Here is a 57,671-nt window from a genome sequence, read left to right on the forward strand (position 1 = left end):
GAAAGTGCCATTGACCCAATTAAAGAGGTTCTTGCCCTGAGAGAAAAGTTTCGCTCCTTAGGCTTAGAATTTACCATTCATGCCGATGCGGCTTGGGGCGGTTATCATGCCTCTGTGATTCGAGAAGACTTTGATATGCCAAAGCCAAATGCTTTCATGGCACCTCCTCCAGCCATGCCATTAAGTCAATACGTGACCGAACAATTCAATGTCCTTGGTCATGCTGATTCTATTACGGTAGATCCGCACAAATCAGGTTACATTCCATACCCTGCAGGGGCGCTTTGCTATCAAAATTCAGCAATGCGCGATCTGGTAACTTTTAGTGCTCCAGTAGTTTTCCACGGCGACGCAGAGCCAACCGTTGGCATTTATGGCGTAGAAGGATCGAAACCTGGAGCGGCGGCGGCGGCAGTATACCTAAGTCATAGGGTGATTCGACCCTCCAAGAGTGGCTATGGAAAAATCATTGGTGCGGCTTTATTTAGCTGTAAAAAACTTTATGCACGTCTTTTGTGTATGGCGCGTCCTGACGATCCTTTCATTGTCGTTCCCGTTCCGCAACTACCAGCTGAAAAAAATGCTCTTTCCGATATCGACCAACAAATTCAATTCATTCGCGATAGAATTGTTGGCAAAACTAATGATGAAATCATTGCAGACCGTGAGGCAATAGCGTTGCTAAGAGAACTCGGACCAGACGAAAACATCTTGGCTTATGCTTTTAACTTTAAAACTCCATCGGGGATAGTTAATACAGATTTAGCTCTGACAAATCGTCTTAATCAAGCTATTTATAACAGATTAAGCATCAATCCTGGAGAGGATATTTACGGTTATGACTTAATAGTCAGCACCACAGATTTGCACGGCGATCAATACGGAAAGGTTTTCATCGAAAACTACAAACACCGTTTGGGAGTTTCTAGTTCAGCAGGTTCCTTGATTACAGTCTTGCGCTCTGTGGTGATGGACCCGTGGATTACCGAAACGGCTGAGGGGTCATTCCTTGATGTGCTGGAGCAAGAGTTTCGCAAAGCAGTTTACGCAGCTCTTGAAGAAATTTCACCAATCCAAACGAGGGGGTACTAACCGATGCCTGGTCGAAGATTTGCGCTTTATTTTTCTTGGAATCGACCCAAGGAAATAGGCGCTGAGTTGGGTAAGTTAGAAAATCGATATTCAACGCTGTTTGAATTTCGTCGTGCTATTTGGCCTTTGTACGAATGGGCAAGCAATCCGGCTAATTACAATCAAGGCATTTCTGGCTTCTTAGATCATGTCGTTTTGTTTGACTTTCAACACTTTAGTGATGTTGTTGCTGAGGCGACAGGAAACCCTGTCAGTTTAATTCAAAGAGGAGGAGATGCGCCTCCCGTACAAGAACTTGATGAAGATTTTCTCAAAAACATTGATACCCTGATTGTAGTAAGTTTGGATCACTTTGAGACTGGACAAAAAGCTACTCAGGGCGAAATCGAAGCAATTCGACATTTTTTAGAACGCGAAGAAGCCTGCTTGTTGATTTCTGCCCAACACGATGTAGGTGCGAGTGAAGATTTAGCAGCCCGTGAAGTGGAGTTTCAGCATCACGGCGATCGCCTCGTTCCTTCTCAGCAGCGCATCGGTGGATTTGCCAGATCGCTTTTAGCAGGACTTGGGTTCGATATCAAAAATCATTTTGGACTCAATCCTGCTAAATGTCCCAAAGACAATTCTCCTGCACCTTTACGCATATTTTCCGACTTGGATGAACTCAAGATTCTTCAAGGAGTGAATACTTTTAATCTACATCCTCATCTTCCCCACTATTACGTACCTGATTGCCTTTCTAAATCTGTTTGTATTCTCGCCAAACAACTCATTAATCCCCAAGCACCCAGACATCCATTTACTGATGCGGGAAATGTTGATTTTAATGCATTGTTATGGATTTTCCCACATGGAATTCAAGCGGGCAATTTATTTGTCTGCGACGCAACTCTTTGGAGTTCAGCTTTTGGTGGAGTTAAAAGTCTAGAAGTCTTTTGGCGAAATTTAGCTCACCTCAAGTGAGCGACTATAGAGATTTTCTTCTGAATGCAATACGCGGTAGAGACGTACAGCCGTGCCTTTACAACTAGAAACGGGAGCAAATCAGTAGGAAAGCACAAATAAACAGAAGAATGTAAAGAAAAATTAACGTGCTGAATGCATTGGAGTGCAAAACCTGACCAAATAATTCGTAATTCGTAATGAAAAATTCATGAATTACGCATGACGAATTGGAGCGAAGCGACTTGACTTTTCATGACGAATTCACGTCAGCCGCAATTGTGACTTCAAGGAATTGGTTGCAGCTATCAACGAGTGTAACTATGCCCGGTTGTCCGTTAATCTCTATAATGTTAGCAACTGCTTTAAAAAGTCATTTGCCGTCAGGGTTCTCTAGTAAGAAAGAAGCTAAAGACGGTTGGCAATGCCTGCAGGCATGGTTGAAGCAGCATGACGTGTAACTCTGTTCTCATCAGTCATTTCACCAATATGAAAGAAAAAAGCCATTTTTCTGAAGAAGCAGAGGTTTTCGTCTTTCCCACTTCTTTCGCCCAGCAGCGATTGTGGTTTCTCGACCGATTAGCACCGGGCAATCCCTTTTACAATGTTTCAACAGCACTTCGCCTGACAGGTTCCCTCAACTTAGGGGCACTAAAGCAGGCATTCAACGAAATTGTCACCCGCCACGAAACGTTACGCACCGTATTTGTGATGGTGGACGGTCAACCAGTGCAAGCTATTGTACCCTCCTTAACGATACCTCTTCCCGTCATAAACCTATGCAATTTCCCAGTTACAGAGCGTGAGATACAAGGGCGACAAATCGCACTCGCAGAAGCTCAACGTCCTTTCAATCTAAGCGTCGGACCATTGCTGCGAGTGTTGCTGCTAAAACTGGGTGAAGCAGAATATGTGCTGCTGCTAAATCTACATCATATCGTTGCTGATGGCTGGTCAATTGGAGTGCTCATTAGAGAACTGGGGGTCTTATACAAAGCTTTTGTAGAAAACAAGCCATCACCCCTGCCGGAACTACCCATTCAGTATGCAGATTTCGCGGAATGGCAGCGCGAGTGGCTGCAAGGGGTTGGGGAAACCAATAATTCGCCCCTTCAAACCCAATTAGCTTACTGGCAAAAGCAGTTAGATGGGATTTCCGTGCTGAATCTCCCTACTGACCGACTCAGACCGGCAGTTCCAAGCTACAGGGGCGGGAAACAATTTCTAGAACTACCCCACTCTTTAACTCAGGCACTGGAGACACTCAGCTACTCTGAAGGCGTTACTTTGTTCATGACTTTGCTGGCGGCGTTTCAGACGTTGCTCTATCGCTACACCCAGCAAGAGAACATTGCAATAGGTTCACCCATTGCCAATCGCAACCGCAGCGAAATAGAAGGGTTAATTGGTTTTTTTGTCAATAGTTTGGTGCTGCGTACTGATTTATCAGGTAACCCGACGTTTCGAGAATTGTTGCATCGAGTGCGAGAGGTCACTTTGGGAGCTTATGCCCATCAGGATTTACCTTTTGAAAAGCTGGTAGAGGAACTGCACTGCGATCGGGATTTAAGCCGCCATCCCCTGTTCCAGGTCGTATTTAGTCTCCAAAACACTCCCATTCCAGCGCTAGAGTTACCAGGGTTAATGCTTTCGCTATTCGAGTTCGACAGCAAAACTGCAAAGCTGGATTTGGAGTTCCACCTGTGGCAAGAATTAGAAACTCTCAAAGGACAAGTGGTGTACAGTACTGATTTATTTGATGACGCCACCATTACCCGGTTGTTGGGACATTTCCAAACCCTACTAGAAAGTATTGTTGCCTATCCAGAACAACGCCTTTCCAACTTGCCAATCTTAACGGAGGCAGAACAATCTCAACTACTTATCGAGTTCAATCAGAATCTATCTAAAAAACTAACTGGAGATAGATGCGAACCCAGCCAAATAGGAACAATTACAAGCCGCCTCCATCTGGATGCATCTGGGGTTGAAAATTCACAATCTAAAATCCAGCAGTGTTTTCATCAGTTATTTGAAGCGCAAGCAGAGCAAACTCCCAATGCCATAGCAGTGGTTTTTGAAGACAAGCAGTTAACCTACCGCGAACTCAATATCCAAGCTAACCAACTTGCACATCACCTACAAGAATTGGGGGTTATTCCGGAGGTTTTAGTTGGTATCTGCATGGAACGATCGCTCTCAATGATAGTTGGCTTATTGGGCATCCTTAAGGCGGGTGGTGCATACTTGCCTTTAGATCCGAGCTATCCTCAAGAGCGTCTTTACTTTATGATGAACGATGCGGGAGTGTCTGTTCTGCTCGCTCATTCTTCTTTGGTTCGCGGCAGTTACCTCAAATCGGGAAACCAGCCTCTTCTTTTTCAGGGGTTATCTGTGGTTTGTATAGATGAAGATTGGGCAACTATTACACGGTGTAGCAGGGAAAATCCTAGGAGCAGTGTTAGCTCTGACAATCTAGCATACGTTATTTACACCTCTGGTTCGACAGGACAGCCTAAAGGTGTTGCGATCGCTCACAGAGGATTGTCCAATTTGGCAAAAGCTCAAATAGAGGTTTTCAACTTACAACCGAGCCATCTCATTCTGCAATTTGCGTCATTGAGTTTTGACGCCTCAGTTTTTGAAATTGTCATGGCATTGGGAACAGGAGCCACTCTTTATTTAGCAAAGAAAGAATCCCTCCTACCAGGACAGGCTTTGCTCCAACTCTTGCGCGAAAAAGCCATAACTCACGTCACCCTTCCACCTGCAGTGTTGGCAGTCCTACCCACAGAATCACTTCCCCCATTGCAAACTATTATTTGTGCAGGAGAACCCTGTTCCCAAGACATTGTAAAACCTTGGTGGAGTTCCGGGCGGAAATTTTTTAACGCTTACGGACCCACTGAAGCAACTGTTTGGTCAACCGTTGCAGAGATTAGTTCTATCAGTGAAAAACCACCCATTGGTTGCCCGATTGCTAACACTCAAATCTATATATTAGATAAACATTTACAACCTGTACCAATCGGAATTCCAGGCGAGATATACATTAGTGGCGATGGACTGGCGCGGGGCTACCTCAACCGTCCCGAATTAACTGCCGAACAGTTTATTCCCAATCCTTTTACTAATAAAAAGGGAGCACGGCTTTACAAGACAGGTGACTTGGCTCGCTATTTACCAGATGGCAATATTGAATTTTTAGGTCGCATTGACAATCAAATTAAAATGCGCGGATTCCGCATTGAGTTGTCAGAAATTGAAACGTTGTTGAATCAGCATCAAAGCGTGCAAAAAGCAGTCGTCATTGCTAAAGAGAACCCATTGGGTCATAACTACTTGGTAGCTTATTTTGTTCCCATCTCCCAGCAGCTACCGACAACTATGGAACTCCGTGAATTCTTAAAAGCAAAATTGCCAGAATACATGGTGCCAAATGCCTTTGTCTTGCTAGATTCTCTACCCCTAACACCTCATGGCAAAGTGGATCGCTATACCCTCGCTTTCAATACTCCAATCAGCCATTCAATAGATAAAACCTTTATCCCTCCTCGTACTCCCATCGAATTAAAATTGGCAACAATTTGGACTAAAGTTTTTAACACTGAGTCTGTAGGGATTCACGAAAATTTCTTTGACTTGGGAGGAAATTCCCTGCTAGCCGTCAGCCTTTTGGAGAGAATCAACAAGCAATTTGAGCGGAACTTGCCATTGTCTACCCTATTTTTAAATCCAACAATTGAAAGTTTAGCAACTTGTTTAAGCCCCGAAACCGATTCTCTGCCTTGGTCTCCCTTAGTTGCTATTCAGCCTGCTGGTTCAAATCCACCCTTTTTCTGCGTTCATCCAATCTTTGGTGTTATCTTTCCTTACTACGAATTAGCCCATCATTTGGGAAAAAACCAACCATTTTACGGGCTACAGCCCATTGGCATTGATGGCGAAAGTTCTCCCCTCACTCGCATTGAGGATATGGCTGCTTACTACATTGAAGCATTGCGTAGAGTGCAGCCGAAAGGACCCTATTGTTTAGGAGGTTGGTCTTTTGGAGGTTGGATTGCTTTTGAAATGGCTCAACAACTCCAAAGGTCTGGGGAAGAAGTGGCTTTACTGGCTGTACTGGATACCTCAGCACCCATTAAGGGCAAATTACCTTCTTTTGGCAATAGTTTCAAGTTTTTTCTCACCACGGCAGTACGATATATCTGGCCCTTTTTATTCGATTACTTTTTTCTAATTGCCGACTTTAGCAAGAACCGACTTAACAGTTTAACTTCTCGATTTCCTTTCTTTCATAAGTTTATGCGATGGCTGGAAACCAAGCTGTTCTCACACATTATCCTAAAAGAGAGCACTGCAGCCAACCTCATATCAGACGAGTCTAAGTTACGCATTTTAAGGGAGTTCGCAATTCGCCCCATGCTTCGGGTTTTCTACGCCAATAGCCAAGCCGTTCTCAATTACGTTCCCCAAGCCTACCCCAAACCCATAACTCTTTTCAAAACAGGTCAGAATTCAAGCATTGGCGGGGGAGATGCAAGCATGGGTTGGGATGAGCTAGCTGTTGGAGGAACGGAAATTCACACCATCCCTGGCAATCACCTAACCATGTTGAAACCACCCCATATCCAGTTTTTAGCCGCGCAGTTAAGAGCTTGTATTGAAAAACACCATTCTTAAACAAGGATAGATATGTCTTCTGAAGAGGTTTTCGTCTTTCCAGCATCTTTTGCCCAACAGCGGTTGTGGTTCCTTGACCAATTACTCCCTGGTAATGTTATTTACAATGTACCAACAGTTATACGGTTGACAGGTTCGCTGAACTTATGGGCACTAGAGCAGACCTTTAACGAAATTGTGCATCGCCACGAAACCTTACGCACCACGTTTAAGATGTTGGATGGGCAACCCCTACAGGTGATTGCACCCAGCTTCACAAAACCTCTTTCCGTATTAGACCTCCGGGAATTGCCACCAGGTGAACGGGAGGCTGAAGCAAAGCACATTATCGCTACAGAGATAGAACGTCCTTTTGATTTGTCCAAGGGATCTTTGCTGCGAGTGATGGTGCTTGAGCTTTCCGAAACAGAACATATTCTATTACTGAATATGCACCACATTATCTGCGATGATTGGTCTATTGGGGTGTTGATTCGGGAACTGGGAACACTGTACGCAGCTTTTGCAAATAAAGACATCACAGACAAGATTTCTACGCCCCTACCGGAACTTCCTCTTCAATACGCCGACTTTGCCCATTGGCAGCGCGAGTGGCTGCAAGGAGTAGGAGTAAACGGCTGTTCGCCCCTCCAAACCCAGTTAGCTTATTGGCGACAGCAATTAAAGGACGTGCCAATGCTGCATCTGCCCACTGACAAACCCCGACCTGCTATACAAAGCTATCAAGGAGCAATAGAATTTCTAGAGTTACCAAAAAAGCTAACTGACCCACTCCAAGCACTGTCGCAGCAAGAAGGGGCGACTTTATTTATGGTCTTGCTGGCAGTATTTCAAACCTTGCTCTACCGCTACACCTATCAGGAAGATATTGCAGTAGGTTCGCCAATTGCTAACCGGAACCGCAGTGAAATTGAAGGGCTTATTGGTTTTTTTGTCAATAGTTTGGTCATGCGTACTAATTTCAGTGGAAACCCGACTTTTCGAGAACTACTAAGCAGAGTACGGGAGGTTACATTAGGAGCATATAGCTATCAAGATTTGCCTTATGAAAAGCTTGTTGAAGAACTGCAGCCAGAGCGAAATTTGGGTTACCATCCGCTATTTCAAGTGGGTTGAGGAACGAAACCCAACATTTAAAGTATGAAGATTTTGTGTAGATTGGGTTAAGTATTAAGAAAGTGGGCAATCCCCAGCCTACATAAATGTCAAATTTATAGGGGTAACAGCTTACTTTCTTCTCATAGAAACAATTGCTTGAAGCTCTTGCAAATGTTCTGCACTCACAAGCCCTTCATCTTCTGGAGAAGATGCTTGTTGTTCGCCCAAAGTGTCTACTTCTTTTGCAATAATTGATAATGCTTGCCCTTGACCCATAGAAGTTTTTAACAATTCAAACCTTGTAGGTTCATCAAGACGACATAACAGCTGTGAAATGAGGCGATGAATTCGCACCTCATTTCCAAAATCAAAGATAGTGTTAGGTTGGTCTTCCGGACATAACAGTTGTTCGCCGACATCAAATAAAGCTTCTACAATAACAGAAATACAATGAGTGGGAATGACTTTCTCGGCATAATTTTCAAGTCGTTCTAGAAATTCTCTGACTAAAGTTGTACCATCGTAACGCTTTTGCCGAGTCAGTTCTATAAGTTTTTCTCCAAAAAATTTCGCATGACAAGCCGAAGAAAGGACAGCTTTTATCTGAGTATTAGACAGATCGGCTTCTAAGAAATTTAAACGAAAGTAAATAGGGAATATTTCCTGGCAGCAAACACGTAATTGCTTTTGAAAATCAACAATTTGCTTTTCAATAGATTTGCTATTACCCCAAATCATTTCCAACTTAGGGAAAAGGTACATTAGCAACTTTTGGACTGGCTGCTTGTCCTCATCTGGTAACTGAGCCATCCAAAAATTATGAAAATTTTTCAGTTCTTCTAAAGAATAATTTCGTTCTTCTAAAAAAGCATTCTTGTTTTGCCAAATGGTATCATATGCTATTGGGCAAAATACGCGGAGTGATTCTAGAGCGATAAAATCAACTGGATTGACTTCACATTCTACGGCTGGATAGGTCACTGTTAATCTATCGATCAGACGAACAATATCCTGAAGATTGGTAATAAAGTAGTCTATCCCATAAAAGTAGACATTGCTCCAGCGAGTAGGCTCAAAGAGATCCTTGCTTTTGTCACCAATAACACCATCAAGTTTTTCAAAAAGTAGTCTGCGGAGTGAGGTTTTACCAGGACTGGGTAACTCAAAAGCAACCTGAACAATCCTATCAAGATATTCTTGACCGGGTGTGCCTTGACTGTCTGCCAGGGCTTTGATGACAACTTCTTTATCAAAAACCAGAAGATAGACAATATTAGTAAGATTTGGAATTGCTTTTAAAAGGCGAAATAATTGCTTGATATCTTCTGTAGGAAGCCTATCAATATCATCAATTGTGATGACGATTCGTCGTTGCTGCTTCATTAGTGAATCTTCGACTTCTTCTTTTAACTCGGAAGTTTCTTTTTGCTCGTCGTCAACTAGTGTTGCAACTGCCTTACCAGCCTGGGCGTAAGGTAGAGGAATTTCAGAAATTGCTTTGGCAACATTGGCAATTCTCTCTTTCAAGCCTTTGGGAACAGCAGTGACTTGACTTAAAACATTTTGTAATTGATCGAAAAAACGTCTTGTAATGTCTTGATGTCCGGAAAACAGCCAGGGGTTAAACGGAACGATGATGGGTTGCTCCTCATCTGGCTTTTGTTTAAGATAGTGAACCACAAGGTTTAATAGTGTGGATTTGCCCGAACTCAAGGAACCGTAGACCGCAATGACAAACCCTTCCGAAAAAGACATTTTGCAAATACTGTCTGCTAAATGCTTGGCAAAGGTTGCATATCCGAGTCGATCTTGTTCCGGCTTAATTGAGGGAATGCCTTGTGATAAATCGTTAATTTCAGCTTGTGCCATAGAAAAAACCTTATACCAATACCGAAATCCTGTCATATAGAGTAGGGTAAGCAATGCCACCTGCGATAGAATTCTTGCATTTGCAAAGTAAAACTCCATGAACCATGCACATAAATTGGCAAGTAGCAAAAACCTACGAAGATGTTCTCTATCACAAAGCTGAAGGCGTTGCTAAAATCACTATCAATCGCCCTCACAAACGTAATGCCTTTCGTCCAAAAACCGTGTTTGAATTGTACGATGCCTTCTGCGATGCCCGTGAGGATACAACAATTGGTGTCGTCTTATTTACTGGTGCAGGTCCACACACTGATGGCAAATATGCTTTTTGTGCCGGCGGTGACCAAAGCGTGAGGGGAGATGGAGGTTATGTAGATGATAACGGTATCCCCCGTTTGAACGTACTGGATTTGCAACGTCTTATTCGTTCCATGCCAAAAGTGGTGATTGCTCTTGTCGCTGGGTATGCAATTGGTGGTGGACACGTTCTACACTTAATTTGTGACCTTACCATTGCGGCAGACAACGCTATTTTTGGACAAACTGGTCCGAAAGTAGGTAGTTTCGATGGTGGTTTTGGTGCCAGCTATCTTGCTCGCATTGTGGGTCAAAAAAAGGCAAGAGAAATTTGGTTTCTCTGTCGCCAGTATAGTGCCCAGCAAGCACTAGAAATGGGTTTAGTCAATTGCGTTGTTCCAGTAGAACAATTGGAAGCGGAAGGTATCCAGTGGGCGCAAGAGATTTTAGAAAAAAGCCCGATTGCAATCCGGTGTTTAAAAGCAGCGTTTAATGCTGACTGTGATGGACAAGCTGGTTTGCAAGAGCTAGCTGGCAATGCTACCTTACTCTATTACATGACAGAAGAAGGTAAAGAGGGTAAACAAGCTTTCCTAGAAAAGCGTCCACCTCATTTTCGCGACTTTCCTTGGCTGCCATAAAAACGCAAAGTCGCACCTTTAAAGGTGCGACTTTGCCATATACTAAAGTCTTGAGTAGACCTACAAATGTTAAAAAAATTTTATTTCTTTCGGACAAACTGCGATGTCAGCTTTGCGCTTAACGATTTGACTTGTTTTGGTTTGACGAAACACAGTTAAACAACAACTGCCTGTGCCTGAGTTTTTGTCGGCTCAGAAGAGTTTTTCACTGTTTCTTCAGCAGGAGTGAGTGCTCCTTTAGTTAAACCTGAAGCTAAGACTGGTGTGCCATCTGGCAAACTCCAAACATCTTCCAAAGTTTCCCAAGAAGGAACAAAGGGTGGAACTGCTAAAGAACAAGCTTTCCAATTTCCTTGCACCGGTGCTCCCAACTGCTGGCACATACCACCACGACGACCTTCGGGCTGGTAATAACGACAATAACGACAGGCAGATGTCAAGAATTTAATGTGTTTCATAAAACCGTGTGGGAAATATTGTATTTACGCGTATTTACACGCGGGAGGAAACAGAAAGTGTACTATTAACAAGTACAACAACTTAGTTTTTATGGCTAATAAACCAGGAACTAAGCAAAACCTTTTTGATAGTCTCCTCGATCGCGTTCAACAGGATGTCCCCTCTTAAGGCAACCGTTAAAACGGTTTTATAGATAGTACGGACTGGAGAAGCACCCGTAAGTACGTTCCAGTTGAACGCTTAAATTTACTCACTCAACTTCTCTCTATCTAAGGAGAGAGTTGATGAAATCTAGTGCCATTTATGGCTGATTTTCATCTTTTATTTTGCGTCTATCTATAAATGGGGTTGAAAGCCAAAACCCGTGAATATATCTAGGTTTTAGCGATCCCAACGAAAAAGTTAACTTTAGAATCTTTTTAGGTTTGTGTTATATTTTTCAATTTTTTTGTAAACAAAATCGTACATTAATTGCATTGGGTAAAGCATACTCAACTAAATCAAAAGTACTTGGGGATCAAAGCTAATACTCAACATAACCATTTCGCCACTCTTTTAACTTCAGCCTCAAGTGGCACTTTTAGCGAGCCCCGAAACTCATCTAGTGGCATAGTTAACATAATTAAACAGTCATTTAAATAATGACTTTAGTCGTAGTGCTTTTCTACCTTTTGGGAGAAGAAGCTATTGATAAAGAAATTCCACTTTGAGCCAATTGAAAACGGGTTAAACTGTAATTCTACTGTTGAAAAAAAGTAAAAAGTGTGGCGTTTCAAACAAAATTCAGTATTTTTATCAGTATTGCCAAAAAGCAGGTAGTCGCGCTAAGTCCTACCATTTTACAAACAGGATGATACACATTGATACTCAACACCAATGTGGCAGACGTTGGATAAAGGATTTCCAAGAAATAAATTATTCACGTTGTGGGATGGGCGTTCTCGCCAGTCCTGTATTGGTGGTGGGCTAGAAGCCCGCACCACGCACAAGAAATTTTGGAGTTTTTCCTTTGGAAGCCCCTAATATAATGTTGGATATAGCCTAACCAGGCATCTAGAACTCAGCTAGGGGTTGGAGCGACTTAGAATTGCTTAGCCGCACAAAGAGAACAAACTTGCCAGCGCTGAAGCTCACCAACTGGGGTGGGACATTGGCATGTAGGGCAAAGAGGTAATCCGAGCGTGCGTGCTTGCACTGTCTCAGACCAGTTACGGAAAGCAGTATTTGCATCCTTTGGAGTGGCAGTCGGCTTGGCAGGTAAATTCTTACCATCACCTACATAACTGGGGTGATGGCGTGGAGAAATGATTTCCTGTTCGGCGTTTGGATTTTTGGGGCGTTGCCATCCTGCTGTAGAAAAATGAATATCCACCAAAGCAGTGGACAGCTTATCATTCACCTTCAACAGCAAGCGCTTTCGCTCAAAAGTTAAGTTTTGTGCCCAAGCGGCGCTAGAGGTAGCCACCCGCAAAACATCACGTTGAATTGACAAAGGTTGGGTGTGAGCGGCTACGGCTATTCCCACGATTTCAGCCCAACACTTGAGTAATTTTGGAAATGGCTGTTCCTGCCATTTAGCCTGTGTTTCCAGAACACTTAAAATATCATTAAGAGATTTCAACGTCATGCCGCCAACCTTGGCAAAAATGCAGTTTCCCTCTGCAGTATCAATATATATGATAATTTTCGCTAGGATTGGCACAATCGTATTTTTAATTAAGCTATCAGTCATTAGCTATCAGCCATTAGGTCTTTGCTAACTACTGACACACTTTTAGCTTTGTCATTATTTTGGAAATCCAGGTTTGAGGCAGACAGGCAATGAGTCAAAACCCCCTAGTAGGTTCGGGTGCTCAATCTTCCAAACCACATAGGTTAAAGCCAGCACTAGCAGCAGCCCTTGCTAGTTTAGAAGTACAGTTAGATCAAGAGTTAGCCCGATATAGACGCACAAGAACAGGATATAGAACATTGAGCCAACCCCACATTGGTAGATTGATTGGCAATCAACTTCAAGAGTTGACAGCCATCAGTACGATGGGGGAAAAATCTCAATTATCAGCAGAAGAGAGTTTCCCACATGAGTTGGAGAATTTTGGCTTGGCTACAACTTCGCCTGGGAAAGCAGCGCTGGAGCACGAGGAAATACCCACTAGTGCAACAGCAATCAACACGCCACCGAGATCCATAGCAGAAACTCAACCCAAAGTACATTCTCCAGCAAAAGCTGAAGAAGTACTACAGCGAGAAGTCATACAAAGCTTAACTGCGTCAGTTTCCTCAACAATTGAGGAACTCGAAAGCTCCCTGTCTTCTGACCCTGCTAAAACAAAAACAACTCCACCATCCAGTTCTGTGAGTATAGTCACTGTAGGTGTAAAAGAACACAAAATCCCTCCCAATTTAGCGGAGGTAGATAAAACTACTGATGATAACCGTCTTCCACCAGAAGACTACTTAGAATCTTCTGAGGCATTACTGCGGAGCCTCACAGAAGACCAACCAAAGGAGAAAAAGCAAACGAGTTCTAACAATGACAGTTTGCTATCACCACTGGGTATAGGCTCAATGCTACTATTACTAGTAGCAAGCATGACTTTAGGCTACGTAGTTTTTAATCCTAAAAGTTTGCCACAGATAAGTTTAGAAGGATGGTTTAAACAAACTTCACCAACAAATGCAAAAAATACTGAAGAAGGTGCAAAACAATCTACAAATGTACCTTCGCCAACGCTGGCACCCATACCCAAGTATCCCAATCTAGCCACTGATGAGTTTCCAGAAGTGAGAGATTCAAATGATGTCGTTGGCTTAAAACCCAAACCGAAACCTATCCCAACAGTGGCACCAAACCCAGTACCCCCGTCATTTCCTGTCAGTTCACCACCAACACAAGCCGTTCGACCCTTAGCACCACCGACTACAGCCCTGCCACCTACAGCCCTACCACCTCCAACGGCAACCACTTCTCCAAAACCTCCAAGTACCAAACCAAAGCCGAATGGAGAGATAAAACCGTCAGTAGATGGGTTCTATCACGTAATTACAGATAATAAGGGCAATAATGCCCTTGCGTCTGTAAGGAAAATCATTCCCGATGCTTACTTGTCAGATGACGGTAGTCTTATTTATCTTGGTGCGCTCAAAAACAAAGAAAAAGCACAAACTTTGCTGCAACAACTTCAAAGCAAAGGCATTAAAGCTAGAATTCAACAGCCGTGAAGTACTCACCACCAAAACGGAGTCCCGTTTATGGTGGGGAGTGACACCGATTTAGCGAAAAGCAGTAGTGGCGGTAAACTTTGGCAATATGTATGGAGTAGTGGGCGATGGGATTTATTGACCGTATCAAGCGGGTAATTCGTGCAAACCTCAACGGTTTAGTTGCAGACGCTGAAGATCCAGAAAAGATACTGGAACAAGCCGTTATGGAAATGCAGGAGAATTTGGTGCAACTGCGACAGGCAGTCGCCCAAGCAATTGCTACCCAAAAGCGTACCGAACGACAGGTAGCTAGTTCCCAATCTACAGCGGCAGAATGGTATCGTCGTGCTCAATTGGCTTTGCAACAAGGTAACGAAGCTCTAGCAAAAGAAGCGCTAACCAAACGCCGAGCTTATCAAGAAACTGCAACAGCACTTTTATCTCAAATAGAGGAGCAAAATGCAGTGGTGACTAAGCTCAAACAGGAGATGCGGACGTTAGAGCTAAAAATGACCGAAGCGAAGAATAAAAAAGATATGTATATCGCTCGCGCCCGTTCAGCTGAGGCTTCTTATAAACTCCAAGAAATGCTAAACCCCACTTCCAACGCAAAGAGTATGAAAGCTTTTGAGCGCATGGAAGACAGAGTTTTACAACTGGAAGCCCAAGCTGAAACTATTTCTGTGACTGCACCAGACAAACTGCGTTCATCCTTTGCCTCTTTAGACGAAGGTGATAGTGTAGATGCAGAACTCAGAGCCATGAAAGCGGATCTTTCTACTAACTCCGGGAAATTACCCCAGCAATTGCCAGGAAATCCCGATAAGTAAAAGATTGGGCAAAGACTGAAGTTGAAGAATATCCTTATTATTAAGGGCTTGTTGAGCAGTACCGATTTAAACCGGAAGAACTACATTGAAATAGGTAGCTATAAATAGTAAAAAAGCATACCTGCCCAACTAAGCGCGTAAATCACTCATAGGAACAAGGAAGTTATGGGATTATTCGATCGCATTAGGCGAGTCGTCAGTGCCAATCTCAACGACATGGTCAGTAAAGCAGAAGACCCTGAGAAAATGCTGGAACAAGCCATCCTGGAAATGCAGGAAGACCTAGTACAGCTCCGCCAGGGCGTTGCTCAAGCGATTGCTGCCCAAAAACGTACTGAGAAACAGTACAACGATGCACAAAATGAAGTCAACAAGTGGCAGCGCAATGCCCAACTTGCTTTGCAAAAAGGTGATGAAAACTTAGCAAGACAAGCATTGGAGCGTAAAAAGACGTTTAACGAATCTGCAGGTTCACTAAAGGCTAGCCTAGATCAACAAACCAGTCAAGTAGATGCTCTCAAGCGCAATTTAATCCAGCTAGAAAGCAAAATTGGAATGTACACCGCATCTCCTGGTTCTACTATCTGAATTTCATTATCTATATGCATCTCTCCTTTCCCAGTAAGGATGTAATAGACTTCGGAAGTAGTCAAGGAGTGGGGAACTGAGGTTTTTCCGATTGGCACTACTGCATGAGCTAGACTGTACCTTAATTCCAAAGGTTGCTTATCAGGATGCAAAAGCTCTCGCAAAAGTGTGCCATCTCCAGCAATGAATTTTTCGCACGTACTAAGTTTTTGAATCAACATTGGCTTAAATTAGGTTGACTTTTGTTCTAGTTGAATCTGCACGGGTAAACTACGAGCTCCATTTTGGGTAGACACGATCGCTAAATATCGCCGTTGCGTTTGTGAAGTTCCTGTGACAATCTGTTTGAGCGGTCCAATTGTAGTAACGATCGCAGCTCCTGCCTGATTAGTTTTAAACATCTCCAACGGTTGAATCTCCCCATAGGGTGAGTTTGGGTGTTCCAAGAGTACCAGCTCATAGCTCTGTTGTGGTTGCAGTCCAGTCACCGAAGCTTCCACAAAATCAATTAATCCCTGATTATTAACAGCAACCGTTGTCACTGCTTGCTCAGAGGACGCTCCGGGAGGTCCCATAACCAGATGTTCTGCTAAGCCTAAATTACCTAATGGTTGCAAATTTGCTAATCCATCTCCTTGAGGAACCGCGTTCGGAATGTAAACTAATGCCTGCGAACTTTGTCCACTGGGATTGGTTGCAATAACTTTGTTAGTCAAGGTATCGATTGCAGTTGTACCCGTCCCATTTTCTAAGGCAACATAAATTCGCGTACCATCCCCTGAAGGCCATAACCCGTGAGGTAAATCGCCAACTGGGATTGTCGCAACTAATTTGGGATTATTAGTTGTAGTATAGGCTTTCACAACATTCTCGCCACCTACGGTGACATAAGCGAATTGACCGTTTTGATTCCGGGCAAAATTGACGTGATTGGTGATAGGTCCAGTATCGAGTGTGGCGATCGTATTGAAAGGCGGTTCTGCACTAAATAGTTGAGTTTTGCCAATATCTTTCAACGTGAACCAGACTTGCTTGCCATCAGGTGTTGCAGCAATATTAGGACAGAAAGGCGAATTTTGAGGAACTTTTGCCACAATTCGATGGGTAGCAACCTCAATCACCTCGGTTTCAGGTGTAAAACTGGAGCAAACAAATCCATACTTGCCGTCTGGACGAAAAATGGTCATTCCGGGTCCATTCCCTACTGGTATTTGCAACTTCTCTTCATAGGTATAAGCATCCAAAACAGAAACATAATCTTCTCCCCGAACCGTTACCCAAACCTCTTTACCATCAGGCGTAAAAAAGGCTTCATGCGGAGAGCGACCGACATAAGTAATGTGCTTAACTTGATTGGTTTGAGTATCAATGAACGTAACCGAATTCGAGCCTATAGAAACCGCAACTACAGTCTGGTAGTCTGGCGAAAAACCCATACCATGCACGAGAAGTTGTCCTCTGTATAAAGGACTTAGATTGTCTGGTAATGTTTGACCCAGACGAATAACTCCCAGAAGTTCATTGGTTTGTGGATTAATAACTGAAACCGTGTTGGAGAACTGATCGGCACTGTAAACGCGATCGCGGGAGCTAATTGGAATAATCCGGGCAGAAGCCGCAAAAGGAGCTTGACCTGCCAGAGTAGGAATTGCTACGCTGAGTAGAATAACAAGGGCAAAACTGATGATACGCAACTTCATTGGGTTCCTCTCGAATTAAATCGTCAAGTGAAGCATTTATAATCTGTATCAGAGATATACTAGATATACCGCTTTTCAATTGGGTGCAATAGACATCTCCAAAAATTAATTACGCGTTCGCCAAAACCCTTAGTAGGGGCTCTCGGCCGTTCGCCCTTACATCATTTCTGGAGAGGTCTAATACATAAAAAAGTTTGGAACCGCAGATGCACGCGGACAAACGCAGATAAATTTGTACTTCATTCAAGTGAGAATCGCTATAATCCATGCCGATTTGAGCAACATTGCCGATCCTAATGAGATTGAGCGGACAATGGATGCTCCAGAACAAGCTGCATTAATGCAATTTCTGATTGCTGAGTCACAATAATTTCTTGTGCCAATCGTCGTAAACGAGAATCAGTTCCGTACCGCAGCTCGACCTTTGCCATGTCAATTGCACCCTGATGATGAGGAATCATCATGACAGCAAAATCGACATCTGGATTACCAGTCATAGGAACGCTGGACATGGCAGTATCCATTGAGATCATTGCTTGATTCAACGCATCACGATTGGGCAGATTATCCGCATAGACGGGCAGTGAATTGAACGTAAACAGATTCAGGGTGAGGAAAATTACAAATAATATTAGCATGACAACAAATTGCGGTAGCCAGTGTGAGATAAGTAACTAGACAAAATTAAATACACTCGCACTCGTCCGGGCACGGGACATTGGGCAAAGCAAAAAAGTTATTGAAATTAATTGTGTCTAACTACTAAGCAACAAAGTAAATGAGTTGTTTATCAGAGTACTTGATTGATTAAAGGTGCAATTACCGCGATATTCTTAACCAACTCATCGGAGAGAGAGAACCTCTGTTTTAAGTAATTGGGATCGTTGTAACTCAGCCACACTTTGCCGTCAGCCGCTTCCCATACCAATACTTTCAGAGGTAAATCCAGGATGGAAATTGCCTAACTGGTTGGAACCATCATGATGCCGAAAATCAAGTAATGTCTCAGCTACAACATTACCAATCCCGGTTACCGTATTGGTATCGGTGGAAGTATCGCTAGGATTGTAGCCGAGGCTGTTCATCAACTGATTGAATTTAGCCTCCTCGGTCGGAAATAAATCCACCAAACTCGTATAAGCAGCATAGCTAATTGCTTGGTTTTTGTTGTCAAAGGTGTTTTCTGAGTTAGGACGTTGCAAAGTATCGCCTAGTTGAGTTCCAACCGCCACCGGATCGTAAGCACTCCAAGCATCGAAGATAGCAGTGTGGAGAATAGCTAAGGCTCGTCCAGCCACTGTAACATTAGTGCCTGTGTCCTTTATCGATTGAAAACGTGGCTGAATGCCGAAGACAAAAAATGCAACCTTCAACAAGAATAGCGCTCGCTAAAAGTATTTATGACAAATCCTTCAACTTTATTAACACAAGCTTGAGAGTTCTTTAGACGATAAGCCGTAAGCACTACACACTCAATCTGCGATCCTGTAGGGATCTGAAGAATTGTCAGTTTCAGGATTAGTACTTCCGTTGGAATTCAAATTCCAACTAAAGTTGGAGCCAAGCTTTGATTTTGAGATGGACTTATTCATCAATCACTTTATTGAATAAAAGTTTCAACTTTAAGTGGATGACAAGTTTAGAGTTAATTGTATATGTTGAATTTATGCAAACACTAATATAGCAATCCTAAATCATTGATGAGAAGTTTGGAAATAATTGAGCGATGTTCTTAATTGCTACTACACCACCAAAGTCAATTCCGTGAATTCCCTAAAATAACCTCAGGCAATCGCTATCTAAAAAATTGGATTTTATACTCCATTTTTTGCACCTTTTTAATTACTATTACTTATTGACAAATTTTGAGTTTTATAAATAACGCAATTAGGGACTTAGGTTTTGTTATGTTTGAAGCTATTTTGTGAAATGGGAGTGTAAGCAATTATGCAAACAAGAGCAACCAGTTTCGAGAGTAAAGGTCTAAAGTGTTCTGTCACTTTTTACAGCCCAGATCGAGTCGCATCCGGCGATCGCTGTCCAGCCATTGTCATGGCTCATGGAATTGGTTTGACCAAAGAGATGGGCTTGCCACACTTTGCTGAGCGTTTTGTTCAAGCCGGATTCGCTGTCTCACTGTTTGATTATCGCTACCTTGGTGCCAGTGAGGGAGAGCCTCGCGGACAAATGATCCCTGCCGAGCAGCATGAGGACTACCGCAATGCCATTACGTGGACTCAACTACAAAGCGAAGTTAACTCCGAACGCATAGGTGTGTGGGGCTTCTCCTACAGTGGCGGTCATGTGCTACATCTAGCCGCATTCGATCGGCGAGTGAAAGCGGTTGTAGCACAAATGCCTATGGTAAGTGGTTTTCTCAACACTCACCGTTTGACCTCTCCACTTGAACTTGAAGAACTCACGAAGATGCTTTCACTTGACCGGATAAAACGGTATCAAACTGGAGAAGTAAACTACTTCCCGTTGGTTGCCCCGTCCGGTCAACCCAGCTTTCTTGCAACACCCGATGCATATACTTGGGTAGAATTGACCAAGAGCGCCAGTGAAGGAAGATGGGAGAATCGGATTTCCTATGAATCAATTGAACACTGTCTCTATTACGAACCAATTCCTCACCTCGAAGCCATCTTTCCAACTCCGCTATGCCTTATCGTTGGTGAGAAGGACTTTCTTGCACCTGCTGAGTTGACCGCGGCTATCTATGCTCGTGCGATGGAACCGAAGTCTCTCACAATTTTGAAGGGCGGACACTTTGATGGTTATCAAGGAGAAGGCTTCGAGATTGCAAGCACAACTGCGGTGAAATGGTTTGAGAAATATTTGATGCAGGCTTGAATTTCTGCAATTTCCATTCTAAGTTGGAGTTTTACAGCAATACGATGAAAAGCTTTGATGCCAAAGCGATCTTGTCTTAAGAACTTCCAAATCTTCACAAGCTACTGACTCAAACTACACTGTTGGCTGTCTACTCCAATTTACGATCTCTATTTTATGAACAATCTCGAATTCACCGCGATCGTTGCTATGGGTTCTATTTTGGCGGGCTTATTAAGTTCTTTAACCGGGCTAGGAGGAGGAGTTGTGATTGTGCCACTCTTGACCTTAAAACTGTTCTCCAAATAATCAAGAAAACTATAACCAAAACGCTACATTGACTGCACCCTAGTTCCCGTTTTCAACTTCAATTGGTAATCACAACAATATCATCAACTCTGATGGATTCGCCCTTCATAGCCCGAACAATTGGTAGTTTTTCAGTGGGATATTTTCTATCAGTTCCTGCCTGATAAAATTGATAAACCTCAGCGAATTGCTCTGGTATCACTGAAGGATCGACCCCTTTACCTACTATCTGAATTCTCAGTTTATTAGCGTAGTAAGGGCGTCCTGCCGCATCCACTACCATAATAGCCACCGGGATCGCTTCCAGAAATTGAGTCATCCGACTTTCGCCTTCGCGGAGTTTTGAGTAGAGTTTGGCATTTTTGATGGCAATGGCTGCTTGGGTTGATAACCACTTCAAAACTTGCGATCGCTCTGGTGTAAAGACTCCAGTTGTCAATTGATTTTCTAAATACAACACCCCTACAAGTTTACCGCGATCGAGCAATGGCAAACACAAAATAGATTGAGTTTGATTGCGTTGAATGTATGGTTCATTGATAAAATTGCCTTCACGAGTTGCATCATTTAAGATCGCACATTCATGAGTCCGGATAGTATAATTAATAATTGATTCGGGAAGTAAATTTGTTATTGGAATAGATTGCAACACTTGTGTCTCATAGACATTCCTATTCAGTCCAATAGTTGCTTCAATCGTCCATTTTCCATCATTTTCTAAAATCAAAAACCCTGTTTGTGCTCCTGCATTTTCGATAACAATCTTTATCAAAGAACTGAGTAATTGTTCCAGTTCAATTTCACGAGAAATCATTTGCGATGCTTTCATGATTGCCACAAAATCAAAAGCGATCGCTGAAATATTAGAAATAGCTCCAGAAGTGATACCAATTGACGTAGAAGGCATTCCTAACGACTGAGGAAATAGCTTTGGAAAGCGATTTTCTAAATCTTTGACCTTTGCCATTGCTCCCCAAAGCGAATAGCAGTAACGTGCTTCCTTCATGTAAGTTTGGGCAATTTTATCCCTACCTCGCGCTAGGTAATGTTTAGCAGCCAGTTCATATGCCAACGCCTCTTCTTGAATATATCCATTTTCTCTAGCATTTTGAATGGCTTGCTCGTAGAACTCTTCTGCCTCAAATAACTGACCTAATACTCGTGCAGTTTCTGCCTGTACCAGATGATATTTATGCAAATGATTCATTGGTGCATAATCTGACCAGTGCTTCATTTTTTCCTGGCTAAGGGCAACGTTTTTGAGGATTTCCTCCTGTGCTCGATCGCTACTTCCGGAATAGGTTGCGAGCCTTGCCAGAGAATCATAGAAGTAATACAAAGGCTCAAGGGGGGCTGCTCTTCCTTGGAGCGAATGACTTTTCGCTAAAATTGCGTTTTCAACTGCTTGAGAATACTCAGAAAATAGATAGCATAGGATAAGTTTGTTCAAATAGGCCTGAAAAATGACGACTCTGTCTTTTTCGTCTTGTATCGGTCTATTCTCCTCGTTGTAGCATTCCCCAATGAGACGGGTAGGATTGACCGAACATCCCATTAAATTTAAGACAGACTGCTGAAATATTTGAGTCCAAGTCAGTGCTGCTTGCTGTTTGATTTGACGCATAGCTTCATTGTATTTTGCCATCTCGCGTTCAACTTCCACAAGTTCCTTTCCAATGACAAAGGATTGGAGGCAATAACTATGAGCGCAATAGGCTGCAAACTCTAAATCCCCAGTTTCCACTCCAATTTGGTAACCGAGTAGTAATGGCTGAGATATTTCTTTGGCGTGTTCTTTCCAGTGGATGATAAAGTTATTGACAATGAGCAATGTCCTAGCTCTAAGTGAATGAGTATTCATCCGTGATAACAGCTTTAGAGCAAGCTGTCCAAACTCGTAGCCAGACTCTATGTTTCCAATCATCCCACAAAGAACGAATCCAAAGTTGGCATACGCAAAGGGAGATAGAAACGTATTACCATATTGTATTGACAAGTTGACCTGTTTAGAGACAACTAAAGGCATCAGATCGGGAGCAGCTATGTAGGCAGCAATCGTTATGCTTGACAGGATTTGCATCGCCGCCAACTTGTCCGGCTCAGTCAATTGATTTAAAGTTTCTATTGTTAATGGCTTCAAAACAATCTCTTTAAGCACTACTCCCCTTTTCTTCAATTTCCCCAAAGTTAATACAAGTGGATGCGTTGAATTCACTTCATTATCTCTATAAGCTCCTATCAAAAATAAGAATTGAGTTGGCTCGTCAAGCAGTAACAATTCAATTAACTCGAGCGTTGCTGAGTCGATCCACTGCAAATCATCTAAGAAAATTGTCAGGGGATGTTCTTGGGAACAAAATACCCGCACAAACTTCTGAAAGGTGAGATTAAAGCGATTTCGAGCTGCTGTTGCTTCAACTTCTGCTACAGGTGGCTGCTTACCCACAATCAATTCTACTTCTGGAATAACATTAATAATAATTTGAGCGTTGCTACCCAAAGCCGTTAGTAAGCGTTCTCTCCACTGTTGCACTTGCTCCTCTGGTTCGCCAAGCAATTGCTGTACCAATTTTTGTAAGGCATCTACTATTGCGCTATAAGGAACATTGCGCCCAAGTTGCTCGAATTTTCCCCAGATAAAATAACCCCGCTTTTGGGTAATAGGTTTATAAAGTTCCCGTACAAGTGCTGATTTTCCAATTCCTGCATAACCTAACACCAACATCATTTCGGTTTTGAATGCTGGCTGATTTGTTTGTTTTATTTCCCAAGTTGTTTCTAAATTATTCTGAGAGCAAGCAACACGGTTAAACGCTGCTAGCAACATTGCGACTTCCCGAGAACGCCCATATAATTTCTGGGGAATTTGAAACCGAGCCGAAATATCTTGAAGTCCCAATTGGATATTATTAATTTTACCAGTTTCTTCCAGTTGCTGAGCACAGCTTTCCAAGTCTGCTTTAATTCCCCAAGCACTTTGATAGCGATCCTCTGCATTTTTCGCCCAACGCTTCTCAGTAACAAATTGGTATCTACAAGGTAAGCCACTAAATCTCTTCATCCTCCTCATATATTCCTGCCCGACTCACAGCATAGTCGTCAAGTAATGGAGTATTTCTTCTGTGGCTGTCTGCCCATTCACGAAATGCCTTTACCCACTCAGAAGGAGTGGCAGTTTCATAAAAAGGACGTTCAACTTTAGATTTCACCAACTGCAATAACATGGCATCAAGGTGAGGTTTCACTGTTTCTTCTGATAAATTTGTAATCTGAGCTAATGTTTGAGTAATCTGCTGGATCTCAGTTGTGTGCGCTTCTTTAATTTCATGAAGCACAAGAGATTCGCTATTTTCACCTGTGGGTGTGCTGGCGTTCATAGGAATTGAAGAAATAAGGTTTGACGATTAACTTTACTATAGTGCGACCGTCTGGTTTGAATTTAAACTATATAAACAATTTACAATGTATTACAAATGGTTCCTGAACAACAAGAGACTTTGAGCGACCTTTTAACGCGTAACCGAGAGGGGCAACTTAATGAGCCAGATGTAAAACAATTAAGTGAGTTAATGCAGGTCTACTGATATGGCTTAGTACTTAAAGCAAGAGCTTTGAAAGTAGCTTGTGAACGTGGCTTAAAATCTCCTTTATTGAACAACCAAATTACCTAGCGTTGCACCAAAATTGCTAAGTTGTGCATCATTGCCCAAGCAGCATCAAATGTTGAACGAGGTAAATTTCGTTCTCCTTGAAGTGGGTCATATACTGTCACCATTCCTTGCGCGATCGCAACAACAATCATTGCGTGTGCAACTTTTACTCCATCAATAGGTAGCAAATTGACAAACACAATTGGATACACATCAACTTCTAGTTGAGCAATGAGTTCGCCAATGGAAAGAGTACACTTAACAGTTCTATGCCTATAAAAAATGAGTTTGGATGGCATCCTGGTTTGCTTCGTAGAGCTTTTGCCCTGTCTGCTTTATTTCATCAAAAGGGGTGTATGAAAGAATAACTTCTGATGAGGTATTAACAAGTACTTCTCCCACCTGTCCTAACGAACCAATTCCTGGATAAGCCAAAATTATTGGAACTTGCCATACCTCACCTGTAACGGAGAGTTGAGCTTAATCTGCAGTGAAGCGATCGGGCAAGTAATCGCTAATATACTGATTGACGGTTGCTTGTGCCTGCTCAGCAGTTACTTGAGGTGCGGTTTTCATGAAGAAATTTTTAACAGTCTTAAACTGATAGATAATGTTTATATCTTAACGCTGCTTGTGACTGTAGAAGAGCATTACTCTTTGTAGCTCAAGAAATTTTTATCCTTTATCCTTTTCCAATCTACGTTCGCTTTTAACCAAAAGATACTATGAGTCAAGAACCAATTCAGAATAATGACGATAAAGCAACTTACTCGGAAAAGACCGAAAGAATTCAAGCTTTGAGTCAATTCATTAAGTCAGTGGCTCCTTTTATATGGGCTGCTGTTATTCTCATTGTTCTTATTCCACTGCTAGGCAGAGGGTTTATATCTAGCTCCTTACCAAAACATTTAAGCGACCCTGTTAGCACCAATAAGAGTGAAGTTGTGATTGAAAGAACGCAACAGCCACTGAATCAAATCAACCAAGATATTGTCGCTGCTATCAAAAATGCAGATCGCGAAGCAAAAAGTTTTGCCTCAAAAAGATTAGATAAGTGGGTTGATGAATTGATGGCTAATGTTGATAGTAGTTTTCTCGATTGGTATTTTAATTACTTCAATCAAAAAAAACTTGAGTTTAGCGCTCCTTTTATATGGTTATCTTCTGCTGTGGCGCACCAGATAGATACAAATAATCCGACTCCAGAGCAGGTAGTTGCAGAAAAATTAACTGAAGACTTTCAAATTGAATTTGCCAAACGGGTTTTAAGACCTAAAATTGCACAATTTGAACTTGAGGGTATCACAAGAGACACAGTTAATTGGTATCTTGCAGAATTAGAAAACAGCATTTCTAGTATTCAAAGTAGTTACAAGATTCCTCAAGGAGATTGGGAACGCTATCTAAATGATATCGCTTTCACTATTACTAATAGTGAAGGAATTATTTCTAACTTATCATTGAAGACATTGATAGGTGGAGGTAGTTATCTACTTGCTAAAGCTGCAATTCCTGCTGTGGCAAAGGTAGGAAGTAAATTGGCTGTATCTTTTGCTGGAAAAGCAGGAGCAAAAGTTGCTGCGAAAACTGGGGGTGCTGTTGCTGCCAAGATAGGAGCAGAGTTTTTAGATCCTATAGTCGGTGTAGGTATTATTATTTGGGATTTGTGGGATTACCATCACACAGTTAATGTCAATAGACCAATTCTCAGGCAAGCTATTCTAGATTATTTGAACTTAGTAAAAGATTCACTGCTTGAGAACCCTGAAAATGGAATTATGGCAGCTATCTATCAGTTAGAAAATGGAATTATAAAATAATTTATCACATTTTTCAGATAGGCTACCGTGGTGGTGTACAAGTTGAATTTACCCCCCTTAATCCCCCCTTATAAAGGGGGGAAATCGCATATCCAGTTCCCTCCCCTTTATAAGAGGGCTAGGGAGGGGTGAAACCTTAGTCCGTTATCAGGAGGGAAATCGCATATCCAGTTCCCTCCCCTTTATAAGGGGAGGGCTAGGGAGGGGTGAAACCTTCGTCCGTTATAAGGGGAGGGCTAGGGTGGGGTCAAACCTTCCTTTGTGGATAATTATCTTTTTCTCCATCACCGCTAGCATAACAGACAAATCTGGAGAAACCCTTTGAGCTAAATTTAGCTTTTCCACAGCAGACTCAAAAGTTTTTCCTTGCAGTATCTGATAACCAATTTCCATCAACTCAGCCCAAGTAATATCGCTTTCAATATAAGCTTTAGCTAAGGTAATGAGCAAGCCTATATATTTATTACCTTCAGCTTCAGTCATCATGGTATGTGGAATTTCAAAAATTTCCTCGAAGGAAAAATACCAGGATTTAGGTTGATATTTGAGTGTAGTTTCAAACAAATTTTGTAAATAATTGTGATTGATGGTGCGATCGCTTTTAGCAAAAATCACAAACATTGCAGCTACTGGATGATTTTTCACTTTCTCAAGCATTTCTTGACCCATATCTAAAAAAAGTCGCAATGCAGGAATGCGAAAGCCATCGTAACCAAAATTGCCAGGATTATCTTTATTCAACCATTCATAATAAATTGGCAGGACTTCTACAATTAAATCGACTATTGAATTATTTCCACTAATATAAGGGGCAAATAGTAGAGCTTTATCAATCTGTTTGGGATATTCTAGGGCTAACCAAGCTGCCAAATTTCCGCCAGTTGATAGTCCTCCTACGATGACTTCCTGTCCTAAAGTTCGTGCAACTTCTAACCAAGAAAGTGCGAATTCTTGATAGATTTCCCGTTCTATAGGAAGGGGAGGTGGGTTATTTCCATTCCAATCCCCTGCTACCCCATGACCGGGTTGCAATGGAACTAAAACATTGTAACCTGCGTCAAACAATACTTTTCCCAATGGTTCAAACTGATAAGGTCCAGCGGTAAATCCGTGGAAAAACAGACAAACCTTTGAAGTGGGATGAGGGTGGAAAAAGAATTTTGAGCGACAAGCATTATTTTTGATTGGTAGGTTATCTTCTAGGAATTTCGCTTGTTCAATAATGGTTGCTGTTGTAGTGATATAATCAGATATATTCGACATATCTATGCATATTAGGACAGTTTTTATTTAAGTAAAAAACTATCTAATTTAAATCTACTGTCAGATGGATTAGTAGAGGCGCGGCGGTTTTGCGCCCTTAGAAAAAGAGTTGATTGGGGGTATATGGATGAGGTGAGTAATTCATTTGTGTCATATTATTGTCATTTTTTTGACCAATATTGGTGCGTAGATAACAGAAGCCAAGAAATCAGAAGGTAGCACAAGATTTCCAAGTCTTAACCTTGGCAGGTTAAACTAGGTCTGGTAACAAAGGCTCCATTTAAACTTATGAGGCTTTATGGCAGCAAATGTCCAACAAATCGCCAAGTACTTGAACAACCTTGGTTGGGAATACCGTATTGACGAAGAAGATGACCGTATTATTACAGGTGTAGAAAGTGATAATCTAGAAGACTTCTTAATTGTTGTCCAACTCGATGAAGAAGGTAGGTTCTTCCGCCTCTTTGCACCTCAAGTACTATCGGGAATACAAGACCATCCCCACAAAGCAGCTATACTGCAAACGATGCTTTCTATTTCCTGGGAAACGAAAATGCTGCAGTGGGAGTACGACCCCTCAGATGGTGAAATCCGTGCCATTATTGAGTTTCCTTTAGAGGACTCCATCCTGACAGAAAAACAGTTCAACCGTTGTTTGCACGGGTTAATCCAACTTGTAGACACTGTAGCTATGCCCCGTTTAACAGAGGTGATGGAAACGGGTCAAGATCCTGGAAACGTAGAAATTGGAGAGAGAATTTTACTCAGCATTCAAGAACAGGCTCCCGGATTGCTAGATTTGTTAGAAAAGGCAATGGAAGCCCGCAAGAAACGTGGAAGTTTTCCTAACGAGTGAGCCGATTTGCTAATGAAATAGCTATACTCCAAAGTGATACTCTCTATATACTGAAGTTTTCCAGAGCTGGATAATATGACATCTTATGCAACCTCTACTGCTAAAGCAGAAATGAGTGAACTTAGGCGATTAAAAGGGTTGTTACCGCCAGAATTGCAAAGCTGGGTTACAGTTGAAGGTACAACCGAGGTAAATCCACCCCTCATCCGCAGTGAAGAAATTGGTAAAGACCAGGTAGAAATTCAAATTGACCTGGCAAAATGGGATAATCTTGCTATGGATCAGCGTAACTTGCTGTTCTGGCATGAAGTCGCTCGCATTCAAAATGACACTATTCCCAAAGACGGTTGGGAAATGGCAGCCTTAGCAATTGGTTTGGGCGGTGCTGTAGGGGAGTTGTGGGTTCAGGATGGATTATTGCTGGTACTAGCTTTGGCTTTGTGTGGCGTCTCAGGCTGGCGACTGTACCAAAAAAATAATGGCGAAAAGCAATTCAAAGAATTAGTGGAAGCTGATGAGAAGGCGATCGCTTTAGCAACTCGCTTTGGTTACAGTCTTCCCAACGCTTATAAGAGTTTGGGTAGTGCTTTGAAAACTTTGATTGACACAACTCCTAGCAAGCGCCAGCGGTCTAAGTATGAAGCAAGGCTTTCCGCCCTCAAGCGCAGTGCAAACAAAGCAAGGTCAAAATCCAAAAATATAGAAGAAGGCGCATTTTAGACAGTAATCAGTCATCAGTTATCAGTTCATCCTTCCAAAGAACTTACTGATTGCTGATTGCTGATTACCACTCTCTAGTTACTGTTTGTGCCGCTTCAAGAATAAACTACTTAAACCAAGCAACATCAGCCCAGCAGTTGCTGTTGGTTCGGGTACCTTTTGGGGTGGAATAAATTCGCCCAATTCAGAAGCACTTACCTTAAATGAATAGAGGTACGCAGGAATTAGAGAACTACCATTAGGACAGCCACTGTCAATTGGGACTTGGGTACCGTTAGTACAAACGTCAAATTGAATATCGTCATCATTTTGGGTGACGCTAAAGTCATTATCAGTCCCCAATAAAAGCGCATAGGAACCATCACTGAGTTGGGAACCGATCGCCAAACCCTCAAACTTTTCTGGTATTGGTGCCCCAGTCGCCTTCAGAGATTCGGCAATATCTAAAAATAAAGTTTTACCAACTGATTTGACATCTGTTGGTAAAGTGTTGTTTCCTGCCAAACTAATACCGCTTACATCTGTTGCGCCCGTCAGGTTAATCTTGTAAATTCGTTTGCTGCCAACAGGTGCTTCCCCTAATGGGTCTTCCACTCCAAACCCGCGATTATCTCTTTCTAGCACTAAGAATTCTTTGTCATTGAGGGCTGTAATAGCACTGATACCAATATTACGTCCTTGAGAGTTTGCTCCAAAATCATCATCTGTTCCGGGAATTCGCTCATTAATACTTGTAAGGCTTTCGACTTGATAAATGTACTGAGCCTTACTTTGTCCCGTAGCTGTATCAAATTCTACTAGCCTTAAATTCTGGCTGCGCCTTCCATCTGGCGAACCCTCATTAACTAGAGGATCTTGCAGCAAAGCATAGAGTTTTTTAGCATCTGGGCTGAGAGTTAACCCTTCAAATCCTCTGTTATCCTGACGACCAGTGGTAATGGTTGGACGACCATCCACAAAGTTGAGATCGCCATCAGCTTCTTTAGGAAGGAGATTTTGTGGTGTTGCAAATGCCCTCACAAAAGAACCATCAGGTTTAAATTCGTATACCGACGGTCCGTATTCATCAGAAATGTAGAAATTGCCGTTGGGAGCAATGGCAAATCCTTCCGGATCGAAACTGAGACCCAGGTTTCCCGCATCACCGTTGAGCTTTTCTGGGTTCAATCCGTTAAAATTTTGACCATCCTTAGTAAATAAAATTGTCTCTAGTATCTTAAAGTTAGATATGGCTCCAGTGTTTGGGTTCACATCTAAAGTAAATTTTTGTACCCGTGTTTGGTAGGACAGCACTCCGCCACCCGGACCGCGATCGCCCAGAGCATAGTACACATTGTTACCGCGATCGTAGTAGAGATCCGAGAAATACCCCAAACGATTAATATTGGCACTATTGCCTGCAAACGGGAATAAATCCGTACCTTCACCGGGAAGGGCAAGATTATTGGCAAGGGAGATACCGCGTGCTGATGGTGTAAACCCCATAACACTGACAGCAGACATAATGAGGGAGCTGGTTATTACGGAAAGTAGATGTTTTCTTTGAATCATGGTTAAGGATTAGGGAATTGCTTTTCCTAGCATCTGACTTCCGTATTAAGAACAGGTTAAGTGTTAAATATGTGTTGAGTGTAACATCAAAAATTTACAAACTAGAGTTCCTGCTTGACAGTATCTTCATGAATTGGGTTAAGTTGTCATTTGTCCTTTGTCCTTTGTCCTTTGTCCTTTGTCATTTGTCATTTGTCATTTGTTTTGAGCAAAGGCTAATAGCTCTCAACATAGTTATATTTAATTCTGCCCAACTACTTAGACGTAGGGTGGGCACTGCCCACTAACCACTAACCACTAACTAAAGCTGATTAAGCATTTTGTGAGTCTGAGGCACCACACGGGCTTGTTTAACAAAACGCTTCATCAAAGCTTGCCAATTTAAAACTCGATCTGGGGAAGGCGCAAGTTGAGGTTTATCGGTCAAGGTCAGGGAGGCGTCCAAAGGAGTGACAGGTTGTAGAAAGACTGGGATTGACGGATTGATAGATGCAACTAACTCAGCCGAACGTTCTAATTCAGAAGGATCGGTGGTGTGAGAAACAATTATCTTGACAAAAACTTCCACTTTTGACGTATAACAGAGTTGGAGAAATTCGGCGTGTTCTTGCCAGTAACTTTCGCCACTAGTACTAGGTAATTTAAAATCCATCCCTACAGAATCTAAATAAGGTAAAATTGTGGCTAATTGTTTTGGGCGATGCCCGCCAGACTCTAAGTAGATCGGCAAATTTGTGACAGAACGTACTTGGGGCAGGAATTCCAGCAAAAATGGTGCATGAAGAAGTGGTTCGCCACCAGTCAAGCTGATGGTATCGTGTATAAAAGGTACATCTAGCCGCTCAACCCACTTGAGTAACATCGGTAGTGGAACGGGATTAGAGTAAGTTTCAAAGTCGCGTAATCCAGGGGTTTGCTCTATTTTACAGGTGGCGGGTGCATTCCAAGTATGGGCGCTATCACAGAAGTGACAACGCAAGTCACACAGAGCAAAGCGAATAAAAATCTGACGCGTTCCCACATTCAGTCCTTCCCCCTATACATAGGTACTTTGCCCAAAGAAGAAATAGACCGTCAAGAACTGCAAGCCGTCTTTGCAGCTGAAGGTGATGCGGTCACAACTAAGCTGATTAAGGATCGGAAGACAGGTAAATGCCGTGGCTTCGGTTTCTTGACGGTAAACAATGATGAGCAAGCAGATCAAATCATCGAAAAGTACAATGGCTTCTTGTTCAAGGAATCCCCTATTAAGTTAGAGAAAGCCTTACCTCGTACTAAGGGAGGAGAAGAAGGCAGCGAGGAGCAACAACCAGTAACTAAAGCGCAAAGTCAGTCTGCGAGTAGCGATCGTCCAACCCCCACACAAAAAGAGGGTGGCAACCGTCGCGAGAAAAGTTCTAAGAAGTCTCGTCGTGGTGGCGGTGCTAGAGAAACGGCTCCTGCAACGGCTACAACAGATGATGCTATTCGTCCAGATCCCCGGTGGGCTAATGAGTTGGAAAAACTCAAGCAAATGCTGGCAGCACAAGCTACGAGTTAATCCTCACTCTAGAAAGATTAAAAATCAAAAATTGGTTTTTAATTTTTAAAAGGTTATGGTTGTCCCTCAGTTGTTGAATCTAGGGAAATTTGTAACCATTGTTGTAAGTGCGATCGCAACTGTTGGGAAAACAGCGATCGCTGGCTGTAATTTTCTGTGCGAATAGGCTTGCGTTCTGAATCTAGCATCCAACCATAGTCGCTACTCAGGCGCAGCTTGTTTTGCCAGTCAGAAATAGAAACCACAACTTCAGATGCAGGGCTAATGTCCATATCTTGGACGCGGAACACGTAGTTGAAAGTGTTCTGTTTGCCGGGAGCAACAGTAGAAGGTTGACCGCATTTTTCTAACAGTCGCGATCGCACTTGTTCGACTAGACCAGGGTCTTCAAGCTCTTCCATTGTCCGAACTGCCAAGGTGAGAGCAAAGTAAAATTCTTCGACAGGAACAAATTCTAGTTGCATAGGGGCGTCTTACTTTAAGTTGATGTCAAAAGCTGGTGTCTTAGGTTATTTTCCCAAAGCAACTGCCTTTTTCATTAAATAACGATCTCCTCTCTTCAAATTGGTCGTATTTAGTCTAAATAGGTCACTACCTTTGATTCCTTAATGGGCTAGAGCATTGAACACTGAACCGACGTTCTAAGGGTAGGTATATTTTTGAGCCAGGGTTAGTGTCATAGTTCTACAGGCTTAAGTCCTATGGCAAAAATATACTTGCCATAGGAGGGTTGCATTTTTATACATCATTTAACTGTAGCTTAAATGTGTTTTTTTAATATTTGGCAGAATAAAATTCGACACGGGAAATAAGGTGTGATATGGTACACACCTTTAGAATAATACAAACTATTTGTCATTATAAATTAAGTATTAATTTATACATATACATAAAAGTCAAAAGTTTTTCTAAGAACTCAGGAAACGGGAAGTTTAGGAGTGTTTTACCAACTATTACTGGTATTTTTCTTTTAGAATGGAGTTAAGAAGTATTAATATCTTGGTGTTTGAGAATACTATTGTGTCAAGTTTCTTGCTGAAAAAGAGATTGTGAAATTATGGAATAAAAGCATAGCGAAAAATATATAGGTGTAATTATAAAAACAGAATTTTGATTTATTTATCAAGTAGATAAGCTAAAAATATATCTTGTGAAGTATAAAAATTTTAAATAGATATACGTAAATAAAAAATTGTACTTCTGCAAGCAGATGATGTATAAAAACGTATTCATATTAAATTAAAATAAATAACAATTAAATTTTCATGAAAGTCAAAGGCTAGAGTCAGACTCAAAAATTCGGGAAACCTTTCGTAAGAAAAACACAACAAACTATGAACTCTAGAACTAAGCAACGCATCGCCTTAATTTCAGTTCATGGCGACCCAGCGGTTGAAATTGGGAAAGAAGAAGCTGGAGGACAGAACGTTTACGTGCGCCAAGTGGGAGAGGCACTGGCTAAATTGGGCTGGCAGGTTGAAATGTTTACCCGTAAGGTAAGCGTAGAGCAAGAAACAATAGTACAACACAGCCATAATTGTCGAACCATTCGGTTAGAAGCTGGTGCCGTTGAATTTGTGCCACGGGATAATCTGTTTGGGTATTTGCCAGAATTTGTGGATAATTTCCTCAAATTCCAGCAGGAAAACAACTATGTATATCCCTTAGTTCATACAAACTATTGGCTCTCGGGTTGGGTCGGGATGCAGTTGAAGGAACTTCAAGGGAGTAAACAGGTGCATACCTATCACTCTCTGGGAGTCGTTAAATACAACACAATAGACACGATTCCGCTGATAGCCAGTACTCGGTTAGCAGTAGAGAAACAAGTTTTGGAGACATCTGAACGAATTGTGGCGACGAGTCCGCAGGAAAAGGAACATATGCGAACTCTGGTGTCCACTAAAGGTAGTATCGGCATTATTCCTTGTGGTACTGACATTCGGCGGTTTGGTTGTGTTGACCGACAAGCAGCAAGGACTAAATTGGGCATTGACCAAGAAGCTAAAGTTGTGTTGTATGTAGGTCGTTTTGACCCACGCAAGGGCATAGAAACATTGGTGCGTGCAGTGGGCGAGTCTCAGGTTCGTAATTTAGATAATTTTCAACTTATTATTGGTGGTGGTAGCTGTCCCGGTCATAGTGACGGGATGGAACGCGATCGCATTGAGAGTATTGTGAGTGAGTTGGGTATGACCGATTTCACTACCTTTCCAGGTCGCCTAAGTCAGGACATTTTGCCATATTACTACGCTGCGGCAGATGTTTGCGTTGTGCCCAGTCACTATGAACCCTTTGGATTGGTGGCGATCGAAGCTATGGCAAGTGGTACACCAGTGATTGCGAGTGATGTAGGCGGGCTTCAATTTACAGTCATACCAGAAGAAACCGGTTTACTTGCACCACCACAAAATGTTGCCGCTTTCTCTGCTGCTATTGACCGAATTCTCAACAATCCACAGTTGCGCGATGAATTGGGTGAAGGCGGTAGAAAGCGAGTTGAAACCAAGTTTAGTTGGGATGGAGTAGCTTCTCAACTGGGTCAACTCTATACTCAAATTTTACAAGTAACTCCCGAGGAAAAACTGCAAGAAGCTTCTGAGAAAGTCCCGCAAGAAGTGATTTTAGCGAGTTAGTACTGTTCTCGAACTGTAAGTCGCAAGTAACCAAAAGTCTATAGTCGAGAGATGGCACCTAAAAATAGCTGATTCTGGACCATAGACTTTTGCGTTAAACAATTTCTCAGCAATTTCTTCTGAATAAGGTTTTTTTATAAGTATTCAAATGATTATAATTATGAACCGGGAATACAGATACTTCAGTAATTTCCCGAATTAACTTTATAATTTCATGAGAAAGTTAATTTTTCCGTAAAAATCTCAGTAATTACAGGCAACATCACAAGCCATGTTTTAACGTGGAAAATATACAAATAATATCTTATACCAGCACAAAGACGTTTTTTAAGTATAAACTTTGATTGGAACTGAATGAGGGTTGATACTATTAGTGTTGGAATAAGGTTATTTTTGCCTACATGATTGGGAAAAATAGTCAGTTTCAGGGGTTATCGTTATTTGCAAAGTTTACGTAAAAGTAGTCTTGAAAGCTGTAGTGATTCAGTAATTCTCAGGAAACCATATTGTTTATTGAGACAAATATTATGATTCAGCGCACGTTACTTCTGATTTTAGGTTTAGTAAGCCTTGGATTATTTGCGGCACCTAACCCAGCAAAAGCCCTGACAATCAAATACGATTCAAATTTCACAGACAGAGACTTTGAAAATCTCATCGAACGGGGGCAATTTTCAGAAAAGTTTGTTGCTGAAGGACGAATTGGGGATCTAGGTGGTCTTGCCACTTACGAACTCAGTCTTAATGAAGATATTAAGCAAGGTGGTCAGCCTGTGGAGCAACAACAGTATGCTTGGGGTAACAATCAGCCAGTAGACTTCAGCTTGGAATACACTGGAAGTGCTGTGAAATACGTTGTTGATGGTCAGACTCTTTCCAGTACTGCTTTTAATGGTCCGGTGACTGACATTTTCATCCGTACCTTTGCATCAAATAATAGTGTTCTACAACTGACTAACTTAGCGTTTAACGGTACAGGAATTCAAGACCTGGGCTCTTCTTCTCTGGGTATTGCCTCAGACGTAGATTATCTACAGATTAGTAATATAAGCGATCCCTTCGTGCTGAGTGGCAAAACATCATTATTTTGGGCATCGAATGCAACTCCACCAAGGAATTCTCAACTGGCATATCAGTTTAAAGTTGGCGGTTCTTCCAAAACAAGCGTACCTGAAGCCGATACATTTGGTGCGATCGCTTTGGCAGCAGTTGCTCTGATAGATTACAGTCGAAGAAAGAAAGCTGCTTAACAACAGTCCTGCTTTAAAGATTCACGCCGAGGGTACAAATTTTCGGCGTGCATTTGATATGCTAATAGCGCTATACTTACCAACGACTATATAGATGACCAAATCAGTAAATTCAGTAAACAGTAATAACTGAAGAACTGACAACTGGTAGCTAATAACTGTTAAAACGGCAAATCGTTGTGCAAACCTTTGACTTTACAACTCTTACAGCTGTTTGTAGCGATCTCCGCGCTAACTGGCTACCATCGCGTATAGAGCAGGTCTACCAGCGCAATAGCTACACCATTGCCATAGCACTCCGGACTATAAAAGAACGGGGTTGGCTGGAAATATCTTGGCACGCCCAAGCTGCACGCCTACACATTGGCGCACCTCCACCAAGAACGCCAGATACCTTTACCTTCAGCCAACAGCTGATACACCAGTTAGGAGGTTTGGCGCTGGTAGCGATTGAGACAATTGCCCCCTGGGAACGTGTGGTTGATTTGCAGTTTGCCCGTCGTCCGGGAGAAAGCGCCTTGTATCACCTATACGTTGAAATTATGGGCAAATATAGCAATGTTATTCTGACCGATTCTAGTAACACAATCATTACGGTCGCCCATCAAGTCAACCAACAACAATCGAGTGTTCGTCCCATTCTGACCGGACAGCCGTATGAAAAACCACCTCGTCTTACCGCTACCACGCCCAGTTTAACGGAATCTCAAGAACGCTGGCAAGAACGGGTTAGTTTAGTGCCGGGAGCAATCAAACGTCAGTTACTCAAGACCTACCGTGGGCTTTCTCCTTCACTGTTACAGTCCATGCTACAGGTATCAGAGATAGATTCAGACAGTTCGACGGATCACCTCAAAGCAGAAGATTGGCAGCGCCTGTTTCATTACTGGCGTGAATGGTTACAAAGATTAGAAAGTGAAAAGTATGAACCTGCTTGGACAGAAGACGGATACACTGTCCTTGGTTGGGGTATTCTCAAACCAGCTAAGAATGTCCAAGAGGTACTCAATCAGTATTACACTGACCAGTTTAATCTACAAACATTTTCTCAACTGCGGCATCAGTTGAATCAGAAACTCAATAATATTTTGGAAAAATTGCGGCTGAAGGCTGCGACTTTTAGGCAACGCTTACAGCAGTCTGAGAAAGCGGATGAGTATCGGCAAAAAGCTGATTTGTTAATGGCGCATCTTCATGAATGGCAGGTGGGGATGAAAGAGATTATCCTTCCTGATTTTGAAACAGGCGAACCCGTGAAGATTGCCTTAGAACCAGATAAAAATGCAGTGCAAAATGCTCAGGGGCTGTACAAACAGCACCAAAAACTCAAACGCGCCCGTTCTGCGGTTGAACCACTTTTGTTAGAGGTCAATGCTGAAATTGATTATTTAGAGCAGGTGGAAGCAGCGATTTCTCAGATAGAGAATTACAAAACACCAGAGGACTTACAAGCCCTGGAAGAAATCCGTGAGGAACTGATTCAGCAGCAGTATTTGGAAGACTCGGAGTATCGCCGTCGCAGTTCCACTGACGCAGCTAGTACTAATTTTCATCGTTTCCAAACTCCCAGTGGTTTTGAAGTCTTAATTGGTCGCAATAATCGCCAGAATGACCAATTAACATTTCGGGTCGCCAATGATTACGATTTATGGTTTCATGCACAAGAAATTCCAGGAAGCCACGTACTTTTGCGTTTGGAACCAGGTGCAGTTCCAGAGGAAAGCGATTTACAGTACGTTGCTAATCTAGCAGCATATTATAGTCGCAGCCGTCAAAGTGACCAAGTGCCAATTGTCTATACGCAACCAAAGAACGTTTACAAGCCTAAGGGAGCTAAACCAGGAATTGCTATTTACAAGCAGGAGCGTGTCATTTGGGGACAACCGCAGTTAGTTAGTGGTCATTAGTCAAGGGTCAAGGGTCATTTTTATCGAAGAAAGCCAGAGGGCGGAGGGCAGACGGCAGAAGGAAAAATTGTAGAATTTAATACAAAGAAGTCTTCTGTGCTTTACCAAACGGTCTAAAGCCCCTGAATTTATTGCTGGGACTTCCCTGTTAAGAGTTGCCTTGTAATTAGATTTAAGGACAAAGGACAAAAGTTTTTGATTTAGTTATTTGCCTCATCGTGATGTACCATATGATTGAATTCTTCTTAAAGATAGAAGCAATTTTTCTATTGGTATATCTTTTTTTGATAAAATTGCCTTAAAAATCTGTGTAGGCTGTTACAATCTTGTAAAGAAAAGTTTCCCGGTGCGCTTTGGGAACGCACATTTTGGGTTTAACTCTCTAGAAAAGACAACGCAAAGAAAATTTTAATAGACCAGCTGTGGTAGGCTGGTCTTTTTGTCAGGTTTAGAAACTAAAAGTCGTTCTTATGGCACCAATAATAACATCATCGTTGTTACTGTTGTGGTCTGGTGCCGTCAGCCAGATAACTCCGGGAGTGATGGTGATGTTGTCGTTGACTTGATACTGGTAGAACGCTTCAATGTGATATGAAGTGTCTGTGTCTGTGGACAGTTGATCGATGCTGGAACCAGTTACTTTAGGTTCCATACCAAAAATGATACCCCCTAAATTACCTTTCTTCCCAAGGTCAGGGAATCCTAACGTGACAGCCCAGTTCCAAATGTCAAGGTCGCCACGGTCAATTCTTCCTCCCTGTGTGGACAAGTTACGAGCGTTGGTGTATCCAACCCAGCCACCTAAAACAAATTTATCGCTCAAACCAAGGGATGCTTGTAGACCGTAGGAATTACTGGAAAATGGTACGTTTAACTCGTCAGGTTCTCCATCTACGTCAAAGTCAAAGTTGGAGTTGAAGAACGATATTGGATTTGCCCGCGTGCTTCCTGCTACCACTTCCTGGTTGTAGGCATTAATGTAGGTGAAGGCAATACTAAAGCGATCGCTTGGTTTAATGGTAAGTTGTGCGAGGGCACCGTAAGGACCGTTAAATATACCATTACCAAGGGAGGGATCGTTGGGTGAACTTCCCAAATATCCTAAAGAGAGTGACACCGTATCTCCGAAAGCTTGGGTAATTCCCAATCCCGCACCATCCATTTGATAGTAAATAGGGTTGCGCGTGCCAAAAGTGGACAAAGCACCAAATGAACCATCGCCATCAAAGATGTTGACTGTAGTAGTTATATCGTCCGCCGCCCCAGCGTTAGCGATCGCAATGACCTCTGTGCTTTTAGTCAGGGGAAATTTGTACCAAAGTGCATCCAGGACAACATCAGCACTGCCATCATCACCTGCAAAGTACAAACTGCCTTCTGGTGTTCCCAGATCGGGGTTAACGATATTATTTGCCTGAAGTCTGGTAAACAAAGTATCTTCTCCAGTGAAGCTAGTTACTAGTTCTACCCGTGTTCGTGCCCCGAAAGTTGTATTGTTATCTTTAACCTCTACATCGTTAACTGTGTCGCCTCCAAAAACATCGGTAATGGCAGCAACAACTTGCCCTTGCAGTTTGGTAGTGGTAGAAAATTGATTGGCTTCTAACTTAGGCAATGCCACAGCTAAGCCATTCAAGATTCAACATTCAACATTAAGAAAACCAGCGCACTTTCAGTAGCCTAGCTCCTAGCTGTATGCTTTGTTAAAAGCATGACAGCTTAACTTAGCTTTGGGAATTGCGTCGCAGTGCTCTAAACGGTCAAACGATAACGTCCCTTTCTTCTTCTTGCTTTAATGACATTTCTCCCGTCTGGAGTTCGCATTCTTGCCCGAAAACCAGATGTTCTTTTTCTTTTACGGTTGGTTCCCTCTAGGGTTCTCTTCATACTTTTGCCCTCTCTAGATGATTTTTATAAAAAAAGTCACAATTTACAATTTTATCATATATCCCGAAAACAGCGAACAGTTATCAGTCATGGTAACGGAGCAAGCTTTTGGAATAAAGCCAGACGAATTCTACTGATAACTGAAACCACACTTAAATTAGCTGATGCTAAGAATCCACGTCCCGAGGTATTGAGAGAGCGGTACATCACCAGGGGACTGAACGCTGCAGTTGAAATAAAAAATTCCTCCAGATGGTGGGTTTTTTACGTTAGAGAGAACAACTTCCACATTACTACCGGCTGGTATTGGCTCTTGGGGAAACAGTTCAATCACCTGATTTTCCTTATCCCATTTCGCCTCAGATAAGGGAACTTCTTTGCCTCTGACCCGAATCTCCATCTTCTTAGGGTCAAAACTCCCTTTAAAATAATTAGGATAACCGATCACAATCTGAGCAACTGCCCTTTTCATCTTTCTGTTAGGAATTCGCAGGCGATAGCGATCCCAACCATTGGTTTGACCGCCAAAATCTAAGCGAAAGGGTAATTGATTTTCGCCTTTAACACCGCTAAACAGCGTGAATCCGGGCAAACCCTCTGCCGAACTTATGGCTGGTAAAGTAACTAGTAAACAGCTAGCTACGGCTAAAGCGGAAAGTAAACGTCGCATCACAATCGAGCTCCTCTGGCAAAAATCCGTTTTTTGTTAATGGTTAGTGGTTAGCGGTTAGTAAGGTCAGGACAAGACACTACTACCTGTTAACCAACTCTGTAACTAAACTTTACTACTGACTTTGAAAAAATGGACGTAACATGATGAGAAAAGTGCCATATAAGTATTTTTGTGGGTAATGTTCTCTGAATATTTGTATGTTTTATTACATTTATGAAGGGGGAGTTTTATACTTAAGTGAAAACACTGTTAGCATTAGCTCCTATTGCTGAATATGTAAAAATATATAAATATATTTTTTTTGTGATAAAAGTTCAGCTATTGATAGAGACATTAAGATTTAACTTGGGCTAAGTTGAGTAGAATAATTTTTACTCAAAGCAGAAGTTTAAAAGGTCTTTGAGAATAACTTTATTCAAAAGAATTTGATTAATATTGCGATATGTAAAAAAACATAAAGAAAATCTTTCAATACCTAAAAGAAGTTGAAGAGAAAGACGCAAAAATTGGGGATCAATTTAGGATCGGCAATAGAGAACCCTATAAAAGTCATGAAGGATAAAGGGTGAAAGGACAAGTGAAAGTAACAGCACACAGACAAGACCTAAAATCTGTTCGTGGAGTTCACAATAGGAAAGAGGGTCGAGCTTTCTAGCCTAGAGATTTAGCGATGAAATAGACTTTATCCTTCAAACTTCAGTCTATATCTTGCAAAAAACACATTGAGGCTTAACCTGGATAAATAAAAAAGTGCGAAAGCGAAGGTTAAAGTTACGTTTGCTAGGTAATTGCTCATCGCTATCGCCCTACTCAATAAGCTCAACAAGAGCCTCATGAGAAAAATTTCAGAGCTTGGAAAAATTAGGTATTTATTCGCAAGGAGATTGCATGAGAATAGCAGTTGCTAAAGAAATTGAAGTTTGTGAGCGTCGAGTTGCCTTAATTCCTGACATTGTTGCCAAATTGGTAAAACAAGGTTTGGAAGTTTGGGTAGAAAGTGGTGCAGGTGAGCGAGCTTTCTTTTCTGATGCTGCCTATGAAGCAGCAGGAGCTAAAGTTATATCTGATACGGTTACGTTGTTGAGTGGGGCAGATATTCTGTTGAAAGTCAGCCCACCACAAGAGCGCGAAGATGGACGGTCGGAAATTGACTTGCTCAAAGAAGGGACAGTGCTGATCGGTTTTCTCAACCCATTAGGAAATCCATCTACGGCTCAACGACTCGCAGAACGCAAGATAACTGCTATCAGTATGGAGATGATTCCCCGTACAACAAGAGCGCAAAGTATGGACGCTCTGTCGTCACAGGCATCCGTGGCAGGATATAAGGCTGTGCTCATCGGTGCTGCAGCATTGCCGAAGTATTTTCCCATGTTGACAACAGCCGCTGGTACTATAGCCCCCGCAAAAGTATTTGTTATGGGGGCAGGGGTGGCTGGTTTGCAAGCGATCGCAACTGCAAGACGTTTGGGAGCAATCGTAGAAGCATTTGATATCCGCCCAGCTGTGAAAGAAGAAGTACAAAGTTTGGGGGCAAAATTCGTAGAAGTTAAACTCGAGGAAGAAACAACAGCTTCTGGAGGGTATGCCAAAGAAATCACCGAGGCGAGCAAAAAGCGCACTCAAGAAGTGGTTACCGAACACGTTAAGAACGCTGATGTTGTCATAACCACGGCTCAAGTTCCAGGTAAAAAGGCACCACTTCTGGTAACTGAAGAAATGGTGGCACAAATGAAACCGGGTTCAGTGATAGTGGATCTTGCTGCCGAACAGGGTGGTAACTGCGCTTGTACCGATCCGGGTAAAGACATTGTATGGAATGGCATCACAATTATTGGTCCCATCAACTTACCATCATCCATGCCAGTCCATTCCAGCCAATTGTATTCCAAGAACTTATCGTCACTCATCCAACTGCTGATTAAAGACAACTCTTTGCAGGTGAATTTTGCTGACGACATCATCAATGAGGCTTGTATTACCCACGGTGGTGAAATTCGCAACCAACGAGTCAGAGATGCTTTAAAAGCTTTGGCAATGGCTAACGGTTAGTAGTTAGCGATCGCTCTTGCAAACAACTCAACAACAAACCCTAAAAGGAGTTTTTTATCTAATGACAGAAGCATTAATGGCAGCGCTGTTTGTATTTGTTTTGGCATCTTTCGTTGGATTTGAGGTGATTAACAAAGTGCCACCAACCCTCCACACTCCCCTGATGTCGGGTTCAAATGCGATTTCCGGTATCGCGGTACTTGGGGCAATATTGGCTTCTGGCGCTAAAGAGTGGAATCTTTCAGTCATTCTTGGTTTGATTGCTGTCGTACTGGCTACCGTTAACGTAGTGGGTGGCTTCCTCGTCACAGATCGGATGTTGCAAATGTTCAAGAAAAAGGCGAGTGGTTAGTGGTTTTTAGTTAGTGGTTATTAATCACTCTTAACAACTAACCACTAACAACTAACTACTATCAACTAACAACTAACAAATAATGGAATTATGAGCGATTTTCTTCCTACTGGGATTCAGCTATCGTATTTAGTCGCTGCATCCTTATTTATTCTGGGTCTAAAAAAGTTGGGCTCGCCAGCTACGGCACGACAGGGTAATGTTGTTGCAGCGTTAGGGATGCTGTTAGCAATTGTGGCAACACTTTTGGATCGACAGGTGTTGAATTACCAAATGATATTGTTGGGCTTGGCAATTGGATCGGTGTTGGGTGCGATCGCAGCTTACAAAGTCCACATGACGGATATGCCCCAAATGGTGGGTTTGCTTAACGGGCTGGGAGGTATAGCTTCAGCATTGGTAGCTGTTGCTGAATTTTGGCGGTTATTGAGCACTTCTCAAACAGTCTCCCTTGATGCCAATATCTCCATGCTGTTGGATGTATTAATTGGTGGTGTCACCTTTACGGGGAGTATGATTGCCTTTGCAAAACTGCAAGGCATCATGAGTGGTGCTCCAATTACATTTCCCTTGCAAAAACCCCTAAACGCCTTACTCCTATTTGCATATGTAGCTGGTAGTGCCTACTTGCTCACCGCACCACATAACCTAGCCGTCTTCTTAGGCATAGTTGTTGTTTCCTTGGTACTGGGCGTAATGTTCGTTATCCCCATTGGTGGTGGCGATATGCCTGTGGTGATTTCACTTTTGAACTCATTTTCAGGTTTAGCCGCCGCCGCAGCTGGATTCGTGGTAATGAACAATATGCTCATCATTTCCGGTGCATTAGTAGGAGCATCGGGAATCATCCTCACCGAAATTATGTGTAAGGCAATGAACCGTTCGCTTATTAGCGTGCTGTTTGATGCTTTTGGTACGAGTGGAGCCTCTAGTGCTGGTGCAGCTGGCAGTACGAGTACAATTGATAAAACTGTCCGCAGCATAGATCCAGAAGAAGGCGCAATGATGTTGGGCTATGCTCGTTCTGTTGTGATTGTTCCCGGCTATGGAATGGCAGTAGCGCAAGCACAGCATAGCGTCCGCGAGTTAGCGGATCAGCTAGAACGTATGGGCGTTGAGGTGAAATACGCAATTCATCCCGTTGCTGGTAGAATGCCCGGTCATATGAACGTGTTGCTGGCAGAGGCAAATGTACCTTACGAGCAACTCCACGATATGGATGATATCAATCCCCAATTTGACCAGACAGATGTGGCGCTGGTGATTGGAGCTAATGACGTGGTGAACCCAGCAGCCCAAAGTGATGCGAATAGTCCAATTTATGGAATGCCTATTTTAGAGGTAGATAAGGCAAAGCATACAATTGTGATCAAACGCGGTATGAGCGCTGGTTTTGCTGGTGTAGACAATGAGTTGTTCTACAAGGACAAAACCACTATGCTTTTTGGTAGTGCCAAAGAAATGGTGGCGAAGTTAGTTGCCGAAGTGAAGCATTTGTAAAAAATTTTGAACAGATAAAATACAAGCTTGCCAAGGATACGATGTTTCACTAGGCAAGCTTTTTTGTTGAATGACTTATGACATTAGCACTTGGCATGATAGAAGTTTACGGTGTTCCCACAGCAGTAGAAGTCAGCGATGCTATGTGTAAAGCAGCTCGTGTCACTCTTGTGGGTTACGAAAATACCGATCTCGGACGAATTACCGTATTGATTCGGGGGGAAATTGGTGAGGTCAATGTTGCCGTTGCTAATGGATTAAAGGCGGTTGGGCGAGTTAATGGTGGCGAGTTACTGTCTTATCACATTATTGCCCGTCCCCATGAAAATTTAGAACACGCTTTACCAATTCATCTGACAGCCTATGTTCCGCAGTTTAGTTCAGATATTCGGTTTCCACCCCCACTCTCAGTCTAATGAAAGCTGATGAAATTTAGCAATTAATGGGGAATTTCTATCCAAAACTTAGAACCTTCACCTGGCTCGGAAAAACATTTGATTTGCCCGCGATGCTTTCAACAATAATTTGGTAGGAAATCTATAAGCCCAAATCAATTCCTTTACCAGGTTTTTTAGCTGCGAAATAATAACATATCCCAGGTATAAATAGCAAGTAAAACACTGTAGGGAAACGAGCGATCGTATCCCTACACAAAGATAATTGAACCAAGAAAACTGCTCTATTCTCACTTAAAGGCAAAGGAATCATTTGCGCTTTTTAGGAGTAGAACTTCGTACTTCGCGTTTTTCTTGTTCTCGCAGACGGCGATCGCGCCAATCTGACAGCGTCAAATAACCAATGCCTCCAGTAACTACCACAAGCAGTACCAAAGCCAGTAAAGCTAAAATACTTAGAAATGGACTTTCCACCATTCTCTTAGAGCCCGTTACGACCCCACACTACCATTGCGATTGACCAAGTAAAAACAACCAGTAGAGAGACCCAGCCTAGCGTCAAAATGTCCATAGCGATACTTTTAAACAAATTTACGAAACAACTTCAATCTTAATGATACTGGAAGCGTGCCCTGAACTGACGTTTGTGGCTCAAAGCTTTACGATCGCTCAACAGTACCACCTTAACAATTTCAGCAAGAATGGTGAACAAAGTTTTTAACACTCAACTTATGGCAGAACGTATAGAGTCCTTGAAGGCTGGTGTGCTTGCTAGTGTATGCTTGACCTTCGCTTTCCATATCACCAATTTACTAAATAGTTTAATTCTCGTAAAATATTTTAACTTCCTGAATATTTTGCAGATGGATACATTGAATTTGCAGTGGTTAACCCGGTCAGGTATCGCTGCTTTTTGTAGTTTATTGTTTGGTGTCACGGGAATTGAGAGTATATTGGGGTTTGGATTAGCTGGGCTTGCTCTTGATATCGCTCTGCAATTTGGCTGGATTAAAACCTTTAAATAATCTTTTCCCTACTAACCACTAACCACTAACTTCCCCATGAAACCCAACCAAGCCAGCTATTTTTTGATAGTTGATTTAGAAGCAACTTGCTCCGATGACGGCACTATTCCCAGTGAAGAAATGGAGATGATTGAAATTGGTGCCGTCATGCTCAACAGTGCCACATGGGAGATAGATTCGGAGTTTCAGCAGTTTATCAAACCTGTAAGACACAAACAATTAACTCCCTTTTGCATAGAATTAACCACCATTTCTCAACAAGATGTTGATCGAGCACCCACATTTCCACAGGCTCTTTCTCATTTTAAAACATGGCTTGATTTATTTCCAAGACATATTTTCTGTTCTTGGGGAAACTATGATAAAAAGCAATTTATTCAAGATTGTGAGTTCCACAATGTTCCCTACCCATTTGGTTCAGAACACAGAAATATAAAAAAAGAATTTTCAGAATATCTTGGTGTTTCCAAAGGATTTGGCATGGCAAAGGCTCTTCAACATTTAGGTCTAGAATTGAAAGGAACACACCATCGGGGAATTGACGATGCCCGTAATATTGCAGCTATATATCGACATATAAAAACTCAGAGATGTAAATAATAGGATATACCCTTTGGTCAATTAAGGTTGTCCTATCAACTTACGTTTATTAATAATCGACCAGAACGACCCAAGTGCCGAAATATTACGCTTACAAGTGCTAGCGGAGTCAACCTAGTCATTACGAGTTACCGCTAATATTAAGAGTCTTAAGCTGTAGCAACTATTTAACAGACTATTATACATCAGCGCAAATAAGGCTCACAAATGCACGCTCGTGGTCAAGTTTGTAGTATAAGCCTGTTACTTTCATCCTTTAGCCTTCATACAGAGAGCCTTTTTATACTATTCCCACACAGCTTGCAAATTGAGAACGAAACCGGGTAAAACATCTTCTCCTGATAGTTCTGTCGGTGCTTCTAAGACTTCTACTTCTTTTCCAAGTCGGTAGATTTCTACTCTGCGGTTTTTTCTGTCAATCAACCACCCAAGTTTGACTTGGTTTTCCATATATTCCTGCATTTTCTCTTGTGCTTTTTTTAAGTCATCCGAGGGAGACATCAACTCTAAAACAAAATCTGGAGCAATGGGAGGAAATTTCTCCCTTTCCTCAGTCGTAAGTGCATACCATCGTTCTTGTTCAATCCAAGCAATATCAGGAGAACGATCGGCACCATTGGGAAGTTTAAAGGCAGTTGAAGAATCAAAGACTTTTCCCAACTTGGCTTGTCGATTCCAGATTCCAAAATCAATCATCATTTCAGCATTACAATTACCCGTTTCTCCTCCTGTTGGGGACATGATAATAAGTTCTCCGTTAGCATTTCGTTCAAATTTTACATCAGGATTTTTCCTACACAAAAGATAAAATTGCTCGTCAGTAAGTTCAATCACGGGTTTGATGTGTAATGTAATAGCGTTCATGATGAGTAAAGAGTTAATAAACAATCATGTATATTGCATAATATTAAGAGTCTTAAGCTGTAGCAACTATTTAACAGACTATTACACATCAGCAGAAATAAGGCTCACAAATGCACGCTCGTGGTCAAGTTTGTAGTATAAGCCTGTTACTTTCATCCTTTAGCCTTCATACTTCGGTTAATTAGTTATTATTAAACAATAATCGCAAAAACCGGAAAACCCGCCCCCCATCTCCCCATCTCCCCATCTGCCTTAATGATAAGTCTTTATGCGAACATGATATCAGGGGGGTAAATTTAACTAAACTTCTAACCTTCAAAGATGTGGCGATTGAATTCTTCCCGATCGCGGAATCTTTCAAAAATGCGATCCATCTTAGTCAACTCGAACAACATTTTGACTTGGTCATTCATAGAACATACATAAAGTTTACCGCCGGAGTTTCGCACAACCTTCATTGCGGATACTAAAGCGCCCAAGCCGGAACTATCGATAAACTTAACATCCTGCAAGTCTATTAACACAATGTTGGCTCCAGTAGCCATAATATCTTTCACTTCGCTACGCAGTTCATTTCCTCTAGAACCGTCTATGACGCCAGACAGTTGAAGCACGTTAACACTAGGGTTCATAATTATAACGTATTAGAATATTTTTAGCTACTTATTTACTTTATATTTTGAACAGGCTAAAACTGGTATCGTACAGCAAAAAAATTTATTCAACTACCATGAGATTATAACCAGTTCAGCAGTTTTTATTATGAATTGTAACAGTTTATCGTTCAAGCAAATTGCTCAAGAAGCCCACTAACTTTTAATTCCTAGTTAAGTGGAAATACCGATGTTACTAAATTATTTAATAATATTTACACATAAATAAGCAGTAACGATTATCTACTGTCCGCTGGTATTCTAATTTGTCTGCAATAGCTGCCATGATTTTTAAACCGCGTCCGCGTTCTTCTTCATTTTCCTCCAATTCACCTAGTTCTTGTAACTTCTCCTCTAAGTTAAAAGGCTGACCATAAGCCCAAATACGAATTTCTATACTTTTTTCCGAACGTACTGCTTCTATCTCAATAGGAGTCTCAGTTGGTAAATTTTTATGAGCATGTTCCACTATATTAGTAAATCCCTCTATAAGTAGTGTTTGACAATGCCAAAAATTTTTTTTATCGGGAAGAGGAGGTTGATTGATTTGCTCGAACCATGACAAAACATCAGGATAAAGACTAAGACTTGTATGAATTTTTAGATGAATTCTAATATTCACTTTTTTAGTAAAAAAACTCTTCTTTCCATCATAGGTTGGAATTCATTTGTCGTCTCTAAAATTTAAGCCTGTTAACTGAAACAAAAACTTATTAAAATTAGTGAATTTTCAGCGATTGAAAATTTGAGTTTGATTATATTTATAAACTAGCTAATTATGTTTAAAATTTTAATCATCGATGACGATCCCATAGTGCGGATGGCACTAAGAAGAACACTGCAAAAACAGGGGTATGACGTCTCTATTGCCAGTAATGGTGAGGAAGGGATTGTATTGGCAAAACAGCTACGTCCAGCTTTGATTATCTGTGACTGGATGATGTCCGGGCTGGATGGGCTGGAAGTCTGTCGTAAAATTAAGGCAGATCCAGAATTAGCAACAACTTTTTTCATTCTACTGACTGCTAGGGGTGCAGCTCCTGGTGAGGAAGGAGATAGGGTAGAGGGGCTTGATGCTGGAGCAGATGAATTTGTTTCTAAACCAATTGAGATTAATGAAATAAAGGCACGAGTCAGAGCTGGGCTAAGATTACATCAACTCCATCAAGATTTACAAAACCAAAAACAAGCTTTGCAGGTTGTCAATCAAAATTTACAAATTCAAAAACAAATTTTGGAAGCAGAATTGGCTGAGGCTGCTGATTACGTGCGATCGCTACTACCACCACCACTTGTAGGTGCAGTCAAGACAGAATCTGTGTTTCTTCCTTCTGTAAGACTTGGCGGTGATTGCTTTGATTACTTCTGGATTGATAATGAGAATTTAGCAATTTATTTATTGGATGTATCGGGACACGGAGTAGGTGCAGCCCTACTATCTGTTTCCGTGCTGAATGTCTTGCGATCGCGATCGTTACCAAAAACGAATTTTTGTCAACCAAACCAAGTTCTCAGGGCGCTCAACCAAGCTTTCCAAATGGACAGTCACAATGATAAGTACTTTACAATTTGGTATGGAGTTTATAACAGTTCCCAACACCAACTCGTATATGCTAACGCCGGACATCCACCAGCCGTGTTGCTATCTAATACACCAGAACACAACACTCAGGTTCAAAAACTAAACTCTCTAAGTTGTCCCATAGGTTTTTTACCAGATGATGATTTTGAACAGAGTCGTGTTGAAATGGAAAAAAACACTACTTTATACATATTTAGTGATGGGGCATACGAAATTGTGCAACCCGATGAAAGGGTTTGGGAACTCAATGATTTTATTAATGTACTGATAAACTGTACTGGAGCAAAGACTTATAATCTTAACCGGGTGCTGGCTGACATTATGTCTATCAATGCTAGAACCACTTTTGATGATGATTTATCTATATTAAAAGTTACCTTTGAAAATTAAATCCCGTGACTTTTACCAATAACCCAACGACGCCGAAAGAAACGGGCTAAAGCTGGCTCTTCCAAAGATAAGCAAATTGGGCGTCCGTGGGGACAGGTACGTGGGTTGCGGGTGCGCTGCCATCGATCTAGTATTGTTTGCATTTCTTCCAAGCTCAAGGGTGTGCCGTTGCGAATTGCGCTGCGACAAGCAACAGCTACCTGTGCTGTCTGTAAATCACCACCCAAACTCAGTTCTAAAATGGCTTCCGCAGTATCGTCTCGCTGCTGTAAAAGTACGGGTACGGTACGGACTGCCCAAAGTTGTTCGCCAAAGGGTTCTATATCCAAACCAATATGTTGCAGTTGTGTGACTTGAGCGGGAGACAATTGGTAGAGAATGATGGATGGTTCGATAGGAACAAGCCGCCAGTTATCGCAAAGCTGTTCGTATAAAATGCGTTCGTGGGCAATATGCTGTTCCACTAACCACAGCCCACCAGGATGTTCTGCCACGATGTAGGTGTTATTGACTTGAGCAACAGCTTTGACAGCAAGGGGAGTAGGGGCGAAGACTTCTTCCCCTGTAAAAGCGTCAGAAGTCGAGTCTTGTTCGGTGGAATTGGATGGATTGAGATTGTAAAAGCCATTCTCTTCTGCGGCTTTGAGTAATTGGCTCACCCGTGTTGTGTGGAAAGCTTCTCCGAGGGATGTAGAGTTGATGCGGAGTGCTTTCTCAATCGCTTGAGAAGTTTGTTCTTGCCAATAACCGATTTGGTTGAGATAAATTTCTGATTTTGCCGGGTTGCGATTCCAGTTGACTTGTTCGGGAGAAATAAATAGGTGCAGAAAACAAACAGGATAGCGATCGCGTGGTAAGGTTCTGTGAAATGCGCTCAGGATAGTTTGCTCTAACTCCTGTAACTTTACCATTCGTCCGTTGACAGCAACCCTTACCCAGTCCGGGCGGCGGCGGTGACAGCGGTCGGGTAATCCTATGACTAAGTGCAATGCTGAGTGTTGAGTGTTAACTGCTGACTCTTGAGGGTTTGGTATTTCCAGTTTTAATTCGTGTAGATCTGCCTCTTTTACCTGATTTAGAATTTGAGGCAGTAGTTGACCAATTTTAGTTGCAGGGCTAATGGTAAACCATTCACGGTCATTTTGACAAACTTGCCAAGTTATGTGGGGATGACACAAAGCAATTTGTTGAATTGTGGCTTGCACTGCTTTCATTTGCTGTGCAAGTGATGGCAATCCCTCACGACGAGATGCCCAATTTTCAAATAGATTGGAGACTGTGACAACGGTACCGGGGGCAATAGCTGCTGCTTCTACAAGCAGAGTTTCTCCTTCATAACCATAGACAATTCGCCAACCTTCATCCCCACCCTGCGGACGGCTTAATATTTCTAAATCGGCTAAAGTCGTCAAACTGTGCAGTGCCTCTCCACGAAAACCCAAGCTGGTAATTTTCCACAAATCTGCACAACGACGGATTTTACTGGTACTGTGAGCAGTCGCTGCTCGTTTTAAGTCATCTAAGGTCATTCCACAGCCATTGTCTGCCACGCGGACACGCCATTGCTGGGGCCAAAGAGAAATGACAATTCTAGTCGCACCTGCGTCTAAAGAATTTTCAACCAATTCTCGAACGACAGAAGCTAAAGAGTCGATGACCTCTCCGGCTGTAATGAGATGGACAACTTCTGCTGGTAGAGCTTGAATCATGTGTACCATAGGTCACAGTATACAAGATGAGCGAACTTCTTTAACAACTAGGGGCTTCTGGATCGTGAAGTGCCCTTCACCAACAGAGTCACAACATACACCTGAAATACACGGGAGCGTGGTAGCCCCGAAATATGAGTCTCAAGAACTTTGTGATGTCCTAACGGGATATAATAGTGGGCATTAGACATCTCCAACAAAGAATGTAGAGACGAGCCATGGCGCGTCTTTACAAAGGCTTAAGATAACGCATAATTAATTTCCACTCCTATGTCTATTGATAAGACACCTTGCTTATTTTTTTGCTTCTATTACAGTTTTAGGATTTTTTGTACATAAATCAACCCGTCGAACTTAGATTAATACAGCTATGGCTAAGATTGTGGGTGTTCATGGAATTAACCAGGAATATAGAGGTAGCAATACAATCCATGCCCAATGGTTGCCAGCACTTAAAGATGGTTTGGAACGTGCAGGGGTTAGATTAGAGTCCGAGCGAGAATTTTGCTGTGCATTTTACGGAGACCTGTTCAGGGGTCGCCCGAAGTCAGGAACTGGGGTACCTAACTATGATGCCAGCGATATTGACTCGGATTGGGAGAAGGAACTCCTTCTACAATGGTGGGAAGAAGCGGCAAAAGTAGAAGACGGTATTAGAGGTCCAAGCGAACCATCAAGGGAAAAAGCAACACCCGGATTTGTTCAAAAGGCTCTAAGAATCGTAAGTAATTCTAAGTATTTTGGTGGTGTTGCCGAGAAAATCGTAATTTTTTACCTCAAACAAGTTGGCGGTTACTTACACGATCGCGATAGGAGAAATCAAATTCGAGAGAGAGTTGTGGAGGCTATTGATGAAGATACCCGCGTACTTGTGGGTCATTCTTTAGGGTCAATCGTCTGTTACGAGACCTTATGCCAGCATCCAGAATGGTCTGTCAAAGTTTTTGTTACTTTGGGTTCCCCCTTGGGAATAAAACGGCTGATTTTTGACCGACTAGACCCAGCACCCCAGGATAATTTAGGTCAGTGGCCGGGGAGTGTAGAAAAGTGGATCAATATTGCCGACCGGGGAGATGTTGTTGCTCTGGAAAAACGGCTAAACCCTTTATTTCAGGGTTCTGTGGAAGACAAGCTAGTTGATAACGGTGCTAATGCTCACGATGCAAGTCGTTATCTCACGGCAGCCGAAACAGGAGAAGCAATTAAGTTGGGTCTGATTGATGAATGAGCGAGCAATATGGATGGAAAAACTCGGTATTATCTAATTGCTTGTGGAACAAGTGAATATTTGGATAAGTACGATCCATTACCTAGTGTTAATACAGACGTAGAAACGGTAGTCAACCTATTTACTCAACATTTCGGTTATGAGCGAGTTTTGGAAGACTTGCAATTGAATCCGGAGGCTACTACTCTCAAAAACCAATTTGCCGACTGGCTTCAAGATGAAAAGCGTTGCGAAAATGATGTTGTAATTTTCTACTATTCTGGTCATGGGGATTGTCTGCCAGGAGATGGACATTATCTGGTAATGAAAGATACCATTATTGACAAAATTGGCACGACTGCTTTACTGACAAAAGATTTAGTCCGCCCTCTAATTAATAAGGGAGTAAAAATATCCCAAATTCTTTATATTATCGATACTTGTCATTCGGGATCTGGTGCAATAGATGTTACGAATTTTGCCTTAAAGGTAATTCAGCAATATCAACCAGTCGAAAAAGAGACGAATATTGCCGTTCATGCTATTGCTGCCTGTCGTGCAAAGCAAACAGCAAACGAAGGTGTATTATCTAATGCACTTGCAAATGCAGTTAAGAAATTGTCTGAGGATGTGGGTTTAAAGACTCTGGGGTATATCAATCTAGATAAGCTAGTAGAAGAGATTAAACAAAATATTCCTTCTAAAGAGCAACGCGTTCAATATAGCATTGCGGGAACTGAGACTTCGGCTAAATTTCTTCCTATTTTACCTAAAACTTTGCGGACATGGGAAAAGAAACGTCAGGAATTTATAAACAGCCTCTCAGAAATTTTAAAAAATTCACTTGAAGAGAATTTATTTTTTATCAATTCATTTCTTTTAAGTAGCAAATTTCTTGAAGAATTTATTTTAGATGAGCCAGATCTAAAAGATAAATTAAAAGATTTATCAATTAAACCAGTGTCAGATGGAATTTGCCCACTGATTGCCTGTTCAGAATGGTGTAGGCAAAGATTCTGCGATCGCGATGATAATAGAAGAGACAATTCAAGCCTTGATAAAGAAATTGAAGAATGGCAAAAAAGCATCTCTGAATATAGAAAAGGAGTGGAATTAGATAAAATTAAAAAGTTTGTAAAAGAATTGTTTGAGGATGAATTTAAACCTTTGATTCAGAAAGTGGATTTGAGGATTCAAATTGAAATCGAGCCGGAAGTAGATGGAAAGAGAAATACAGGGATGACAACTGGCTCGTTTCTTTTTAATATGAATCTTTGGATTGAAAGTCAAAAATTACCATTGGGTAGGTTTGCAGAGAATGTAGTGTTGAAACCACAAGGCGTGGAAAAGAGTGATAGTTTGCGAATATGCCTAGAAAAAGAAGATTTTTTGTCGAAATTAATTCGCAAAGCGCGTTATAGTTTACCTTCCTCGGTAAAACCTCCTACAATTGAAATTTTTCTGCCGATAGAGTTTTATCAAGAGCCTTTAGAAAAAATTTGTTTTTTACGTGGCAGAAACTCTTCTCCATTGGGGAAGGAGTACCCAATTTTTATCAACTCATTTGAACGATATTTCGATCTAGATTTTCGTGAAATTCGTGATGAGATTTGTGAGAAGAAAAAAGCCTTATGGGGTAATAATGATGGCCCAAACTCCGAAATTTACTACATCGGCACACAACCATCACAATTAGACTTGGAAATGATTGAGGAAAGCAAAGCGATCGCAGTCTGGAGTCGAAATAAGAGCAAACCTCTTGTTGAAGGGGACGAAGGTCATATAAAAATATCAAAATGGAAGAATTGGCCTGACAAAATACGTAGTTTACGCAAACAAGAAAAAGACTCAGAAATAACACTTTTCTGGGACGATCTATATCCCAAGCCTTCCCGACGCTGTAGACCCTTAAATACCAAAGTGGTGGAATAAAATGCCGAGTGAGCAAACACCCAGACAGCAGGACCTTCGCATCTACCGTGGCTTAACCCTAAGTGCTGATAAATTGCCAACGCCAAAAGAGCAGCAACAGCATCTGGATCGCATCCCACCCCCCCCACCTTGGCGAACCTTTGGTCTGTCAGTCGAAGAGTGGAAAAGAGAAAAAGAAGCGAAGTCAAAAAACAGCCAACAAAGCACGGGCAAAATCGACCCACGGGCGTTGGAGTTTGTTGCCAGCAAGGAAGCGGTAGAATTAGTTAATGCTGCATTGTGTTTGCGCCGCCCTTTGCTAATTGAGGGGAATCCAGGTTCTGGTAAGACATCCTTAGCTTATGCGGTGGCATATGAACTGGGGCTGCCTGGACCCTATCGCTGGTCAATTGTTTCTCGCACTACCTTGAAGGATGGACTGTATGCCTACGATGCTATTGGCCGACTGCAAGAAACCTCCCTACTCAGGCAAAAAGTCGGTGAGAAAGGTGAGATTGCAGAACCTGACGTTGGCAAATACTTGAGGTTGGGACCGATGGGTATGGCATTTCATCAATCTCGACCGGGCAGACCGGCTGTGCTGCTCATTGACGAGATTGATAAGAGTGATATTGATATGAATTAAAGCGAATCTACCCGCAAAAAGTCAGTTTGTTTTCTGGTAAAGACTTTACTGTTGATATAGAAAAAGGTCTAAGTGGTTATTGTGATTTTCTTATAAGTCGTTCTCCGGAACAGTTAGTCATTACGTCACCAGTTATCGCAGTGGTAGAGGCAAAAAATGAGAACATCGAGGCTGGTTTGGGACAATGTATGGCGGAAATGATAGCAGCTCAAATTTTTAATCAACAAAAGGGAAAGCAGGTCAGCCAGATACTGGGTGCTGTGACCACCGGAAGTAGTTGGAAATTTATGCAGTTAAGAGAAACAACGATAGAAGTTGATTTGAATGAATATTTTTTGAATCAAGTTGGTAAAATTTTAGGTATCCTCAGCTTAGGATTAGAAGAGAGTTAGTTTTAGCTATTACTGTTAAAATAATGTTTGACAATTTTCAACCTAGTTCTATTTTGGCTGTAGCTGCTGTTACTTCTGGTGTCGGGCTTATCGGTTATTTTTCCTGGAAAACCTTAATTACCTCTAATCTTTTCCAAAAAGGAGTGACTCTTTACCAGCAAGAAGATTACAAAGGCGCAGAAACAGCTTTTCGCCAAGTCATTTCCAGAAATTCAACCAATGATGTAGTTCGTCTACTGCTGGGGGATGCTTTAATGCAACAAGGAAAAGTAGAAGAAGCAACCCAACAATTTCAGGATGTGATACAACGCGCACCAAAAAAGGTCGATGCTTATTTTCGTCTATCAAATGCTTTGATGCGTCAAGAAAAGAAAGAAGAAGCAATTACAGTACTGCAACAAGCACGAGACTTATTGCAAGCACAGCGTCAAGCTCAAAAAGTAGAGGAAATCAATCGTATTCTTGAGAAACTAACAAAAAATTGACCCATGAGTGAAGCAAAGGGCAAAGCCTACCTTGTTGGTGCAGGACCTGGAGATATTGCATATTTAACGGTAAAAGCTTACAAACTTTTATCGATCGCTGAGGTATTGGTTTACGATGCTTTGGTAGATACAAAGTTGTTGCAATGGGTACCACCTGAGTGTTTGCTCTTAAATGTAGGAAAACGAGGTGGAAAACCCAGTACGCCTCAAGGTGAGATTAACAAGTTACTGGTGAAGTATTGTTTAGAAGGAAAACAAGTTGTCCGCCTCAAGTCCGGTGACCCATTTATTTTTGGTCGCAGTACTTCTGAAATTGAAGCGCTAAAAGCTGCTGGTTGTGCTTTTGAAGTTGTACCGGGAATCTCCTCAGCCCTAGCAGCACCTCTACTGGCGGGAATTCCCCTAACAGATCCAGTTATGAGCCGGTGTTTTGCCGTATTTACCGCCCATGAACCGGATGCTTTAGACTGGGAGGCTTTGTCACGGTTGGAGACAGTCGTTGCTTTGATGGGGGCGGGGCAACTAGGTGAAATTGTACATCGACTTTTACGGCAAGGGCGATCGCGTGGGACACCCATAGCCATTATCAAATGGGCTGCAACTCCCCAACAACAAATCTGGGTAGGGACGTTAGAAAATATACTTGAGCAAACCTCTGGTGTTTCACTGTCGCCAGCGATCGTTGTCATTGGGGAAGTTGTGGGACTGCGTCAATACTTGCAACCTCCTGAGACAATATCAACAGAAGGTATCTCATTATCTAACGCTTCGCACCCTAACATTATGCAAACCAACCTTCCCCCCTCCCCCTCCTCCTCTATTTCCCTGACAGGTAAAACTATTCTAGTAACACGGGCTGGAGGACAATCCAGCCAATTTACACAAATCCTTACCTCACACGGTGCAAATGTTATTGAAATGCCAACTTTAGAAATTGGTCCACCTTCGAGTTGGGAAGGTTTGGATAAGGCAATTTCACAGATATCTGACTTTCACTGGTTGATTCTCACTTCTACTAACGGCGTAGACTACTTTTTTGAAAGGTTGTTTGCCCAAGGTAAAGATGCACGTACTTTGGCTGGAACCAAAATTGCTGTTGTTGGGGAAAAGACTGCCCAAAACCTCAAACAACGCTGTCTTCAAGCAGACTTTATCCCTCCCAAGTTTGTTGCAGATTCTTTGGTAGAAAACTTTCCTGAAGAACTTACGGGGAAAAAAGTTTTATTTCCCAGAGTAGAAAGCGGTGGACGGGAAGTTTTGGTGCAAGAATTAACAGCAAAAGGAGCAGAGATTGTAGAAGTAGCAGCATATCAATCGGGTTGTCCGGATAACGTACCACCAGCAGCACAGCTAGCACTGCAAAATGGAACTGTGGATGTTATTACTTTTACAAGTTCCAAAACAGTACAATTTTTTTATCAGCTTGCAAAAAAGGTTTTCTCCGGTAATTCTCAGGAAGAACAAGCGTCTGCGATCGCACAATCCCTGGAGAAAGTTTGTATTGCTTCCATCGGTCCCCAAACTTCCAAAACTTGTCTTTCTTTATTTGGACGAGTGGATGTAGAAGCAGAGGAGTATACTTTAGAGGGCTTAATTCAAGCGATCGTT

General features: G+C 42.1%; 51 protein-coding genes and 6 pseudogenes (1 of these 57 running past the window's edge). 32 read left to right on the plus strand and 25 right to left on the minus strand.

Going from position 1 to position 57,671, the window contains the following annotated elements:
* From ACYRY3_RS10700 to ACYRY3_RS10720, 5 genes and pseudogenes are all read left to right on the plus strand, one after another.
* A pseudogene (locus tag ACYRY3_RS10700) lies at window positions 1-1,092 on the plus strand (decarboxylase); the annotation flags it as partial.
* A gap of 3 nt (window positions 1,093-1,095) precedes the next feature.
* A complete protein-coding gene (locus tag ACYRY3_RS10705; protein ID WP_460201659.1) occupies window positions 1,096-2,055 on the plus strand; it encodes a hypothetical protein in 960 nt (319 codons plus the stop codon).
* A 224-nt stretch (window positions 2,056-2,279) separates the two neighbouring features.
* A complete protein-coding gene (locus tag ACYRY3_RS10710) occupies window positions 2,280-2,495 on the plus strand; it encodes a hypothetical protein (RefSeq protein WP_460201660.1) in 216 nt (71 codons plus the stop codon).
* A gap of 28 nt (window positions 2,496-2,523) precedes the next feature.
* Window positions 2,524-6,717: a non-ribosomal peptide synthetase gene (locus ACYRY3_RS10715; protein WP_460201662.1), complete on the plus strand. Its 4,194-nt coding sequence runs from the start codon at window positions 2,524-2,526 to the stop codon at window positions 6,715-6,717.
* A gap of 12 nt (window positions 6,718-6,729) precedes the next feature.
* Window positions 6,730-7,827, plus strand: a pseudogene (locus ACYRY3_RS10720) (condensation domain-containing protein); the annotation flags it as partial.
* A 117-nt stretch (window positions 7,828-7,944) separates the two neighbouring features.
* Here the strand turns inward: ACYRY3_RS10720 and ACYRY3_RS10725 are convergent.
* Entirely contained in the window at window positions 7,945-9,684 is a 1,740-nt protein-coding gene (locus ACYRY3_RS10725; protein ID WP_460201663.1) for a KAP family NTPase, read from the minus strand.
* A gap of 104 nt (window positions 9,685-9,788) precedes the next feature.
* Between ACYRY3_RS10725 and menB the strand changes: the two genes are divergently transcribed.
* Window positions 9,789-10,622, plus strand: coding sequence for a 1,4-dihydroxy-2-naphthoyl-CoA synthase (gene menB / locus ACYRY3_RS10730; RefSeq protein ID WP_460201664.1), 834 nt, complete (start codon window positions 9,789-9,791; stop codon window positions 10,620-10,622).
* 155 nt (window positions 10,623-10,777) lie between these two features.
* Here the strand turns inward: menB and ACYRY3_RS10735 are convergent, their stop codons facing one another.
* Window positions 10,778-11,080, minus strand: coding sequence for a hypothetical protein (locus ACYRY3_RS10735; protein WP_460201665.1), 303 nt, complete (start codon window positions 11,078-11,080; stop codon window positions 10,778-10,780).
* A gap of 877 nt (window positions 11,081-11,957) precedes the next feature.
* On the opposite strand from ACYRY3_RS10735, the gene ACYRY3_RS10740 reads away from it, so the two are divergent.
* On the plus strand, window positions 11,958-12,104 hold the full coding sequence (locus ACYRY3_RS10740; protein WP_460201666.1) for a hypothetical protein: 147 nt from the start codon (window positions 11,958-11,960) through the stop codon (window positions 12,102-12,104).
* Window positions 12,105-12,162: 58 nt separating this feature from the next.
* Here ACYRY3_RS10740 and ACYRY3_RS10745 read toward each other — a convergent pair whose 3' ends face one another.
* On the minus strand, window positions 12,163-12,708 hold the full coding sequence (locus ACYRY3_RS10745; protein WP_460201727.1) for a DciA family protein: 546 nt from the start codon (window positions 12,706-12,708) through the stop codon (window positions 12,163-12,165).
* Between the two features lie 194 nt (window positions 12,709-12,902).
* Between ACYRY3_RS10745 and ACYRY3_RS10750 the strand changes: the two genes are divergently transcribed.
* The 3 genes and pseudogenes from ACYRY3_RS10750 to ACYRY3_RS10760 form a co-directional block, all read left to right on the plus strand.
* Complete coding sequence (locus ACYRY3_RS10750) at window positions 12,903-14,303, plus strand: SPOR domain-containing protein (protein ID WP_460201667.1); 1,401 nt, start codon at window positions 12,903-12,905, stop codon at window positions 14,301-14,303.
* 107 nt (window positions 14,304-14,410) lie between these two features.
* Window positions 14,411-15,115, plus strand: a complete 705-nt coding sequence (locus ACYRY3_RS10755) for a PspA/IM30 family protein (RefSeq protein ID WP_460201668.1) — start codon at window positions 14,411-14,413, stop codon at window positions 15,113-15,115.
* Between the two features lie 165 nt (window positions 15,116-15,280).
* Window positions 15,281-15,667: pseudogene (locus ACYRY3_RS10760) on the plus strand (PspA/IM30 family protein); the annotation flags it as partial.
* On the opposite strand, the gene ACYRY3_RS10765 reads toward ACYRY3_RS10760, so the two are convergent.
* The 5 genes from ACYRY3_RS10765 to ACYRY3_RS10785 form a co-directional block, all read right to left on the minus strand.
* Window positions 15,619-15,924 (minus strand): cupin domain-containing protein, encoded by a 306-nt coding sequence (locus ACYRY3_RS10765; RefSeq protein WP_460201669.1) that lies wholly within the window; start codon window positions 15,922-15,924, stop codon window positions 15,619-15,621. The pseudogene ACYRY3_RS10760 and the gene ACYRY3_RS10765 overlap by 49 nt on opposite strands.
* 9 nt (window positions 15,925-15,933) lie before the next feature.
* The gene (locus tag ACYRY3_RS10770) at window positions 15,934-17,403 is read right to left on the minus strand and encodes a YncE family protein (protein WP_460201670.1); all 1,470 of its coding nucleotides are present in this window, start codon (window positions 17,401-17,403) and stop codon (window positions 15,934-15,936) included.
* A gap of 293 nt (window positions 17,404-17,696) precedes the next feature.
* Window positions 17,697-18,041, minus strand: a complete 345-nt coding sequence (gene copM / locus ACYRY3_RS10775; RefSeq protein ID WP_460201671.1) for a CopM family metallochaperone — start codon at window positions 18,039-18,041, stop codon at window positions 17,697-17,699.
* Between the two features lie 152 nt (window positions 18,042-18,193).
* Window positions 18,194-18,331, minus strand: a complete 138-nt coding sequence (locus ACYRY3_RS10780; RefSeq protein ID WP_460201672.1) for a hypothetical protein — start codon at window positions 18,329-18,331, stop codon at window positions 18,194-18,196.
* Window positions 18,312-18,779 carry a DUF6851 domain-containing protein gene (locus ACYRY3_RS10785; protein ID WP_460201673.1) on the minus strand — a complete coding sequence of 156 codons (468 nt, stop codon included), beginning with the start codon at window positions 18,777-18,779 and terminating at the stop codon, window positions 18,312-18,314. The genes ACYRY3_RS10780 and ACYRY3_RS10785 overlap by 20 nt, the downstream gene beginning before the upstream one ends.
* Before the next feature lie 571 nt (window positions 18,780-19,350).
* Here ACYRY3_RS10785 and ACYRY3_RS10790 point away from each other — a divergent pair.
* Window positions 19,351-20,259, plus strand: coding sequence for an alpha/beta hydrolase (locus tag ACYRY3_RS10790; protein WP_460201674.1), 909 nt, complete (start codon window positions 19,351-19,353; stop codon window positions 20,257-20,259).
* Between the two features lie 156 nt (window positions 20,260-20,415).
* Window positions 20,416-20,526: pseudogene (locus ACYRY3_RS10795) on the plus strand (sulfite exporter TauE/SafE family protein); the annotation flags it as partial.
* A gap of 79 nt (window positions 20,527-20,605) precedes the next feature.
* Here ACYRY3_RS10795 and ACYRY3_RS10800 read toward each other — a convergent pair.
* The 4 genes from ACYRY3_RS10800 to ACYRY3_RS10815 all read right to left on the minus strand — a co-directional run bounded on the left by ACYRY3_RS10800 (window position 20,606) and on the right by ACYRY3_RS10815 (window position 24,632).
* A complete protein-coding gene (locus ACYRY3_RS10800) occupies window positions 20,606-23,608 on the minus strand; it encodes an ATP-binding protein (protein ID WP_460201675.1) in 3,003 nt (1,000 codons plus the stop codon).
* Complete coding sequence (locus ACYRY3_RS10805) at window positions 23,595-23,924, minus strand: hypothetical protein (protein WP_460201676.1); 330 nt, start codon at window positions 23,922-23,924, stop codon at window positions 23,595-23,597. The genes ACYRY3_RS10800 and ACYRY3_RS10805 overlap by 14 nt, the downstream gene beginning before the upstream one ends.
* 290 nt (window positions 23,925-24,214) lie before the next feature.
* On the minus strand, window positions 24,215-24,496 hold the full coding sequence (locus ACYRY3_RS10810; protein ID WP_460201677.1) for a cysteine peptidase family C39 domain-containing protein: 282 nt from the start codon (window positions 24,494-24,496) through the stop codon (window positions 24,215-24,217).
* The gene (locus tag ACYRY3_RS10815) at window positions 24,471-24,632 is read right to left on the minus strand and encodes a hypothetical protein (protein WP_460201678.1); all 162 of its coding nucleotides are present in this window, start codon (window positions 24,630-24,632) and stop codon (window positions 24,471-24,473) included. The genes ACYRY3_RS10810 and ACYRY3_RS10815 overlap by 26 nt, the downstream gene beginning before the upstream one ends.
* A 290-nt stretch (window positions 24,633-24,922) precedes the next feature.
* On the opposite strand from ACYRY3_RS10815, the gene ACYRY3_RS10820 reads away from it, so the two are divergent.
* Window positions 24,923-26,017: a hypothetical protein gene (locus ACYRY3_RS10820; RefSeq protein WP_460201679.1), complete on the plus strand. Its 1,095-nt coding sequence runs from the start codon at window positions 24,923-24,925 to the stop codon at window positions 26,015-26,017.
* Between the two features lie 222 nt (window positions 26,018-26,239).
* Here the strand turns inward: ACYRY3_RS10820 and ACYRY3_RS10825 are convergent, their stop codons facing one another.
* On the minus strand, window positions 26,240-27,280 hold the full coding sequence (locus tag ACYRY3_RS10825; protein ID WP_460201680.1) for an alpha/beta hydrolase: 1,041 nt from the start codon (window positions 27,278-27,280) through the stop codon (window positions 26,240-26,242).
* A 298-nt stretch (window positions 27,281-27,578) separates the two neighbouring features.
* Between ACYRY3_RS10825 and ACYRY3_RS10830 the strand changes: the two genes are divergently transcribed.
* On the plus strand, window positions 27,579-28,136 hold the full coding sequence (locus tag ACYRY3_RS10830; RefSeq protein ID WP_460201681.1) for a hypothetical protein: 558 nt from the start codon (window positions 27,579-27,581) through the stop codon (window positions 28,134-28,136).
* A 75-nt stretch (window positions 28,137-28,211) separates the two neighbouring features.
* Complete coding sequence (locus ACYRY3_RS10835; protein ID WP_460201682.1) at window positions 28,212-28,856, plus strand: DUF3318 domain-containing protein; 645 nt, start codon at window positions 28,212-28,214, stop codon at window positions 28,854-28,856.
* A gap of 78 nt (window positions 28,857-28,934) precedes the next feature.
* Here ACYRY3_RS10835 and ACYRY3_RS10840 read toward each other — a convergent pair whose 3' ends face one another.
* Together ACYRY3_RS10840 and ACYRY3_RS10845 are read right to left on the minus strand one after the other, a co-directional pair.
* On the minus strand, window positions 28,935-30,407 hold the full coding sequence (locus ACYRY3_RS10840) for an esterase-like activity of phytase family protein (RefSeq protein WP_460201684.1): 1,473 nt from the start codon (window positions 30,405-30,407) through the stop codon (window positions 28,935-28,937).
* A 301-nt stretch (window positions 30,408-30,708) separates the two neighbouring features.
* Window positions 30,709-31,443, minus strand: a pseudogene (locus ACYRY3_RS10845) (7-carboxy-7-deazaguanine synthase QueE); the annotation flags it as partial.
* Between the two features lie 15 nt (window positions 31,444-31,458).
* Here ACYRY3_RS10845 and ACYRY3_RS10850 point away from each other — a divergent pair.
* Window positions 31,459-31,947 (plus strand): RNA recognition motif domain-containing protein, encoded by a 489-nt coding sequence (locus tag ACYRY3_RS10850; RefSeq protein WP_460201685.1) that lies wholly within the window; start codon window positions 31,459-31,461, stop codon window positions 31,945-31,947.
* 53 nt (window positions 31,948-32,000) lie between these two features.
* Here ACYRY3_RS10850 and ACYRY3_RS10855 read toward each other — a convergent pair whose 3' ends face one another.
* Window positions 32,001-32,411, minus strand: coding sequence for a hypothetical protein (locus tag ACYRY3_RS10855; protein WP_460201686.1), 411 nt, complete (start codon window positions 32,409-32,411; stop codon window positions 32,001-32,003).
* 870 nt (window positions 32,412-33,281) lie between these two features.
* Here ACYRY3_RS10855 and ACYRY3_RS10860 point away from each other — a divergent pair.
* The 3 genes from ACYRY3_RS10860 (at window position 33,282) to ACYRY3_RS10870 (ending at window position 37,740) form a co-directional block, all read left to right on the plus strand.
* The gene (locus tag ACYRY3_RS10860; protein WP_460201687.1) at window positions 33,282-34,583 is read left to right on the plus strand and encodes a glycosyltransferase family 4 protein; all 1,302 of its coding nucleotides are present in this window, start codon (window positions 33,282-33,284) and stop codon (window positions 34,581-34,583) included.
* A gap of 527 nt (window positions 34,584-35,110) precedes the next feature.
* On the plus strand, window positions 35,111-35,833 hold the full coding sequence (locus tag ACYRY3_RS10865; protein ID WP_460201688.1) for a choice-of-anchor W domain-containing protein: 723 nt from the start codon (window positions 35,111-35,113) through the stop codon (window positions 35,831-35,833).
* Window positions 35,834-36,012: 179 nt separating this feature from the next.
* On the plus strand, window positions 36,013-37,740 hold the full coding sequence (locus ACYRY3_RS10870) for an Rqc2 family fibronectin-binding protein (protein ID WP_460201689.1): 1,728 nt from the start codon (window positions 36,013-36,015) through the stop codon (window positions 37,738-37,740).
* Between the two features lie 448 nt (window positions 37,741-38,188).
* Here the strand turns inward: ACYRY3_RS10870 and ACYRY3_RS10875 are convergent.
* The 3 genes and pseudogenes from ACYRY3_RS10875 to ACYRY3_RS10885 all read right to left on the minus strand — a co-directional run.
* Window positions 38,189-39,349 (minus strand): annotated as a pseudogene (locus ACYRY3_RS10875) (iron uptake porin); the annotation flags it as partial.
* 143 nt (window positions 39,350-39,492) lie between these two features.
* Complete coding sequence (rpmH, locus tag ACYRY3_RS10880) at window positions 39,493-39,627, minus strand: 50S ribosomal protein L34 (RefSeq protein WP_460201690.1); 135 nt, start codon at window positions 39,625-39,627, stop codon at window positions 39,493-39,495.
* A gap of 157 nt (window positions 39,628-39,784) precedes the next feature.
* Window positions 39,785-40,297 (minus strand): DUF2808 domain-containing protein, encoded by a 513-nt coding sequence (locus ACYRY3_RS10885; protein WP_460201691.1) that lies wholly within the window; start codon window positions 40,295-40,297, stop codon window positions 39,785-39,787.
* Between the two features lie 891 nt (window positions 40,298-41,188).
* Here ACYRY3_RS10885 and ACYRY3_RS10890 point away from each other — a divergent pair.
* The 4 genes from ACYRY3_RS10890 (at window position 41,189) to ACYRY3_RS10905 (ending at window position 44,620) form a co-directional block, all read left to right on the plus strand.
* Window positions 41,189-42,352 carry a Re/Si-specific NAD(P)(+) transhydrogenase subunit alpha gene (locus tag ACYRY3_RS10890; RefSeq protein WP_460201692.1) on the plus strand — a complete coding sequence of 388 codons (1,164 nt, stop codon included), beginning with the start codon at window positions 41,189-41,191 and terminating at the stop codon, window positions 42,350-42,352.
* A 61-nt stretch (window positions 42,353-42,413) separates the two neighbouring features.
* On the plus strand, window positions 42,414-42,704 hold the full coding sequence (locus ACYRY3_RS10895; RefSeq protein ID WP_460201693.1) for an NAD(P) transhydrogenase subunit alpha part 2: 291 nt from the start codon (window positions 42,414-42,416) through the stop codon (window positions 42,702-42,704).
* A 90-nt stretch (window positions 42,705-42,794) separates the two neighbouring features.
* Window positions 42,795-44,204: an NAD(P)(+) transhydrogenase (Re/Si-specific) subunit beta gene (locus tag ACYRY3_RS10900; RefSeq protein ID WP_460201694.1), complete on the plus strand. Its 1,410-nt coding sequence runs from the start codon at window positions 42,795-42,797 to the stop codon at window positions 44,202-44,204.
* A 77-nt stretch (window positions 44,205-44,281) separates the two neighbouring features.
* Window positions 44,282-44,620: a carbon dioxide-concentrating mechanism protein CcmK gene (locus ACYRY3_RS10905; RefSeq protein ID WP_460201696.1), complete on the plus strand. Its 339-nt coding sequence runs from the start codon at window positions 44,282-44,284 to the stop codon at window positions 44,618-44,620.
* A 288-nt stretch (window positions 44,621-44,908) separates the two neighbouring features.
* Here ACYRY3_RS10905 and ACYRY3_RS10910 read toward each other — a convergent pair whose 3' ends face one another.
* Both ACYRY3_RS10910 and petN read right to left on the minus strand, forming a co-directional pair.
* The gene (locus ACYRY3_RS10910; RefSeq protein ID WP_460201728.1) at window positions 44,909-45,076 is read right to left on the minus strand and encodes a hypothetical protein; all 168 of its coding nucleotides are present in this window, start codon (window positions 45,074-45,076) and stop codon (window positions 44,909-44,911) included.
* A gap of 4 nt (window positions 45,077-45,080) precedes the next feature.
* A complete protein-coding gene (gene petN, locus ACYRY3_RS10915; protein ID WP_072040835.1) occupies window positions 45,081-45,170 on the minus strand; it encodes a cytochrome b6-f complex subunit PetN in 90 nt (29 codons plus the stop codon).
* A gap of 130 nt (window positions 45,171-45,300) precedes the next feature.
* Here petN and ACYRY3_RS10920 point away from each other — a divergent pair, with 130 nt between their 5' ends.
* Window positions 45,301-45,624, plus strand: coding sequence for a hypothetical protein (locus ACYRY3_RS10920; protein ID WP_460201697.1), 324 nt, complete (start codon window positions 45,301-45,303; stop codon window positions 45,622-45,624).
* Between the two features lie 36 nt (window positions 45,625-45,660).
* Window positions 45,661-46,224 carry a 3'-5' exonuclease gene (locus ACYRY3_RS10925; RefSeq protein ID WP_460201698.1) on the plus strand — a complete coding sequence of 188 codons (564 nt, stop codon included), beginning with the start codon at window positions 45,661-45,663 and terminating at the stop codon, window positions 46,222-46,224.
* Between the two features lie 285 nt (window positions 46,225-46,509).
* Here the strand turns inward: ACYRY3_RS10925 and ACYRY3_RS10930 are convergent, their stop codons facing one another.
* The 3 genes from ACYRY3_RS10930 to ACYRY3_RS10940 all read right to left on the minus strand — a co-directional run bounded on the left by ACYRY3_RS10930 (window position 46,510) and on the right by ACYRY3_RS10940 (window position 48,363).
* Window positions 46,510-47,088: a Uma2 family endonuclease gene (locus ACYRY3_RS10930; RefSeq protein ID WP_460201699.1), complete on the minus strand. Its 579-nt coding sequence runs from the start codon at window positions 47,086-47,088 to the stop codon at window positions 46,510-46,512.
* 308 nt (window positions 47,089-47,396) lie between these two features.
* The gene (locus ACYRY3_RS10935; RefSeq protein ID WP_460201700.1) at window positions 47,397-47,720 is read right to left on the minus strand and encodes an STAS domain-containing protein; all 324 of its coding nucleotides are present in this window, start codon (window positions 47,718-47,720) and stop codon (window positions 47,397-47,399) included.
* A gap of 226 nt (window positions 47,721-47,946) precedes the next feature.
* Window positions 47,947-48,363, minus strand: a complete 417-nt coding sequence (locus tag ACYRY3_RS10940; protein ID WP_460201701.1) for an ATP-binding protein — start codon at window positions 48,361-48,363, stop codon at window positions 47,947-47,949.
* 156 nt (window positions 48,364-48,519) lie between these two features.
* Between ACYRY3_RS10940 and ACYRY3_RS10945 the strand changes: the two genes are divergently transcribed.
* A complete protein-coding gene (locus ACYRY3_RS10945; protein ID WP_460201702.1) occupies window positions 48,520-49,713 on the plus strand; it encodes a PP2C family protein-serine/threonine phosphatase in 1,194 nt (397 codons plus the stop codon).
* Here the strand turns inward: ACYRY3_RS10945 and mutL are convergent.
* Entirely contained in the window at window positions 49,710-51,431 is a 1,722-nt protein-coding gene (mutL, locus tag ACYRY3_RS10950; RefSeq protein ID WP_460201703.1) for a DNA mismatch repair endonuclease MutL, read from the minus strand. The genes ACYRY3_RS10945 and mutL overlap by 4 nt on opposite strands.
* 361 nt (window positions 51,432-51,792) lie before the next feature.
* Here mutL and ACYRY3_RS10955 point away from each other — a divergent pair, with 361 nt between their 5' ends.
* The 6 genes in view from ACYRY3_RS10955 to cobA are tightly spaced (at most 26 nt apart) and all read left to right on the plus strand, a layout consistent with a single transcriptional unit that may run on beyond the window.
* The gene (locus ACYRY3_RS10955) at window positions 51,793-52,650 is read left to right on the plus strand and encodes a hypothetical protein (protein WP_460201704.1); all 858 of its coding nucleotides are present in this window, start codon (window positions 51,793-51,795) and stop codon (window positions 52,648-52,650) included.
* Window positions 52,651-52,659: 9 nt separating this feature from the next.
* On the plus strand, window positions 52,660-54,561 hold the full coding sequence (locus tag ACYRY3_RS10960; RefSeq protein ID WP_460201706.1) for a caspase family protein: 1,902 nt from the start codon (window positions 52,660-52,662) through the stop codon (window positions 54,559-54,561).
* A 1-nt stretch (window position 54,562) separates the two neighbouring features.
* On the plus strand, window positions 54,563-55,186 hold the full coding sequence (locus tag ACYRY3_RS10965; RefSeq protein ID WP_460201707.1) for an AAA family ATPase: 624 nt from the start codon (window positions 54,563-54,565) through the stop codon (window positions 55,184-55,186).
* A gap of 26 nt (window positions 55,187-55,212) precedes the next feature.
* Complete coding sequence (locus ACYRY3_RS10970) at window positions 55,213-55,578, plus strand: hypothetical protein (RefSeq protein WP_460201708.1); 366 nt, start codon at window positions 55,213-55,215, stop codon at window positions 55,576-55,578.
* Window positions 55,579-55,601: 23 nt separating this feature from the next.
* The gene (locus ACYRY3_RS10975) at window positions 55,602-56,063 is read left to right on the plus strand and encodes a tetratricopeptide repeat protein (RefSeq protein WP_460201709.1); all 462 of its coding nucleotides are present in this window, start codon (window positions 55,602-55,604) and stop codon (window positions 56,061-56,063) included.
* A gap of 3 nt (window positions 56,064-56,066) precedes the next feature.
* On the plus strand, window positions 56,067-57,671 hold the 5' portion of the coding sequence (cobA, locus tag ACYRY3_RS10980) for a uroporphyrinogen-III C-methyltransferase (protein WP_460201710.1). 21 nt of this gene lie beyond the right edge of the window; 1,605 of the gene's 1,626 nt are visible here — the first part of the coding sequence; it begins with the start codon at window positions 56,067-56,069; the stop codon falls past the right edge of the window.

Source organism: Scytonema sp. NUACC21, assembly GCF_054684315.1.

Bases quoted from the DNA above. Each gene is read 5' to 3' on its own strand.
- ACYRY3_RS10705 (WP_460201659.1), top strand. From the start codon at position 1,096: ATGCCTGGTCGAAGATTTGCGCTTTATTTTTCTTGGAATCGACCCAAG.
- ACYRY3_RS10715 (WP_460201662.1), top strand. From the start codon at position 2,524: ATGAAAGAAAAAAGCCATTTTTCTGAAGAAGCAGAGGTTTTCGTCTTT.
- ACYRY3_RS10725 (WP_460201663.1), bottom strand. From the start codon at position 9,684: ATGGCACAAGCTGAAATTAACGATTTATCACAAGGCATTCCCTCAATT.
- menB (WP_460201664.1), top strand. From the start codon at position 9,789: ATGCACATAAATTGGCAAGTAGCAAAAACCTACGAAGATGTTCTCTAT.
- ACYRY3_RS10735 (WP_460201665.1), bottom strand. From the start codon at position 11,080: ATGAAACACATTAAATTCTTGACATCTGCCTGTCGTTATTGTCGTTAT.
- ACYRY3_RS10740 (WP_460201666.1), top strand. From the start codon at position 11,958: ATGTGGCAGACGTTGGATAAAGGATTTCCAAGAAATAAATTATTCACG.
- ACYRY3_RS10745 (WP_460201727.1), bottom strand. From the start codon at position 12,708: ATGACGTTGAAATCTCTTAATGATATTTTAAGTGTTCTGGAAACACAG.
- ACYRY3_RS10750 (WP_460201667.1), top strand. From the start codon at position 12,903: ATGAGTCAAAACCCCCTAGTAGGTTCGGGTGCTCAATCTTCCAAACCA.
- ACYRY3_RS10755 (WP_460201668.1), top strand. From the start codon at position 14,411: ATGGGATTTATTGACCGTATCAAGCGGGTAATTCGTGCAAACCTCAAC.
- ACYRY3_RS10765 (WP_460201669.1), bottom strand. From the start codon at position 15,924: ATGTTGATTCAAAAACTTAGTACGTGCGAAAAATTCATTGCTGGAGAT.
- ACYRY3_RS10770 (WP_460201670.1), bottom strand. From the start codon at position 17,403: ATGAAGTTGCGTATCATCAGTTTTGCCCTTGTTATTCTACTCAGCGTA.
- copM (WP_460201671.1), bottom strand. From the start codon at position 18,041: ATGCTAATATTATTTGTAATTTTCCTCACCCTGAATCTGTTTACGTTC.
- ACYRY3_RS10790 (WP_460201674.1), top strand. From the start codon at position 19,351: ATGCAAACAAGAGCAACCAGTTTCGAGAGTAAAGGTCTAAAGTGTTCT.
- ACYRY3_RS10800 (WP_460201675.1), bottom strand. From the start codon at position 23,608: ATGAAGAGATTTAGTGGCTTACCTTGTAGATACCAATTTGTTACTGAG.
- ACYRY3_RS10805 (WP_460201676.1), bottom strand. From the start codon at position 23,924: ATGAACGCCAGCACACCCACAGGTGAAAATAGCGAATCTCTTGTGCTT.
- ACYRY3_RS10810 (WP_460201677.1), bottom strand. From the start codon at position 24,496: ATGCCATCCAAACTCATTTTTTATAGGCATAGAACTGTTAAGTGTACT.
- ACYRY3_RS10820 (WP_460201679.1), top strand. From the start codon at position 24,923: ATGAGTCAAGAACCAATTCAGAATAATGACGATAAAGCAACTTACTCG.
- ACYRY3_RS10825 (WP_460201680.1), bottom strand. From the start codon at position 27,280: ATGTCGAATATATCTGATTATATCACTACAACAGCAACCATTATTGAA.
- ACYRY3_RS10830 (WP_460201681.1), top strand. From the start codon at position 27,579: ATGGCAGCAAATGTCCAACAAATCGCCAAGTACTTGAACAACCTTGGT.
- ACYRY3_RS10835 (WP_460201682.1), top strand. From the start codon at position 28,212: ATGACATCTTATGCAACCTCTACTGCTAAAGCAGAAATGAGTGAACTT.
- ACYRY3_RS10840 (WP_460201684.1), bottom strand. From the start codon at position 30,407: ATGATTCAAAGAAAACATCTACTTTCCGTAATAACCAGCTCCCTCATT.
- ACYRY3_RS10855 (WP_460201686.1), bottom strand. From the start codon at position 32,411: ATGCAACTAGAATTTGTTCCTGTCGAAGAATTTTACTTTGCTCTCACC.
- ACYRY3_RS10860 (WP_460201687.1), top strand. From the start codon at position 33,282: ATGAACTCTAGAACTAAGCAACGCATCGCCTTAATTTCAGTTCATGGC.
- ACYRY3_RS10865 (WP_460201688.1), top strand. From the start codon at position 35,111: ATGATTCAGCGCACGTTACTTCTGATTTTAGGTTTAGTAAGCCTTGGA.
- rpmH (WP_460201690.1), bottom strand. From the start codon at position 39,627: ATGAAGAGAACCCTAGAGGGAACCAACCGTAAAAGAAAAAGAACATCT.
- ACYRY3_RS10885 (WP_460201691.1), bottom strand. From the start codon at position 40,297: ATGCGACGTTTACTTTCCGCTTTAGCCGTAGCTAGCTGTTTACTAGTT.
- ACYRY3_RS10890 (WP_460201692.1), top strand. From the start codon at position 41,189: ATGAGAATAGCAGTTGCTAAAGAAATTGAAGTTTGTGAGCGTCGAGTT.
- ACYRY3_RS10895 (WP_460201693.1), top strand. From the start codon at position 42,414: ATGACAGAAGCATTAATGGCAGCGCTGTTTGTATTTGTTTTGGCATCT.
- ACYRY3_RS10900 (WP_460201694.1), top strand. From the start codon at position 42,795: ATGAGCGATTTTCTTCCTACTGGGATTCAGCTATCGTATTTAGTCGCT.
- ACYRY3_RS10905 (WP_460201696.1), top strand. From the start codon at position 44,282: ATGACATTAGCACTTGGCATGATAGAAGTTTACGGTGTTCCCACAGCA.
- ACYRY3_RS10910 (WP_460201728.1), bottom strand. From the start codon at position 45,076: ATGGTGGAAAGTCCATTTCTAAGTATTTTAGCTTTACTGGCTTTGGTA.
- petN (WP_072040835.1), bottom strand. From the start codon at position 45,170: ATGGACATTTTGACGCTAGGCTGGGTCTCTCTACTGGTTGTTTTTACT.
- ACYRY3_RS10920 (WP_460201697.1), top strand. From the start codon at position 45,301: ATGGTGAACAAAGTTTTTAACACTCAACTTATGGCAGAACGTATAGAG.
- ACYRY3_RS10925 (WP_460201698.1), top strand. From the start codon at position 45,661: ATGAAACCCAACCAAGCCAGCTATTTTTTGATAGTTGATTTAGAAGCA.
- ACYRY3_RS10930 (WP_460201699.1), bottom strand. From the start codon at position 47,088: ATGAACGCTATTACATTACACATCAAACCCGTGATTGAACTTACTGAC.
- ACYRY3_RS10935 (WP_460201700.1), bottom strand. From the start codon at position 47,720: ATGAACCCTAGTGTTAACGTGCTTCAACTGTCTGGCGTCATAGACGGT.
- ACYRY3_RS10945 (WP_460201702.1), top strand. From the start codon at position 48,520: ATGTTTAAAATTTTAATCATCGATGACGATCCCATAGTGCGGATGGCA.
- mutL (WP_460201703.1), bottom strand. From the start codon at position 51,431: ATGGTACACATGATTCAAGCTCTACCAGCAGAAGTTGTCCATCTCATT.
- ACYRY3_RS10955 (WP_460201704.1), top strand. From the start codon at position 51,793: ATGGCTAAGATTGTGGGTGTTCATGGAATTAACCAGGAATATAGAGGT.
- ACYRY3_RS10960 (WP_460201706.1), top strand. From the start codon at position 52,660: ATGGATGGAAAAACTCGGTATTATCTAATTGCTTGTGGAACAAGTGAA.
- ACYRY3_RS10965 (WP_460201707.1), top strand. From the start codon at position 54,563: ATGCCGAGTGAGCAAACACCCAGACAGCAGGACCTTCGCATCTACCGT.
- ACYRY3_RS10975 (WP_460201709.1), top strand. From the start codon at position 55,602: ATGTTTGACAATTTTCAACCTAGTTCTATTTTGGCTGTAGCTGCTGTT.